This window comes from Corynebacterium sp. KPL4015 (genome assembly GCF_040225725.1).
Taxonomy (GTDB): Bacteria; Actinomycetota; Actinomycetes; order Mycobacteriales; family Mycobacteriaceae; genus Corynebacterium; species Corynebacterium rhinophilum.
On record NZ_JBEHGF010000019.1, the window covers coordinates 1 to 47,677 of the forward strand.

Below are 47,677 nucleotides of genomic sequence, written 5' to 3' on the forward strand. Positions count from 1 at the left end.
GATGCAATATCGGAATCAGACCCTTGAACCCCTCATCACCTAGAATTAAACCAGTCCAACTTTCGGGGGCCAGTTCACGCGTGGGGGTAAGGCGGGGAAAATTAGTGGCGCTCAGACAGCAAGCGCTGCAATTCCTTCAGGTCGCTCTTGCGGCGGCGCGAGCGGAACACGGAATAGGCAATCAGCCCAGCAACGGCCGCGCCGACGCCACCGAGCACCAACTGAACGTTGCGGTCCTGCAACTTTTCGGTGGCGGCGTTCTTGGCGTCATCGACGAGGTTTTGCGGCTTGCTGCGATCCGCAATTTCATCCAGGGTGCTAGCCAGCTGGCGCCGGGTGCGTTCGATATCGCGTTGAATATCTTCAATATTGCGTGCCACGGAATTCTCCTCTTAGCTTAAGTTTCGCTCTTAACGAGCTTATCTTACCGTGCAGGGCCTCCCCCGCGCAGGCCGGGGAGCACGTAAAGTAGGTCCCATGACTGAAACTCGTTTGAACGTAGGAGATACTGCCCCCGCTTTTGCGCTTGCCGATGCCACCGGCAACACCGTTTCCCTTTCCGATTACGCAGGCCAGCGCGTGCTTGTGTACTTCTACCCGCGCGCCAATACCCCAGGCTGCACCAAGGAAGCCTGCGATTTTCGCGATTCCTTAGAAGAGCTCAATGAGCTCAATATCGCGGTGGTGGGCATCTCCCCCGATAAGCCCGAGGCGCTGGCGAAGTTCCGCGATGACCACGATCTCAACTTCCCGCTGCTTTCTGATCCAGATAAGTCCGTCATGACCGCATACGGCGCTTTTGGGGAGAAGAAGAACTACGGCAAGGTAGTCCAGGGCGTTATCCGTTCCACCTTCCTCGTGGAGCCGGATGGCATCATCGGCCAGACCCACTACAACGTGAAGGCCACCGGGCACGTCGCGCGCGTGATGAAGGGCCTCGAGTAAGCCGGTGGAGGAAATCCTCGTTCCGCGGCGTCGGCCAGCGCAGGCGCGCAGCCGGGAGCGCTTTGCACGCATCGTACAGGCGGCGCGCGCCGTGCTTGTCGATGTCGGCTTCGAATCCTTCACCTTCGATGAAGTAGCCCACCGCGCCGAGGTTCCGATCGGCACGCTGTATCAATTCTTTGCCAATAAATACGTGCTCATCTGCGAGCTCGACCGGCAAGATACCGCCACCAGCCTGGCCGAAATCGAGCGCTTTTCGCGCCTCGTGCCAGCCCCACAGTGGCCGGATGTCTTGGATGAATTCATCGACCACCTCGCGCGGATGTGGCGCGAGGACCCCTCCCGGCGCGCCGTTTGGCACGCCATCCAGTCCACCCCAGCGACGCGGGCCACGGCGGCCGATACCGAGCTGCAGCTCTTGGAGCCGCTCGCCGAGATCCTTCGCCCGCTGGCCACCGAGCACAGCGATGCGCAACGCATTGAGCTGGCGCGCTTCCTTATCCACACCGTGGTCTCGCTGCTTAATTACGCCATTTCGGGCGATCCAGACAAGTTCGATTCCGTGGTCATGGAGCTAAAGCGCATGCTGATTTCGTATCTCTTTGCGGTGGCCGCGGGATAAGTTTGTAGACGTTTATACAAGTTATCCACAGGCGGGCGCTGGGCGCGATTGGCGCCGCGGCAGCGCGCGCCTAGATTTGCAGGCATGAACGCACTGCAGGCCTATGCCACCCAGATTTCCTCGGCGATGGATATCCTCGCCGAGGCCCACGGCATGCCTGAACGCGACCTCATCGAGCTCGGCCTGCCGGATGTCGAGGCCCGCGAACTGCTCACGCTGGCTGAAGTTTATTTCGGCACCACCTCCTTTAGCCGCAAGCAGCGCCTTGCCGCCGCGGGCGCGCGCCACCACGATCTGGTGACGCTGAAGCTCATCGAGAAGTACGCCACCCGCGCGGCCACCAAGCGCGCCGCGTGGAACCTGCGTGTAGAGCTGTGCCGGCAACACGGACCGGCTTCTGAGATCGCCCGGCTCGCTAAGAAGCGCCTGCGCGAATGGCGCCCGCGCCGCCGGCCGCCGCGCGAGGGCGTACAACTCCTGCGCCGCCCGGAAGGCCCGTGGACGATGCGCATTACCGCGCCCTCATCCTTCCTCGCGGATCTTGATTCCGCCCTCGACCCCGATGACCCACTCGCGTCTTTCCGCGAGCTCCTCCGCGGCGAGGGCGCTGCCACGGTACAGACCACGACGAACGTGATTATCCCGCTCAACGCGCTGGACCAAATACTGGAAGGCGATGGCGACGAGGTCACGCTTCGGCTCACCAACGGCTCGACCATTACCGGCGCGCAGCTCGTCGAGCGCACCTTCAGCGAACACGGGCTAGCCACGCTTATCCACCCGGTGAAGGGCCCGGTCAACCTGTATCGGACCTCGCGGTTCGCCTCAGAAAAACAGCGGCTGATGGCCGCCGCCGAAAACCCCACCTGCCCGTGGCCGCCGTGCAATCACCCGGCGGATAAGTCTCAGATCCACCACCTACAGGCGTGGAAGCACGGCGGGATGACCAACGCGGACAACCTCACCGTGTGCTGCCCGTACCACAACGGGGTGAACCAAGACGATCCGAACGCCCCTCCCCTGCGCGGCCGCCTTGCCCGGGTAAACGGCAAGGTCCGCTGGATCCGCTAGCGCTGCCTCACCGAGGTAGCGCTACTCGGCGTGCGCAAGCAACTCCGCGCACATATCAGCGGGAAAGTGCGCCCCAGCCATCAGGGTGAAGTCCTCCCGGCCCAGCGCTCCGGCGCCCTCTGGCACGCTGCCCCACAACCGGCAGTCCGTGACCGCTGGAAGCTCGTCCACGTTCAGCCTCGTCGCCAAGTCCGGCTTCTCGGGCAAACTGCCGCCGATAAGCCCCATCACGTTAATCCCGCGCCGCTGCGCCTCGCGGACGGTGAGCTCGGCGGCGTTGAGGCTGCCGAGGCCGAGGGAGGTGACGATGAGGAGGTTGGTGGCGACATCGGCAAGCGTGTAGTCGTCTGCCAAACGCACCAGCAGCCCGCCGGCGCCTTCCACCAGCACCACACGGCCTGGTGAGTCCAACCCTGCGATCCAGTCCCGGAGCTCCTCTTTGCTCGGCGGAGTCATGCCCGCCCGGCGCGCCGAGAGGTTCGGTGCTAGCGGTTCGGGAAAGCGCGCCACCTCCGTGATCTCGACCCCGGCCAGGTCCCGCACCGTCGCCGCATCGCCGCTCTTGTCCGACTCGCCGGTCTGCAGGGGCTTGGCATAGACGACCTCGCGCCCGCTCTGGGCAAAGGCGCTGGCGAGCGCCGCCGTGGCCACCGTCTTTCCCACGTCGGTATTGGTGCCGGTGACAAAGATAATCATCGCTTTCCTCCTACCACCGCCGCGCGCACCCCGCGGCAAATCTGCGCGACCTCGTCCTCGGTGCTGATAAACGGCGGCATGGTGTAGATGAGGCGGCCAAACGGGCGCAGCCACACGCCCTGCTCCATCGCCGCATCCGTGGCGCCTGCCATATCGACATCGCGCTCCATCTCCACCACGCCAATAGCGCCCAGCACGCGCACGTCTGCCACGCCCGGCTCATCCTCCAGCCCGGCAAGCCCCGTACACAACTGCTTCTCGATGCTCCCAACCTGCCCCCGCCACGTTCCTTCCAGGATCATGGCGGTAGCCTCGGCCGATACCGCGCAGGCCAGGGGGTTGGCCATAAAGGTAGGGCCGTGCATCAGCGCGCGCGGGTGCATGCCCTCGGCAACGCGGGCGGTAGCAAGCGTGGCCGCCATCGTCATGAATCCACCGGTCATTGCCTTGCCCACGCACATGATATCCGGAACCACACCGGCCGCCTGGGTGGTAAAAAGCTCCCCGGTGCGGCCAAATCCCGTGGCGATTTCATCCGCGATCAGGACGATTCCGTGGCGGTCACAGATTTCGCGCGCCCCGCGCACCAACTCGTGATCGTGGAAACGCATGCCGCCGGCGCCTTGGACGACGGGCTCGATGATCAAGGCCGCGACCTCGTTCGTAATGCAGCCTTCCAACTCCCGCAGGTAATCCGCGCGCATCTTCTCGCTCGCCCCGCGCGTGGGCGGTGCCGGGGCGAAAATCTGCTGCGCCAGGGTGCCGGTCCACATCGAGTGCATGCCGCCATCGGGATCGCACACGCTCATCGCGGCAAACGTATCGCCGTGATAGCCCGAGCGCCACGTCAACATCTTCGTGCGCTCTGGGTGGCCGATCCCCTGCTGGTATTGCAGGGCCATCTTGATGGCGACCTCCACCGAGACCGATCCCGAATCCGCATAAAAGACCTGCGCGAAGTCGTGGCGCGTGAGCTCCATGAGATTGGCCGTCAGCCGCGCAGCCGGTTCGTGCGTAAGCCCGCCGAACATCACGTGGCTCATGCGGTCGATCTGTTCCTTGGCAGCGGCGGTAAGCCGCGGGTGGCTGTGGCCATGGGCGGCGGCCCACCAGGAGGACATGGCGTCGATGAGCTGGGTGCCATCGGCAAGCGTGAGGTGGACGCCCGCGGCAGACTCGACCACGCGCGTGGGCGCGCCAGGTTCGGCGTAGGGGTGCCAGATGTGGTGGGCATCGATTGTCGCTATGTCTTTAGTAGAAATATCCACCAAATTAGATCTAGCACACACTCTCGGCCGCTATAGTCCTTTTTATGAAAGTTCTTGAACGGCGTTCAATTCGCCGCTTACCCGTGGTTTTGCCGGCAATTGCGGGCATCGAAATGTGGGAGCGCTTCAGCTTTTATGGCATGCAAGCCATCCTCGCGTACTACCTCTACTCCACCTCCGGTGGGCTCGGCGTGGCGCAAACGCAGGCCACCGCGCTCGTCGGCGCGTACGGCAGCCTGCTCTACCTCTTTACGTTTGTGGGCGGCTGGGTTAGCGACCGGCTCTTGGGCGCCAAGCGCACCCTACTTACCGGCGCCGGGCTGTTGGTGTGCGGGCACTTTGCCCTCTCGCTCGTCCCCGGCACGGCGGGGCTCATCATCGGGCTTTTGCCGCTCGCTCTCGGCTCGGGGCTGCTCAAGACCGCCGCGATTACGATTCTGGGCGCCGCTTTTCCCGCCGAGGCCGGCGCGCGCGACGGGGCCTTCCAGATTTTCTACCTCGGCATCAATGTCGGCGCGCTCTTTGGCCCCATGCTCACTGGGTGGCTGGCCGAGGAATACGGCTACCACGCCGGATTCTTCGCCGCAGCGGTGCTCATGTGCTGCGGCTGCGCCACCTACGGCGCACTGCGGAAAAAGATAGACGTTCCGTCGCGCCCACCACACCCCACCCAGGCCCCGGGTAAGGCGGGGCTGATCGCGCTGGCGGCGCTTGTAGCCGACGTGCTGCTCGTCATCACCGTCTCCCCAGGCACGCTGACCGTGCTGCTTCTTATCGCCACGGTAGCGGCTGCGGCCGGGCTTTTTGCCAGCATGCTGCGATCCCCGCAGGTCACCGCGGATGAGCGGCGCCGCATCCTGGATTTCATTCCGCTCTTCGCCTGCTCGACAGCCTACTGGACCCTGCAACCACAAATCTACGGCGTGCTTGCGGTCTATTCGGATCAGCGCCTCAACCGAACCATCGGCGGATTCGAGATCCCACCGGCTTGGACGCAATCGCTCAACCCGCTATTTATCCTGCTGCTCTCGCTGCCCTTGGCCGCGGGCATGACGCGCTGGGCCAACTCGCGGCGCGCGCTCATGGGCTGCGGCATCATCTTCGCCGGTGCAGGCATGTTCCTCCTGCTGCCCTTTGTGGGCGGCGGAGAAAATTCCACGCCGTTTTTGGTACTAGCGGGCACCATCTTTTTGATGTCACTCGGTGAGCTCTTCATCGGCCCAGTGGGCATGGCCGCATCCGCCGCCCACGCACCGCGGGCCTATGCCACTCGCTCTTCCGCGCTGTACTTCCTCACCATGGCCATCGGCACCTCGCTGGCCGGATCGATGTCGCAGCTGTACGATCCCACCTCGGCATCCGCCGAAACGACCTACCTCCTCATCATGGGCGGCGTCCCCATCATCTTGGGGCTAATGCTCCTCCTGCGGCGCAGGTAGGCCCTTAATGCCCGGCGGACTCATCCAGGGCGCGGTCCGCCATCAGCACGTCACGCATACCGCTGAATAGATCGCCCATTCCCTGCGGGTTGGACGGCATGTAGAGCACGGAGGCTTGGCCGTTATTCGAGACATCGACCATCGCGTCGAGGTACTGCGATACCAGCATGAGGACTTCGGGAGATTCCTGCACCCCGGCATCACGCAGGAGCTCGTATTGCTGGGCGATGCCCTCCACAATCTCCTTGCGCTGCTCGGCAACACCCCTACCCTGCAGCTTCTTCGCTTCTGCAGCGCCCTCGGCTTCTTTGACCACGCGGATCTTTTCCGCCTCCGCCTGGGCGATGGCCGCCTCGCGCTCGCGCTGCGCCGCGTTAATGGAGTTCATGGACTCGCGCACGCGGGAATCCGGGCGGATATCGGTCACCAGCGTATTGACGAAGTTCCAGCCGTATTCGGCCATATTATCCCGCAGTGAGGCCGCCACGTTCTGCGCGATGGTGTCCTTAGAGGAAAAGGACTCGTCCAAGCCCATATTCGCCACCGACGAGCGCACATTATCTTGCACATAGGCCACGATCTGCTGCTCGTGGTTGGAGAGCATATAAAAGGCCTCGCGTTCGCGGCCTTCTACCACCTCGTACTGCACCGCGACCGGAATTTGGACGAAGACATTGTCCTTCGTCTTGGTTTCCACCATTACGTCCAGTTGGCGCACCTGCAGCGAAATCTTATCGCGCACGCGGTCAATCCAAGGCATCTTGAAGTGCAACCCCGCGTGGGCGACCGTCTGGAATTTACCCAACCGTTCCAAGATGGCCGCCTCGCGGGTACGCACGATGTAGTAGCCATCAAATACGGTGGCGAGAACCAGCAAGATGATGATTCCGATGATGATTAAGCTAAACATTCCCTCTCCCTAACTACGAGTGTGAAATTAATTTTCGCACAGGCAGAAAGCATTCGCTAGTGGTCATCGATAAGCGCAAAGAGCTTGCCCATCACCTCCGCGCCGTTCTCGCCGATGCCATTGTGCTGGTACTCATTCGTCACCCACGGGCGCACATCGCCCAAATGTGCCGCGGTGGCCAAGGATTCCTCCAGCGGAACGAAGATATCGTCGAGGTAGATGGCGGCGGCGGAGGTGGGGGCATCGGCAAGCGCATAAGGCGCCGTAAATTCCCGCTCCGCCAGCCCCTGCGCTCCCTCCTTGAAGGCCTGCAGCGCCGGATCCTCATCAAACTGCCACGGGAAAATGTGCTCACCGGTCAGCCAGGTGCCGGACTCGGCAAATTCCGGGAACTCCTCCCGCACGCGGTGCGCCGACCACTGCGTCGCCGCCTGCCCGCCGCTGCCGGCATAAATGGACTCGTGGATAGCCGCATAAAGCGGCGCCTCCGCAAAGCTCACGCGCTCGCCGATGCCCCACAGGAAATCATCCCGCAGCACCTTCTCTCCCCGCACGGTGCGGAAGGGCTCTTCCAGGAGGTAGGCCAATCCGTCGAAGCCCGTGCCCCGCCCCAAATCGGTGCCGATGGTGCGAAAGCGCAGCGAGGACAGCCGCTCGCCGGTGTGCAGGCGCTCATCGGAATTATCAAGGTGGGCGATGATTTCCTCGACGCGCCGCTGCACCCAAGGGAACTCGCGGAAGAAACGCTCCTGGCGGGCTTTGAGCTTGCTAAAAGTCGCGCGGTAAAGGTGATCCGCGCCCTGCAGCGTGGGGATGCCGCCGGTGAAAACGCGTGCTTGACGGACTCGGGCGCCTGAGATAGGTACGCAGTGATGCAAAAGCCGCCAAAAGACTGGCCAAATAGGGACCAAGTCTCCAGCCCCAGGTGTTCGCGCAGGCGCTCGGCATCGCGCACGATATTGTCCTGGCGCAGCAAGGCCAGGTGTTCTGCGCTGCGCTCTTCTGCGGGGCTCAGCCTATCGATGCGGTGCGAACGCCCCGTGCCGCGCTGGTCGAGGAGGATGACGCGATAGCGCTCGAGCGCCTTGCCGATAAGCCCCGTCGGTTTGACTGGCCGCGGGGCCGGAAAGCCAGGGCCACCCTGCAGATACAACAGCGCCGGCAGGTCCTCGCCGCCGGGCGGGATTATTTCGCGGGCATAGAGAGCAAAAGTCCCGCGCGGATTGTCATAATCCCACGGGACTTCCAGGGTGTGTTCAATAATATCGTGGCCGAAGCGGCGGTAGTGAGTCATGCCCACCCAGGTTAGTAAACCTCTAGGCCCTTCGCGCGGAAAACGTCGCGGACTTTTTCCACGTCCTCCGGTTTCGGTGGCTTGGTATCTGCCAAGTGGTAGGTCATATCGAGCCCCTCCCACTTGTCCTTGCCCATATTGTGGAAGGGCAGGACCTCGACGCGCTCCACATTGGATTTCCACCGCGCCACGATGGAGGCGACGTTTTCGACGTTCTCGGCCGAATCCGTCAGGCCCGGTACGACGACGAAGCGAATCCACACCGGCTTGCCTATCGCGTTGAGGCGGTCACCAAAATCGAGCGTGGGCTGCAACTGCCGCCTCGTTACGCGCTGATAGGTTTCCTCATCGCCCGACTTCACGTCCAGTAGCACCAGGTCGATATTGTCTAGATCCTCATCGCGCAGGCGCGAGCCTAAGAAACCGGAGGTATCGATGGTGGTGTGGATGCCGGCGTCGTGGACTTCCTTGAGGACGCGGCGAGTAAAGGCAATCTGGAAGAGGGGCTCACCACCAGAGATGGTCAGGCCGCCACCGGAAGCTTGGAAGATGGGCTTATAGCGCTTAATACGTTTGACCACATCGTCGACCCGCTCCAAGGTGCCGGTCTTCATCTCCATGGTGTCCGGGTTATGGCAATACTGGCAGCGCAGGGGGCAGCCGGACATGAACATGGTCATGCGGGTGCCCGGGCCGTCGACGGCGGTTACCAGCTCCCAAGAGTGCACGAGGGCAATATCGCCGGTGCGGCGCGCCTCCATGAGCTCGGGGCGGGTAATCTCATCGAGTTCGTGGTCGGTTCCCAGGCCCGCGGCAACACCGCGAACGCGCTCGCCGGATTCCGGCGACAGGGTGACCACACCAGTAATGCCATCAGCCATGATTATGAACCCTGGTGGAAGGTGCGGGAGATGACGTCAAGCTGCTGCTCCTTGGTGAGCTTGACAAAGTTGACCGCGTAGCCAGAGACGCGAACGGTGAGGTTCGGGTACTTCTCTGGGTGCTCAACGGCGTCTTCCAGCGTGGACTTATCCAACACGTTGATATTGGCGTGGTACAGGCCAGAGTTCATCTTGTGCTCGTCGCGGCTGGCCTTCATGTCTGAAAGGCGTTCTGCAAAGGTTGGGGTTGCCATAATGGTTCTCCTTGTCGTGATTCTTATTGTTCCATGATGAAGCCGGCATCCAGCACGCCGACTAGGTTGGTGATGCGCTCTTCTGGGGTGCGGCCCAATCCGGACGGGGTGATGGTATTGGTCAGCGAGATGCCGTCCAGGGCATCCTTGTAATCCAGCTTGCCCACCGACAGCATGGAGGCGACCATGCCGTGGTTATCCGCACCGTTTTCGGGGTTAGCCCCCGGGGAGAAGGGAGTGCCGGCCTTGTGGCCTGACGGGAAGGAACCTGTTGCCTTGCCGTAGACCACGTTAGAGGTAATGGTCAGCACGGACTGGGTGGGGATGGCATTGCGATACATCGGGATGGCCTTAATCTTTTCCATCACGGTGTGCACGATGGTGGCAGCGATGTCATCGGCGCGGTCATCGTCGTTGCCGTAGAACGGGAACTCGCCCTCAGTGATGTAATCCGTAATCAGTCCGGTCCCATCGCGGACCGGGGTGACCTTGGCGTACTTGATGGCAGAAAGCGAATCGGCAACGATGGATAGTCCCGCGATGCCGCAGCCCATGGAGCGGATGATATTGGAATCATGCAGCGCCATCTCCACGGCCTCGTAGGCGTACTTATCGTGCGAGTAGTGGATGATGTTCAGGGCCTCGACGTAGGTGCCAACCACCCAGTCCAGCATCTCCTCGTACTTTTGCCAGACCTCGTCGAAGTCCAACGGGCCATCGCCTTGAATCGGCTCGTAGCCTTCGACGATTTGCTTGCCGGAGACCTCATCCCGGCCGCCGTTCATAGCATAGAGCAGGGCCTTGGCGGCATTGACGCGGGCGCCGAAGAACTGCATCTGCTTGCCCACTTCCATCGGGGACACGCAGCAGGCAATCGCCGCGTCATCGCCCCACTCATCGCGAATCTGGCGATCAGACTCGTACTGGATGGAGGAGGTTTCAATGGAGATGTGCGCGCAGAATTCCTTGTAGCCTGCGGGCAGCTCCGGATCCCAGAAAATGGTGATATTCGGCTCCGGTGATGGCCCCAGGTTGATCAGGGTCTGCAGGAGGCGGAAGGAAGTCTTGGTGACCATGTGGCGGCCATCGCTGCCGAAGCCGGCATCGGACCAGGTGGCCCAGTACGGGTCGCCGGAGAAAATCTGGTCATAGTCGATGGTGCGCAGGAAGCGGACGATGCGCAGCTTCAGCACGAGCGCGTCGATGATTTCCTGTGCCTGCTCCTCGGTGATGATGCCAGCGGCCAAGTCGCGCTCGAAGTAGCAGTCGAAGAACGCAGACAGGCGGCCGATGGACATGGCGGCACCATCCTGCGACTTGATGGAGGCGAGGTAGCCAAAGTAGGTCCACTGCACGGCCTCGTGGGCGGTGCGCGCCGGCTCGGAGATGTCAAAACCGTAGGACTCGGCCATCGCCTTGAGCTTCTTCAGGGCCTTGATCTGCTCGGAGTGCTCCTCGCGGTAGCGGGCCCAGTGCTCGGAAAAGCCGGCATCGGCAATGGCATCGCGGGCCTTAATCTTTTCCTGGATGAGGTAGTCCACGCCGTACAGCGCCACGCGGCGGTAATCGCCGATGATGCGGCCGCGGCCATAGGCATCGGGCAAGCCGGTGATGATGTGTGATGAACGGGCGGCGCGAATGCGCGGGGTGTAGATATCGAAGACCGCATCATTGTGGGTCTTGCGGTAGCGGGTGAAGATCTTCTCCACCTCGGGGTCTACCTCTTTGCCCGCCTCGCCGATGGCCTGCTTGACCATGCGCCAGCCGCCGAACGGCATCATAGCGCGCTTGAGCGGCGTATCGGTTTGCAGGCCGACGATGACGTCATCGTCTTCTGAGATATAGCCAGCCGGGAAGGCATCGATATCGGTCGGGGTGTGCGTATCGACGTCATAAATGCGCTTTTCGCGCTCGACCGACAGGTAGTTCTTTTCCAGGGTGCCCCACACGCGCAGCGTCTTATCGGTGGGTCCAGCGAGGAAGCTGGAATCGCCGTTAAAAGGCGTGTAGTTGCGCTGAATGAAATCGCGGACATTGATGCCCTCGGTCCAAGGGCCGGGCGCAAAACCTTCCCACCCTTGATACTGCTGGGGCTTAGTTGCGGTAGTCATAATTCCCTTCTTCTGGGTCAAATTTCCCGGGGCACATGCCGCCTTTTCATCCCGCAGCATCAAGCCCCGTCACCTCTTCATTGTCGGCTCGATTCGCGAAATTAACAACCATAAACATTGCCGTGAGCACCAGTTATAAACCGGTCATCATGCTTTGCTGGTAGCTCGATTCATATAAACCACCCGTACGTTTTTGTTCGGGGGCAATCCAGCCCCGATCGTGGCTTTGCTCACGTACACTTTGGCGCCGACTTGTGTCTACCTCTACTGTTAAGGCGGTCAGCTTCGCTTCCGTAACAAGGAGGACTTCGTGGCGTCCCAGCCCAAGCACCCCGTAGACATCGTTCCCCCCGCGCCGAAACTCGCCGCCCTTGGGCTGCAGCACGTCCTCGCGTTTTATGCCGGGGCGGTCATCGTCCCGCTGCTCATCGCCAGCTCGTTGAACCTGGATGCGGAAACGACCATCCACCTCATCAATGCCGACCTTTTAACCTGCGGTATTGCGACGATTATTCAGTCGGTGGGCATCGGCAAGCATATTGGCGTGCGCCTGCCCATCGTGCAGGGCGTGACCACGACGGCGGTATCGCCCATCATCGCGATTGGCCTCGGCGCCACCGATGGCGAGGGCGGGGTGGCTTCGCTGCCCACGATTTACGGCGCCATCATCGTCGCAGGCCTTTTTACCTTCTTCGCCGCGCCGGTCTTTGGCAAGGTGCTGCGTTTCTTCCCACCGGTGGTTACCGGTTCAGTGCTGCTGGTGATGGGTACTTCGCTGCTGGCGGTATCGGCCAATGACTTTGTCAATTATGCCGAGGGCGTGCCGGCCACGCGCGATTTGCTCTATGGCTTTGGCACGCTCGCGGTCATCATTTTGGTGCAGCGTTTTTCCTCCGGCTTCGTGGGTACGTTGGCGGTGCTCATCGGCTTGGTGCTGGGCACGGGCGTGGCGCTCGCGCTTGGCGATGCCTCCTTTAGCGAAGTCTCCTCCTCCCCTGCCCTCGGCATTACCACGCCGTTTTATTTCGGCATGCCGCAATTCGACCTCGTGGCGATTTTCTCACTGATTATCGTCATGATCATCACCATGGTGGAAACGACCGGCGATGTGTTTGCCACCGGTGAAATCGTCAAAAAGCGCATCTGCCGCGATGACGTGGTGCGCGCCATCCGCGCCGATGGTGTTTCCACCCTGGTAGGCGGCGTGATGAATTCGTTCCCCTATACCTGCTTTGCGCAAAACGTTGGCCTGGTGCGCTTGACCAACGTGAAATCGCGCTGGGTGGCCGTGGCGGCTGCGGGGTTCATGATTGTGCTGGGCCTTTTGCCGAAGGCCGGCGCGGTCGTTGCCGCGATTCCGTCGCCGGTGCTCGGCGGCGCATCGCTAGCACTTTTTGCCAACGTGGCGTGGGTGGGCCTGCAGACTATCGCAAAATCGGATCTCAGCGATGGCCGCAACTCCGTCATCGTCACCTCCGCGCTGGGCCTGGCCATGCTGGTGACCTTCAAGCCGGAGGTAGCCAGTGCCTTCCCGGAGTGGGCGCAGACCTTCGTTTCTTCTGGCATGTCCATCGGCGCGATTACCGCAATCGTGCTCAACTTGTTGTTCTTCCACACCGGCAGCGCGAGCGCGCAGGTCTCGCGCGCCGATGGCAAGGGCGTGAGCCTTAACGAGCTTAATGAGGCCTCGCGTGAGGAGTTTACCGCCGCGCTGCGCCCGCTATTCAATAATGAAACCTGGCCGCTCGAGCTGGCCTGGCAGTCCCGGCCGTTTAGCGATGTCAACGAGCTGCGCGCCGCCGTCCAGGTCGCCGTGCTGACCGCGGATGCGGACCGGCGCGATGCGCTCATCCACGACTACCCGGCCATGGACGAGCTGCTACTGGCCTCGTCTGATGAGGCAGCGAATATTTCCGCTGACCGCGGATCGCTCGGGCTGAGCGAGCTCGACGACGTGCAAACCGAACGCATTACCGAGCTGTCCGCCGCCTACCGCGAGCGCTTTGGCATGCCGTTCGTCGCGTACCTCGATACCAATGACACGGTGGAGCGTGTGATCGACGCCGGCGTGCGGCGCCTCGCTAATTCCGATGCGCAGGAATACCGCATTGCGTTAAGTGAAATCGTCGAGATCGCCAATGACCGCTTCGATATCCTGCTTGCCGATGCCAACCCCGTCCGCTCCTCCTGGGACCGCAAGTTCACCGAGGTAGATTAGGATCCACAAAAGCACCGCAGTCCTTAGAACAAGTACTGCGGTGCTTTTCTTGTGCGCCCGGTGAGACTTGAACTCACACGTCATAAGACACTAGAACCTAAATCTAGCGCGTCTGCCAATTCCGCCACGGGCGCAAGCAACGTTGAATAGTGTACACGGCGCGTCGATAAACGAGAAACCAGGGTCATTCCGTATTGCGGCGGTGGATAGGTAGGGTGGGTGAAGTGAGTATGCAAGAGGAACAGAAGAAACGGCGCGTGAAGGTGCGGTGGTGGCACATCGCCCTCGTCATATTTTTCGTGGTGCTTTTCCTCTTCCTCGCCTATTGGCAGTGGACGCGCTTCCGCTCCGGCTCGGGCACCTTTCAAAACTTGGGCTACGCCTTTCAGTGGCCTCTATTTGCGGTATTCGTGGTCTATGCTTATCGCACCACCCTGCGCTATGAAAATGAGCGCCTTGCCGCAGAAAACGAAGCCCGGGAGATGGATTCGCTGCAGGCCTCAGAAAACGCCTCAGAAAACGCCCCTGAAAATATCGGCGAAACCGCCAGCGCAGGATCTGATTCGCCCGATGGTTCTGAGGTGAGGGGCTCGGCAGCTAGCTCGGCGGAGAAAACCGCCATCGATGAGGATTTCTTGCCGCAGCGCCCGCAGCTGAATGTGGAAGAGTTTAATGCGTTGAATCAGCCTCGGCGCCGCCGCGGTTCCCCCGCAGAGGGTCGCGACGAGGGCCCAACAGATAAAAGGAGAAACTAAATCATGACAAACCAGGTACACCCAGACCGCAAGGCGCGCATCCGCGGCCCGCTGAAGTTCTTTTCCATCGCGGCCACGGTGACCGGTATCTTCCTGATCATCCTGGTCATCCGCATGTTCTTCCAGTACGTCTTGGGCGCGGAGATTCCGGAGTGGGCGACCTACATCGCCATCGTGCACGGCATCGCGTACATGGCCTACCTACTGTCCATCCTGATTTTGGGCCCGCGCGCGCTGTGGCCAGCCGGAAAGCTGATTACCACCGCGCTGGCCGGCGTGGTGCCTTTCCTCTCGTTCTGGATGGAGCACAAGCGCCGCAAGGAAATCGAGGAGCAATTCCAGCTCAACGCTTAATTAGCCGGCCAGCTCCGCGATGAACGGGGCCAGCTGGGAAAGGGCGCGGCCGCGGTGCGAGACCGCGTTCTTTTCTGCGGGCGACATTTCCGCCGCAGAACGCGACTCGCCCTCTGGCTGGAAGAGCGGGTCGTATCCAAAACCATTGGCACCGCGCGGCTCGCGCAGTAGCTGGCCTTCCCAGCGGCCCTCGGCCACGCGCTCGGTGCCCTCGGGGGTGACGAGGGCACACACGGAGACGAAGGCGGCGGCACGCCGTTCGTCCGGCACATCGATCATCTGCGCCAAGACCAGGTCATTATTGGCCTGGTCATTGCCATGTTCGCCTGACCAGCGGGCCGAGAGTACGCCTGGCATGCCGTTGAGCTCCTCGATGGCCAGCCCGGAATCATCCGCGATAGTCACCAGACCCGTGGCGGCGGCGCCGGCGCGGGCCTTGATGAGCGCGTTATCGGCAAAGGTGCGGCCATCTTCGACGGGCTCGGGGTAGGGTTCGACCTCGGAAAGCAGGCGCAGATCCACGCCCTCGATGCCCGCCTCGGACAAGATGCGATCGAGCTCGGCCAACTTCTTCGGATTACCGGAGGCGACGAGGATTACCATCCCAGCGCCGCTTTCTGCGCCGCGATGAGCTCGCTGCAGCCCTTCTGGGCCACATCTAGCATGCCGTTGAGCTGCTCGCGGCCGAAGAGGCCGTGCTCGCCGGTGCCCTGGATTTCTACGAAGTCGCCGGATTCCTGCATCACCACGTTGAGATCCACCTCGGCGCGGGAGTCTTCCTCATAGGGCAAATCCAGGCAGATTTCGCCGTCGATGATGCCCACGGAGACCGCAGCGATGGGATCGAGCAGCGGCTCGCCGGGGACAACACCTTCGGACTTGAGGTGGGCGATAGCATCGGCAAGCGCAACGTAGGCGCCCGTGATGGAGGCGGTGCGGGTGCCACCATCGGCCTGCAGCACATCACAGTCGAGCTGGATGGTGTTTTCTCCTAGCTGCTCCAAGTCCACAGCGGCGCGCAGGGAGCGGCCAACCAGGCGGGAAATCTCATGGGTGCGGCCCTTCACCTTGCCACGCATGGATTCGCGCGGCATGCGGTCGTGGGTGGCGGATGGCAGCATGGCGTACTCGGCGGTCAGCCAACCCTCGCCGGAATCGCGCTTGAAACGCGGCACTCCGAGTTCGACGGAGGCAGTGCACATCACGCGGGTATTGCCAAATTCCACCAAGACGGATCCAGCCGGGTTGGTGGTGAAATTGCGGGTAATGCGGACGCTGCGCATTTGGTCAAGCGCACGCCCATCGGCACGAGTAAATTCAGTCATGCCCTCCAGCGTAACTTAGAACTGCATGCCCGCAGTACCCAGCACGATCTCGCCGTCGAATTCCTCCCGCGCCGCCGCCACGGTGGCCTCCGCATCGCCCCAGGGCTGGATGTGGATTAACACCAGCGTACGAACGCCGGCTTCCCGCGCCGCGCGCCCCGCTTCCGCGCCCGACATATGCATGCCGGGTGCCATGCCCTCGGAGGAAGCACCCCAGGTGGCCTCGCAGAGGAAGAGATCGGCGTCCCGGGCGGCATCGACAAGTGCGGGCGTATAGGACGTATCGCCGGAATAGGTAATGATCTTGCCGGTCTTCGCGTGCTCGATGCGCAGCGCATAGGCCTCTACCGGGTGATTAACGGGGAAGGGGGTGATAAAGATGTCATCGACAAGCTGGCGCTCCCCTGCCACCCATGGGCTAAACGCCAAGGTATCGGACATATCGTCGATCCCATCCACTTCGTCCGAAGACAGGCGGCCCAAGTGCGTCGGCGTGGCAGACGGGCCGAAGCAGAAGTTGCGCGAGGCGGCCGGGGCGATGGGATGGAAGCGGCGCCACACCATGAGGGAGGGAAAATCCGCGCAGTGATCCGCGTGCAGGTGGCTAAAGGCCACGTGGGCATCGCACGGATCCTGCAGTTTAGCTAGCTGGCCCAGCGTGCCCGATCCCATATCCAGGATGATGGACGGTGCATTATCGAAGGACACGACATAGCCGGAGGCAGGATTGTCTGCGGTGGGTACGCTACCGGAGCAGCCTAGGATGGTCAGCTTCATGGAACCAATAGTTCCATGAATCCGGCCCAAATGCTGGTACCGCGCGCAAAAGGGGGAGGAATTTCGGCCGTCTTAGCCGATCTGCGGACCCAAAAAGCGCGTAGCCAGCTGGGCAAAAACCTCAGGATCGCCGGTGGATTCGAAGGAATGGACCGGTTGGTTACCCTCTGGGGCGAGCATGTCCGTTTCCGTGAGCAGGCGCATGACGTCCTTCGTGGTCTCCTCCGAGGAGGTCACCAGGGAAACGTTTTCGCCCATGGCGAGCTGGATAATTCCGGTAAGTAGCGGGTAGTGCGTACAACCCAGCACCAAGGTGTCCACACCCTGGGCCTGCAGGGGCGCGAGGTAGCCCTCGGCGACGCCGAGGATCTGGCGGCCCGCGGTAATCCCGCACTCGACAAAGGGCACGAAGTCCGGGCAGGCGGTGGCTACCGCCTCAACATTGGGGTTGAGCGCGAAAAGGTCCTGGTATGCACCGGATTTAATGGTGCCCTCAGTGCCGATGACACCGATTTTGCCATTGCGCGTGGTGGACATGGCGCGGCGCACGGCCGGGTGGATGACCTCTACGATGGGGATATCGTAGCGCTCGCGGGCATCGTGCAAGAATGCCGCGGTGGCGGTATTACAGGCGATGACTAGCATCTTGCAACCGCGTTCTACCAGCTTATCGGCGATGTCCTGGGAAAAAGCGCGCACCTGCGAGATGGGCCGCGGCCCGTAGGGGCCGTGGGCGGTATCGCCCATATATATAACGGATTCTTGCGGTAGCTGCTCCATCACCGCGCGGGCCACGGTCAGCCCGCCGACGCCCGAGTCAAAGATGCCGATGGGAGATGATGCGTTAGGCATTATTTCCTCCCTGCCTTTGCCGGATCATCGGAGGTGATGAACATGCCGGCCAGTACGCCGCCCAGGGCGCCGAAGAGGTGGCCTTGCCAGCTAATGCCCTCCGCGACGGGCAGCACGCCCCAAATCAATCCGGAATAGGAAAAACCCAGGATAATACCCAAGAGGATCTGCAGCAGGGAGCGATTGAATACGCCGCGCACCACGAGGTAGGCCAGCCAGCCATAAACCAGCCCGGACGCGCCGATATGCGAGGTTCCGGCCCCGCCCAGGAACCACGTGCCAAAGCCCGCTACCACGGTGGTGATCAAGGTGACCTCCCACCACACCCGGCGCCCAGACAAACCGATCAGGAAGCAAAACAGGGCGCCCGGCAGCGAGTTGGACATCAAGTGCTCCAGGTTGCCGTGCAGCAACGGCGCCGTGATAATGCCCCACAGGCCATCCACGTCGAGCGGGCGGATGCCGTAGTTAGAAAGCCCGCCGCCGAAGACGACGGCGTTAATCAGGTGGACCGACCACTCCACCGCCAGGAACCCCAGGGCCAGGGATAGGCCGGTGCTGACGCGGCCGCGGCCGCGGTTGGTCGTACTTGTCGGCGCCGGCTGATTACGCGAAGTTCCACCCATAGTCATAATGGGCAATATCTTAGCCGAGCAATTCGCGATACGCGCGAAGCCCCAGGCCAGGGCGTGCGGCGGTGACCGCGGTGACGATGGCTTCCTCCACCACATCGGCCGCCGCACCGCACAGCTGGACCATATCCACCTCACCCGGTTCCTGCGCCGTCGACAGGGCGAAAATGGTATCGCCATCCAGCGGTGAATGCGCGGGGCGAACGGCGCGCGCAATGCCATCGTGGGCCGTCATGGCGAGGCGTTGGACCTGGGCGGTGGTTACTGGGGCATCGGTAAGCACGGCGCCAATCGTCGTATTCAGCTTCGCCGCAGGGTGCGGCAGGTCGCGGTAGGTGTCCGCGTTAACCGGCGTGCGGCCCGGCGCGCCGTAGAGGCGGCCTGTGTGCGGGTCGATGACCTCGCCCACGGGATTGGCCACCATTGCGGCGCTGACCTCGTAGTTTCCCACTTTGCGGGTGGCCAGGCCGAAGCCGCCGCGCAGCTTGCCCGCCGTGGCGCCGACGCCCGCGCCGACCGTGCCAACCGTCTCGTCGTGGCCGGCCATGGCCGCCCGCAGCGCCGCCGCGCCGTCTTCCGGTCCGGGCCGAGAGGGGCCCGCCAGCAGATCGAAAATCACCGCCGCAGGCACGATGGGCACGCGCGGGCCGGGCTTATCCTCGCCAAAGACGGGGAAACCCACCCCGTGCGCTTCCAATTCGCGCATGACGCCATCCGCAGCGGCCAGGCCAAAGGCGGACCCTCCCGCAAGCACGATGGCGTGGACGCGTTCCACGGTATTGTGCGGCTGCAACAGATCGGTCTCGCGCGTGCCTGGCCCGCCGCCACGCACATCCACGCTGGCTAGCGCACCCTTCGGCCCGCAGTACAGCACAGTGGCGCCGGTATCTTCGCCGGAAAAATGGCCGATGCTAATTCCGTCGATCATTAATCCATCAACACTTCCAGCAAGGAATCCTGGCAATAGGCCAGCCATTCCACCAAGGTATCGCGGTCCGTCATGAGGTTTTCGTCGGTCGCGTCCCCGGCCGCGACGTATAAGCGTAGGTCATTGAGCCCCGCCACGAAGGCCTGGGCTTCCTGCTCCGAAATGGAGACCTCTACCCCGCCAGTGGGGCCGAGCGCATTGCCGATGACCTGCAGGTTCTGCAGCTTGGCCCGCGCGATGTCATTTTCGTGCAGCGAGCGCAAAAGGGAGGCATCGCCGTCGTATTCCTCATCGCCAGGCTTTTGGAAGTCTGGGAATAACCGCGCCAGGGAGGGATCCTCTGGGGCTTCGGTATGGCCGGTGGGCATGTCCAGCATTTCCGCCAGCTCGTCCTTGGGCGCAGACTGGGCGCGGCCGATGATCGCTTCAGAGACAGTGGCGGTGAGGTTGCCAATGACCTCGCGCTCCATGGGCTCGAATACCGCCGTGATTTTGGGCCCGCGCATGAGCGATTTCTTCTTTTTCCACGGTTTCATCTATCTACCCTGCCTGTTGCATCGTCGCCCACAGACCCGCGATCTGGAGCTTTTTTACATCCGCCTCGACCTTGTCCTTCTCGCCGCTGGACACGGCGGCTTTGCCTTCCGTATGGACCTGCATCATCAGCTCGTTGGCCCGCTTTTTGTCGTAGCCCAAAACGGTTTGGAATACGTAGGACACGTAGCTCATCAGGTTGACGGGATCGTCCCAAACGATGCACATCCACGGCAGGTTCTCGCTCGCGGCCACATCAACTTCGATTCCTTCATCCAAGTCGGGCGTGGCCATGGGAGAGCTCATACGGACTTCGGGGTGTTGCGGCTTCATGCCTTATAGCCTAATCATTTTTCGCTGGCATTTTGGGCATAGGTCGCCCCGCAGCTCACCAAGGTGGTGGCTAGGTATGCTGAAAGCTTCTTAAGCTGTGAGTAGTATCAGGCTCATGAATGACATAGCACGCCCTATCGATCGCTCCACCGCCTTGCTCACGGATAAATACGAGCTCACCATGCTGCAAGCCGCGCTTCGCGATGGCACCGCCCACCGCAACGTGACCTGCGAGGTCTTTTCCCGCCGCCTGCCCAATGAGCGTCGCTACGGCGTCGTCGCCGGCACAGACCGCGTGCTGCGCGCCGTGGAAGATTTCCGCTTCTCCCCTGAGCAGCTAGAACAGATGGATTTCCTGGATGAAGATACCCGTCAGTACCTGCGCGACTGGCGCTTTTCCGGGCAGATCGATGGCTACCGCGAGGGCGAGCTGTACTTTCCCAACTCACCCATTTTGACGGTGCGCGGCACCTTTGGTGAGTGCGTGGTGCTAGAAACCATCGTGCTGTCCATCTTGAATGCCGATTCCGCCGTCGCCTCTGCCGCATCCCGCATGGTCACTGCCGCCGACGGCCGTCCCATTTTGGAGATGGGCAGCCGCCGCACCCACGAGTACGCCGCTGTGACCGCCGCTCGCGCCGCCTACCTCGCCGGTTTTACCGCCACCTCCAATTTGGAGGCAGGCTTCCGCTACGGCATCCCGGTATCTGGCACCGCCGCCCACGCCTGGACCTTGGCGCACACGAACCCGGATGGCACGAGCAATGAGGAGGCGGCCTTCCGCGCGCAAATCGATACCCTGGGCATCGATACCACCCTGCTGGTGGATACGTATGACATCACCAAGGGCGTCGAAACCGCGGTCAAGGTCGGCGGACCAGAGCTTGGCGGGGTGCGCATCGATTCCGGTGACCTAGGCGCGGTGACCCGCCGCGTGCGCAAGCAGCTCGATGAGCTGGGCAATCACAATACCAATATCGTGGTTTCCTCCGATTTGGATGAGTTCGCCATCGCGGGCCTGCGCGGTGATCCCGTTGATGTCTACGGCGTAGGTACCTCCGTGGTCACCGGCTCAGGTGCCCCAACCGCGGGCATGGTCTACAAGGTCGTTGAGGTTGACGGCGTGCCGGTGGCCAAGCGCTCGTCGTCCAAGCAATCGGTGGGCGGGGCAAAGCGCGCGCTGCGCACCTACCGGTCTTCCGGCGTGGCGGTCGAGGAAGTCGTCTACCCCTTTGCCGCAGACGCGCCGGATACAGGCCAGCTCACCACCCGCGAATTGACCATTCCCTTGATGCGCGATGGGCACATCGTGGAGGACCTGCCGGATTTGGAGGCCTCTCGCACCTACTTGGACGAGGCCCGCAAGACCCTGCCGTGGGAGGGACTGGCGCTTTCGCGCGATGACGCCGCCGTGCCCACGCGAATGGTGGGCTTTAAGGACTAGGTCGCTAGACTGTGTGGGGTGAGTGACCCCGCAGATGAGCCCCTAAACCACGACACGGAAACGCTGCTAAGCGCGGCGGTGGACGCGCTCGGCGGCTCCCGCCGCGAGGGCCAGGTTCGCATGGCCAACGCAGTTTCTAAGGCCTTAGAAAAGGAGCGCCACCTCGCCGTCCAGGCGGGCACGGGTACGGGTAAATCCCTGGCCTACCTGGTTCCGGCCATCCGGCATGCGATGAACTCGGGTTCCACCGTCGTCGTCTCCACGGCCACGCTGGCGCTGCAGCGCCAGTTGGTGGAGCGCGACCTCCCGCGGCTAACGGAGGCGCTAGCCGATGTCATGGAGCGCACCCCCACCTTCGCCATCATGAAGGGCCGCAATAATTACGTATGCCTGAATAAGATCGCGGCCACCCCGGATGACCCGGAGGCTCTTATCGATGAATCCGATATCTCCTACCGCGGCAAGGCCGTGCGCCGCATCCACGACTGGGCGCAGGAGACAGAGACCGGCGACAGGGACGATTTAGAGCCCGGCGTGCCGGATCTGGTGTGGCGGGCGGTATCGGTGACCTCAAATGAATGCTTAGGCGCTGGGCGCTGTCCGCACGGTGCGGATTGCTTCGCCGAAGAGGCCCGCCGGGCGGCTGCCGATGTCGATATCATCGTCACCAACCACGCCATGCTCGCCATCGATGCCATCTCTGAGGCCAATATCCTGCCCGAACACGACGTGGCGATCATCGATGAGGCACACGAGCTCGATGGGCGCATTACCTCCGTTTCCACCGCGGAGATTACCTCCCGCGCCATTAAAATGGCGGCGAACCGCGCAAAGTCACTGGGCAATGCCGGAAACCTAGCGGAGTTGGCCGATGAATTCGATGATCTGCTGCGCGTCCAGGAGTCCGGCCGGTGGACGGATTTGGATGAGACCTCCCAGGCGCACTTGCGCGCGCTTGCCGATGAGTTCTTGCGCGTTAAATCCCTCATCTCCCGCGCCCCAGAAGGCGAGGCCAACGATGACCCCGAAAAGAACGCCGAGCGCCAAAATTTAAGTAATCACCTCACGGACTTGGCCGAGGCGATCCGGCGGATCCTGGAAGTCTTCGCCACCGACGACCCCGCCGCGCAAGACGATGTGGTGTGGCTGGAAGGCACCGATACCCTCGCCGTCGCGCCGCTGTCTATCGCGCACATGCTGCGCGAGAACCTATTTGGGGAGCAAACGGTGGTGCTTACCTCGGCCACGCTGGCGCTGGGCGGGCGTTTCGACGCCATGGCGGCACAATGGGGCCTGCCGTCCGGTACGTATGACACGCTCGATGCAGGAACGCCCTTTGACCCGGCGAAATCCGGCATCCTGTATACCGCGAAACACCTCCCCGCACCGGGGCGGGATGGCCTGTCCTCCGAAACCTTGGAAGAAATATACGAGCTCATCATGGCCGCCGGCGGGCGCACGCTGGGGTTATTCTCCTCGCGCCGAGCGGCGGAAGAGGCCGCGGAGGCCCTGGCGCCGCGTTTGCCGTTTGACCTGTATGTGCAAGGCGAAGATGCCATCGGCACGCTGGTAGATAAGTTCTCCACGAAGGAGAACTCCTGTCTCTTTGGCACCTTGACGCTTTGGCAAGGCGTGGATGTGCCGGGGCCATCGTGCTCGCTAGTCCTCATTGACCGCATCCCCTTTCCGCGGCCCGATAACCCACTGCTGCAGGCCCGCTCCCAGGCAGCCGACGCCGCCGGGCGCTCCGGGTTCATGGAGGTCTCCGCCAATCACGCGGCGCTCCTCATGGCGCAGGGATCCGGGCGGCTATTGCGCCACGTAACGGACCGCGGGGTCGTCGCCGTGCTGGATAACCGACTGGAATACAAGCGCTACGGCGCATTCCTCAAGGCCTCGATGCCGCGGTTCTGGCAAACCACGAACCCGGAAACGGTACGCGGTGCCCTTAAGCGATTGGTCGCCGCAGCGCACACACGGTAGCCGAATCCGGGGCGATCTCAGTAAACCCGGCATCGATGATGACTACCGCGTCCTCCTGCGCGCAGGCGGTGCGAAATGTCTCTGCGTCCACCTCGCGGACAGAGAGCGGAAAACCTTCTGCCGCCCAAGCCGCAGCCTCCTCTTGGCTCATGGCGGCGGCGAGCATCATCGAGCCGTGGCCCACTTGGGCGGCTGCCTTGCCCGCGGTCATGGCGAGGCTGCGGTCGACGTAGATAATGGGGGCATCGGCAAGCGGAGGCCCTGACTCGTCCATCGCGAGGTCGGTGTGGCCGATCTGCAGCTTGCTAATGAGCGGGTCCACCTCCCCCACCGCTGAAGGTGCAAAGGCACGCGCGCGGTCATCCACGGTGACACCAGGCAGCAGCTGCACATCGCGCCACGCCTTATTGCGCGCCCGGCGGGCAATCTTGCGGATGCGGTGGCCGTACCACTGCGCGAGCGCCGCGGCGAAGGCACCGTCCTCGCCGGCGCGGTCATCTAGACAGGCGGCCACCACGGCGCGGGCGGCCGCGGTAAGCACCTCGCTGCGCGCCGGGGGATCCTGCTTGGGGAGGTGGAGGGCTATCTGCATCGCCTGCACGGTCGACGGATCCGCGGGGTCCTCGTGGGAATCCCGAGCGGTACAGGCGGCAACGAGGCGTTGGTGCGCTATCTCGAACTTAGACATTGGCAATTCCCAACATCGGTAGGACGGCGTCGAGGCGGCGCGGTGTGATGCAGGCATCGGCGGCCTCGCGCAGCGCCGGCTTCGCATCAAAAGCGACGCCCAGCCCGGCGGCGGTGACCATGGCGATGTCATTGGCGCCATCGCCCACCGCAACGGTGGACTCCATCCCGATTCCGGAATCCGCGGCGAATTCGCGCAGAAAGTCTTCCTTGGCCTGGCGGTCGACCACCTTCCCAATGACCTTACCGGTCAGCTTGCCATCGCGGATTTCCAGAGTATTGGCCCGCACGTAGTCGAGCTGGAGGTCTGTGGCCAAGCCCTCGAGCACCTGAATAAAGCCACCCGAGACCACGGCGGTGCGGTGGCCCAGACGGTGGAGGGTTCCGATCGCTTCCTTAGCGCCGGGTGTCAGCTCGATATCGCGGGCGACCTCATCGATAATCGAGGCATCCAGGCCCTCCAGCACCGCGACGCGCTCGCGCAGGGACTCCTCAAAGTCCAATTCGCCGCGCATGGCGCGCTCGGTTACGGCGGCCACTTCTGCTTCCTTGCCTGCGTGGGCGGCGAGCATCTCGATGACCTCACCTTCAATCAGGGTCGAATCGCAGTCGAAGCACACCAAACGCTTGCCGCGATGGCCTAGGCCCTCGAGGGAGATATCGATACCGCGTTCAGCGGCAATCTCCCGCAGAGCCCGCCGCGCCGCGGCGGCATCTTCTAGTGCCACGGTAAGTTCCACGGCGAAAAGGGAATCCAGCGCTATCCGGCGCATGCGGACCGTCTCCCCATTCACGGCGCTCTGCACCGCGCTAATATCCCCCGCGTTTATCTCCTCACCAATAATGGCAACAGCATAGCTTTGTGCAATAGACACCTCATGCTCGAACGGCGCCATGGCCTCGCGCACGCGATCCCCTAGTGCTGCGGTATCGGTGCTGGACAGATCGCACTGCGCGGTGAGGGCGAGGTGGTTGGAGGCGGTGGCGAGGTGGACATCGGCAAGCGGGACGGGAAAATCAGCCAACGCAGTAAAGAAAGCGGCGGCCGCTCCGGGAGCGTCTGGTCCGAGACTAGTAATGGTCGTGGTGTCAGCTTGAGTATTCACAACGACCATTATCCCACACGCGCCAAAGCCGCCCTCCCTACCTCTAAGAGGCTGGGGAAGGCGGCTGTAGTCAGGAGTTAAAGTGCGGCCTTAGTGCTTGCCCACGTGAGCTTCCTCGCGCATGCGCTCAACCATGTGCGGGTAGTGCAGCTCGAATGCCGGACGCTCGGAACGGATGCGTGGCAAGGAGGTGAAGTTGTGGCCCGGAGGCGGGCAGGAGGTTGCCCACTCCAGAGAGTTGCCGTAGCCCCATGGGTCATCCACGGTAACGACCTCACCGTAGCGCCAGGACTTGAAGACGTTCCAGACCAGCGGGATAACGGAAGCGCCGAGGACGAAGGAGAAGATGGTGGAAATCTGGTTGAAGACCGTGAAGCCATCGGACTCCAGGTAGTCGGCGTAGCGACGCGGCATACCCATGTTGCCGACCCAGTGCTGAATCAGGAAGGTGCCGTGGAAGCCGATGAAGGTCAGCCAGAAGTGAATCTTGCCCAAGCGCTCGTCCAGCATGCGGCCGGTCATCTTCGGGAACCAGAAGTACAGGCCACCGAAGGCGGAGAACACAACCGTACCGAACAGGGTGTAGTGGAAGTGCGCAATCAGGAAGTAGGACTCAGCCAAGTGGAAGTCCAGCGCCGGAGAAGCGAGCATAACACCGGTCATACCACCGAAAAGGAAGGTAGCCATGAAGCCCATGACCCAAATCATCGGGGTATCCCAGGTGATGTGGCCCTTCCACATGGTGCCGACCCAGTTGAAGAACTTCACACCGGTAGGCACCGCAATAAGGAACGTCATGAACGAGAAGAACGGCAGCAGGATGGCGCCGGTGACGAACAGGTGGTGTGCCCACACGGCCATGGACAGCGAGCCGATGGCCAGAATGGCGAAGACCAAGCCGATGTAGCCGAAGACCGGCTTGCGGGAGAAGACCGGAACGATTTCGGAGACAACGCCGAAGAACGGCAGTGCGAGGACGTAGACCTCAGGGTGGCCGAAGAACCAAAACAGGTGCTGCCACAGGATGGCACCGCCGTTAGCTGAATCGTAGATGTGGCCGCCCAGCTTGCGGTCATACAGCACGCCCAAGGCGGCTGCGGTCAGCAGCGGGAAGATCATCAGCACGATGGCGGAGGCGGTGAAGATGCCCCAGCAGAAGACCGGCATGCGGAACATGGTCATGCCCGGTGCGCGCAGGGTCAAGATGGTGGTGATCATGTTGATGGCGGAGGCAATGGTACCGACACCGGTAGCGCCCACACCGACGATCCACATATCGGCGCCGATGCCGGGGGTGTGTACGCCATCGGCAAGCGGCATGTACATGGTCCAGCCGAAGTCAGCCGCACCACCAGGAGTGATAAAGCCCAGCAGCATGACGACACCGCCGAGCAGGGTTACCCAGAAACCAAAGGAGTTCAGACGTGGGAAGGCCACGTCCGGCGCGCCGATCTGCAGAGGCAGGATGTAGTTACCAAAGCCCCAAACAACTGGCGTAGCGAACAGCAGCAGCATCACGGTGCCGTGCATAGTGAACAGCTGGTTGAACTGCTCATTGGACAGGAACTGCAGACCCGGGGTGAAAAGCTCCGCACGGATCAGCAATGCCATAAAGCCACCAAGGAAGAAGAAGCTGAAGGCCATGATCAAGTACATGATGCCGAGCTGCTTGTGGTCGGTGGTGGTTAAAAATACCCAAGCCTTTGAACCGGTCTTTTCCCTACCGGTTGGCTCTGGACGTGTGGGAGCGACGTAATCGTCGACCCGTGGCGCCACAGCGGTCATAGAATCCTCCTGAATAACAAAGTGTCAGCGGACTGGGTCCACCTACACCTAGGTTTACTTCGATTATATTAGGACATTTTCCCCCGTTCTTGCCAGCTTCTCTTAATGGTCCTCCAGCTTGGGGGTATTCCCTCAATAACCACAACCGTCACATACCCCCTGCACGTGGGGCGGGCACGATTTAAGGTTTAAATTCTTTAGGGCAGGCAGGGGTGTCATATGTCACAACGCCTGCGAGATGTGCAGGTCAAAAACCGAAAAACGCACCCCCGCTCGTTATCAACCTTTCGGTTGAGTCCGAAGCGAAGGTGCGCGGGGACTAAGAACGGCTAGAAGTCCCAGTCATCGTCCGTGGTGTCCTCGGCCTTGCCAATGACATAGGACGAACCCGAGCCCGAGAAGAAGTCGTGGTTCTCGTCGGCGTTGGGAGAAAGAGAGGACAGGATAGCCGGCGAGACGCGGGTCTCATCGGCTGGGAAGAGGCCCTCAAAGCCCAAGTTATTCAGGGCCTTATTGGCGTTATAGCGCAAGAAGCGCTTGACGTCTTCGGTCCAGCCCAGCTCGTCGTAGAGGTCCTCGGTGTAGTCGATCTCGTTGTCATAGAGCTCAAAGGCCAGATCAAAGGTGTAGTCCTTCAATTCTTCCTGGCGCTTTTCATCCAGCTTCTTGTATTCCTGCTGGAACTTATAGCCAATGTAATACCCGTGCACGGCCTCATCGCGGATGATCAGGCGGATGATATCGGCAGTATTGGTCAGCTTCGCCCGGGAAGAGAAGTACATCGGCAGATAGAAGCCGGAGTAGAACAAGAAGGACTCCAGCAGCGTAGAGGCCACCTTCTTCTTCAACGGATCATCACCGTTGTAGTAGGCCAAGATGATCTTCGCCTTCTTCTGCAGGTTCTCGTTTTCCTCGGACCAGCGGAAGGCATCATTGATCATCGGGGTGGAAGCCAAGGTCATAAAGATATTGGAATAGGACTTGGCGTGCACCGACTCCATGAAGGCGATATTGGTATACACCGCCTCCTCGTGCAGGGTCTGCGAATCCGGAAGCAGGGAGATCGCACCGACCGTGCCCTGGATGGTATCCAGCAACGTCAGGCCAGTAAAGACCCGCATGGTGGTTTCTTTTTCCTTTTCCGTCAGCGTCTTCCAGCTGGGGAGATCATTAGAGACTGGGACCTTTTCCGGGAGCCAGAAGTTACCGGTCAACCGCTCCCATACCTCGAGGTCTTTGTCATCGGGGATGGTATTCCAGTTGATAGCTTTTACCGGGCTGTCATGACTAGCAACGTAGTCATCGTATTCGTGCGACACGCGATGTCACTCCAATGCTTCACTGTGTAGAATTTCGAGTCCCAGCATACCCAATGCCAACCCGCATCATCCCGCCGCACCGCACCTATAATAAAAGCGCAGTACACAGCCAGGAAAGGACGCCCGCGCCATGGCAGAAACCACTCCCCTTTTAGGCCCTGTAGTAGACCAGCTGGGCACGGATATCGTCAGCGGGGAAATGGCGGAGGGCACGCGGTTTCGCCTTGGGGACATCGAAAAGCGCTTTGGCATCTCCCGCACCGTAGCGCGCGAGGCCATGCGTACCCTCGAGCATCTGGGGATGGTTTCCTCCGGGCGCCGAGTGGGGCTCAAGGTGCTGCCGCGCAGCAGTTGGGCGGTCTATGATCCCGCCGTTATTTCGTGGCGGCTGGCGCACGATAAGACGCGCGCGGAACAGGTGGCGCGACTCAACGAGCTGCGCCTTGGTATCGAGCCGGTGGCGGCGCAGCTTGCCGCGCGCAATGCCAGCCCACAGCAGCGCCGCGAATTGCTGCGACTGGCGGGCCGGCTCAGCGAGCTCGAGACCACCCCTTCCCCCCGGGTAGGCGAAGAACTCGAAACCGACCTGCAATTTCATACCCTTATCTTGGAGGCCTCCGGCAATGAGATGATCGCGGCGCTGGCACCGGCGTTGCTGACTATCTTGAAGGGCAAATCCGTTTTTGGCTCCCGCAAACGGGATCCAATTCGCGGCACCACTCAGCTACATATGGATTTAGCGCGGGAGATTGACGCCGGCGAGGCCGAAGCCGCCGAGCGCACCTCCCGCGCTATCCTGGACCGCGCCCGCGCTTAGAGCATGCAGGAAACGCAGCCCTCGATCTCGGTGCCTTCCAGCGCCATCTGGCGCACGCGGATGTAGTACAAGGTCTTAATGCCCTTGCGCCAAGCGTAAATCTGCGCCTTATTCACATCGCGGGTGGTAGCGGTGTCCTTGAAGAACAGCGTCAGCGATAGCCCCTGGTCCACGTACTTGGTGGCCTCAGCATAGGTATCAACGATCTTCTCGTAACCAATTTCGTACGAGTCCTTGAAGTACTCCAAGTTGTCGTTATCCATATGCGCAGCCGGGTAGTATACGCGGCCGATCTTGCCTTCCTTGCGGATTTCAATCTTGGAGGCAATCGGGTGAATGGACGAGGTGGAATTGTTGATATAGGAAATCGAGCCCGTCGGCGGCACCGCCTGCAGGTTGCGGTTGTAGAGGCCGTGCTTGGCAACGTCCTCCTTCAACTCCGCCCAGTCCTCTGCGGTGGGAGTGTAGATGGAGGAGGCATCGAAAAGAGCCTTGACCTTCTCCGTGCGCGGCTGGAACTCCGCCGGATCGTAGGAGTCAAAGAACTCGCCACTGGCGTAATCGGATTCGGGGAACTCGGTAAAGGTCGTGCCGCGCTCGCGGGCAATCTTATTGGAGGCGCGCAGGGCTGCGTACATGATGGCGGCGAAGTAGGCGTTGGTGAAGTCCAACCCCTCCTCGGATCCGTACTCGATGTTCTCGCGACCCAAGTAACCGTGCAGGTTCATCTGGCCCAAGCCGATGGCGTGTGAGTCATCGTTGCCCTTGCGCACGGATGGAACGGAATCGATAGAGGTCTTATCCGCCACCGAGGTCAGCCCCCGAATCGCGGTCTCCACCGTTTGGGAGAAGTCCGGCGAGTCCATGGTCATGGCGATATTCAGCGAACCCAGGTTGCAGGAAATATCGTTGCCCACCTGGTCATAAGAAAGATCCGCGTTGAGCTCGGAAGCGGAGTTGACCTGCAATATCTCCGAGCACAGGTTGGACATATTGATGCGGGAGGTCTTGACCGGGTTGGCGCGGTTTACCGTATCTTCATACATGATGTACGGGTAGCCGGACTCGAACTGCAGCTCCGCCACGGTTTGGAAGAAGTGGCGCGCGTTGATCTTCTTCTTCCGGATGCGCGGATCCTCCACCATTTCTTCGTAATGCTCGGTAACGGAGATATCGCCGAAGGCCTTGCCGTAGACGCGCTCGACGTCGTACGGCGAGAACAGGTACATGTCGTCGTTGTTCTTGGCCAGCTCGAAGGTGATATCCGGGATCACCACGCCCAAGGACAGGGTCTTAATGCGGATCTTTTCATCCGCGTTCTCGCGCTTGGTGTCGAGGAAGTTCATGATGTCCGGGTGGTGGGCGTTGAGGTACACCGCGCCCGCACCCTGGCGCGCACCGAGCTGGTTAGCGTAGGAGAATGCATCCTCCAGCATCTTCATCACAGGGATGACGCCAGAAGACTGGTTCTCAATGTGCTTAATCGGCGCGCCGGATTCGCGGATATTGGACAGCAGCAGGGCCACGCCGCCGCCGCGCTTGGACAGTTGCAGCGCGGAGTTGATGGAACGACCGATGGATTCCATATTGTCTTCGATGCGGAGCAGGAAGCAGGAAACCAATTCGCCGCGCTGCTGCTTGCCGGCATTCAGGAAGGTTGGCGTAGCCGGCTGGAAGCGGCCGGTCATGATCTCATCGACGAGGCGCTCTGCCAGCTCACCATCGCCATCACCAAGGAAAAGCGCCGTCATGGAGACGCGGTCCTCAAAGCGCTCCAGGTACCGGCGGCCGTCGAAGGTCTTCAGCGTATAGCTGGTGTAGTACTTATAGGCGCCAAGGAAGGACTTGAAGCGGAACTTATAAGAGTAGGCGCGCTTGAATAGGGACTTGATGAACTCGAAGTCATAAGCCTCAATGACCGCTGGGTCATAGTACTTATTGCGCACCAGGTAATCGATCTTCTCTTCCAAGTCGTGGAAGTAGACCGTGTTCTGATTAACGTGCTGCAAGAAGAACTGATTGGCGGCCTCGCGGTCCTTATCAAATTGAATCTTGCCGTCTCCGTCGTAGAGATTCAGCATTGCGTTGAGCGCGTGGTAATCCAGCTGCTCTTCCTGCGATACTGGCTCTGCTACGGTCTTTCCCAATTGCGTACTCACAGCTGACGCGACCTTTCTTAAAATCAGGATTCTATTAGGTGTGTCGCACCGCGGCTAGGCTGCCCCATCCAGTCCCAACTGGGAAGCATTAGCCAGCAGGCCTTCGCGACAAATTTTTATATCTTCATCGTTTCCGAGCAATTCGAAACGATATACATAGGGCACCTTACATTTGGCGCTGATGACGTCACCAGCCTTGCCAAAATCGGCGCCGAAGTTGCTATTTCCTCCGGCGATAACCGCCCGAATAAAACTGCGGTTGTGCTCATTATTAAGGAATCTAATTACCTGCACCGGTACGGGCCGGGAGTTTTGGTGGCTAATGGAAGCTCCTCCGCCGTAGGTGGGACACACCAAGACGAAAGGCTCGTTGACCACTAGCGGCTCATCGGTGCGGCGCAGGGGGATTCGCGCGCTAGGGAAACCTAGCTTCTGCACGAACCGGTGCGTATTTTCCGTAGTAGAGGAAAAATACACGACCAACATGACGGCACCTCCCTCCTCGGCTACTTACGCAGAGGCGGCTAGCTCGGCAAGGTTCTTGATGCGGTCGGGGCGGAAGCCGGACCAGTGCCCGCCGTTGGCTTCTACGACGGGTGCTTGGACGTAGCCCAGAGCCATAATGTAGTCACGGGCCTCATCGTCCACGGTGACATCTACCACGTTGTAATCCAGACCCGCGCGGTCAAGGGCCTTCTTGGTGGCATTGCACTGAACGCAAGCAGGCTTGGTGTAGACGGTGATAGACATAATAACTCCCTAAAATCCTTTTGCGAGATAGCTTTTGCTCGTAGAAAGCGGAGGTTCTGACCCCTTTTCAGGCCACTTCCTGCACCGCTCTGAGCGACACCAACGACACTATACTTTGAGGGAATTGACCGCAACTAACACAACATATAGTAGTTACACCCATGATATTCCCAGGAGGGCCAGGGGCGAGACCCCACATGTTGACCGCCCCGGCACCCAACCGTGAAACTACACGCCTGACATTCCTGCGGGTTTACCTTCTATTCACCTAAACATGTGGCAAAGTTCACATTCTGGCGTCGAAGCGTAGAAATAAAAAATCCGCCCCGCTCCAAATTCTCGGAGGAGGCGGACTTTCTTAAGTTTCAATTAGCCCTGACGGGCCTTGAAACGGGGATCCTTCTTGTTGATCACGAAGACCTTACCGTGGCGGCGAATAACCTGGGCGCCCGGCTTCTTCTTCAGCGACCGAAGGGACTTACGGACCTTCATCGGGCGCTCCTTTCGTTATGCGCAATCTACATGCGGTTGAGTAAATAAAGCACGGACTGGGAATCCCCAGCCATGACACGAGGAATAATTTTACCTCACGCGGCCATTAAGACCAAAACACTAGGACTTAATGGGGTGCGGATTCCCGCGAGTAGCGGGATTTCATCTCCTCGCCTACCTCATCCAGGCTACGTCCCATGGTCTCTGGTACCAAAATGCGGGTGTAGCCGATGGCGATGAGCCCCAGCACGCCAAAGACTCCAAAGGCCACCGGGCCGGTGAGCCACTCCACCAGCGGCAGGAAGTACTGGGCCACGGCCCAGTTGGTGGCCCACAGCGAGAGCCCGGCGATGCCCATGCCCAAGCCGCGTACCTGCAGGGGCACGAGCTCCGAGATGAGCAGCCAGGTCGTCGGCGAGACCGCTGCTTGCTGGAAGGCAATGAACGAGGCCATGAATACCAGTGAGACCATCGCCATCGTGGTGGAATCGGCTGCGTGCGAGTACGCCACGGACAAGATGAATAGCGAAATCACGTTGCCGGTCAGGCCGATAAGCAGCAGGCGCTTGCGGCCAATACGGTCGACCACCTTGAGGCCCACCCAGCAGGCGATGACGGAGACCACACCAATGACAATCGAGGTATAGACCGAGTTGGTGGTGGAAATTCCTACCTGGCTCATCATGGTGGGCGCGAAGTAGACGATGGCATTAACGCCAGTAATCTGCTGGGTCAGGCCCATCAGCATGGCGAGCAATACCGTCACTTGCATCCAGCGATTGGCCTTCAGCGCCTTCCACTCGGAGCCGCTGGAACGACGCGCCGTCTCCTGGGAGGTAAGCTCCGCCAGATCCATCCCGGCGCGGCTTGCGACCTCGCGGGCCCGCGACATCTTATTGTGCGTGGCCAACCAGACTGGGGTTTCTGGCAAGAAGATCATCCCCACAGCCAGGGCCGCACCCGGTACGGCCGCAAGTCCCAGCATCCATTCCCAGCTTTCAGTGGGCGCGAGGGCCGAGTTCACCAGGTAGGCCAGCAACTGGCCTACCACGATCAACAGGGTATTCAGGGAGACCATGCGTCCGCGGATCTTGGCTGGCACCATCTCCGAGATATACATGGGCGAAACAATGGATACCGCACCGACGGCAAAGCCCAGGAAGGTACGGGCCGTGGCTAGCATGGTCACCGAGCCCGCCAGTGCACACCAGATGGAGCCCAAAACAAAGATGATGCCGCCGGCAATCAGCGTAAAGCGGCGGCCAAACCGGTCCGCAATGCGGCCTGCGGTCAAAGCACCTACCGCGGCACCTACCAGCAGCATGGAGGTCACCCACCCCTCTTGGTGGGCTGTCATATTAAATTCCGGGGTGATATACAGCAAAGCACCGGACATCACGCCGGTGTCGTATCCAAATAATAAACCGCCAAGGGCGGCAATTGCTGCAACTACCTTGACATAACTTTCTTTATTCACAGCACGCAATTGTGTCAGGAGACTACGATGAACGTCATGTCACCCGATGCCGAAAACTTGCAACAATCCATCATAAAACAGCTGGATGTACGCCCCTTTATCGATCCAGAAGAGGAAGTTGCCCGCCGCGTAGATTTCCTCGTGGAATACTTGGAACTGACCCGTGCCAAAGGCTACGTGCTAGGCATTTCCGGCGGCCAGGATTCCACCTTGGCGGGAAAGCTCGCCCAGATGGCAGTAGAGCGGGTAGAAGGCGCCGATTTTTGGGCCGTACGCCTGCCCCACGGCACGCAGGCCGATGAGGACGATGCCCAGATCGCCCTTGATTTCATCCACCCCGATCACCGGGTCACCGTTGATATTCAGCCGGCCACCGCGGCGCTGAGCCAAGAAGTGGCGCGCGCGGTGAACCAAGATTCCTTGAATGATTTCAATCGCGGCAATGCCAAGGCGCGCCTGCGCATGACCGCGCAATATGCCATCGCCGGCGAGGTGGGCGCGCTGGTTGTAGGTACGGATCACGCAGCCGAAAACGTCACCGCGTTCTATACCAAGTGGGGCGATGGCGCAGCGGATCTCCTCCCTTTGGCCGGGCTAAATAAGCGCCAAGGCGCGGCATTGCTCAAGCACTTAGGTGCGCCAGAGTCCACGTGGTCCAAGGTCCCTACCGCGGATTTGGAAGACGATAAACCGCAGCTTCCCGATGAAGAGGCGCTCGGCGTCACCTACGCCCACATCGATGACTACTTAGAGGGCAAGGCGGTTCCCGATGCCTCCCGCGAACGCATCGAAACCTTGTGGCACCGAGGTGGCCATAAGCGCCAGATGCCACAGGGTCCAACCAGCTAAGCCAGCGCCTCTAGCGTGGCGAGCGCCGCGCGCTCTAGCGGCCGGTTATACGCCGAGCCGTGGGTGAGCGCGTGTACTGCCAGTGGGTGCAGTTGGTGCATGGGAATCCAGGTCTCAATATCCTGCGGCGCCCCATAGCCGCGGAAGATTTCCTCTATATAGGGCGCGCCGAATAGCGCCAACATGCCCAAATCCGTGTGGGGATGTCCGCCGTGAGCGGCGGGGTCGATCATGATGCCACCCTGGGCATCGAAAAGCAGGTTGCCCGCCCACAGGTCACCGTGGATGCGTGCGGGGGCCACATCCCAGCTGCGGGCGGCGATCGCATCGCAAGCGCGCTTAACCAAGTCCCTTTGCGCGGTACTTATTCCGGCCGGCTCCGCAAAGGGCAGCACGCGCTGCTGGGCATAGAATTCACCCCAGTTATCGGTGGGCGTGCACTCCTGCTCGATGGTGCCGATGAAGTTTTTGCCTTCCCACCCCTCCGGCGCACTGCCAAAGGCCGGCGCCCCAGCGCGGTGCACGCGCGCGAGCTCTGCACCAAATTTTCGCGCGGCCTCTGAAGTGGGCACTACCTCGTTGATGCGTTCTGTAACGATTTCCTTGTCGTCGGCGCTAATTACTGTGGCTACCGCATCCGTGGCTTCACCCAACCACCGGAGGCCGGCAGCCTCAGCACCAGCTTGGTCTTTATCGCTTACTTGCTTCGCAAAGGTCTGCATATTGACCAGCATAACCGCTTCAGTAGCACACCAGGTTAGGACGGAAAAGTGATTACATATCCCACACCCTAATTGACAGCTTTTACCATTTAGTTTATTGGCCTACGGCGCACTAAGATGCTGCATATAAAGCATTTACCGAATGGTAAATTGTCTCTCTCGAATTGAAAAGGATAACTATGATCGGAATTAACAGTATTAAAAAGAAGATCGCCGGTGGTCTCCTCGCACTTGGTGCCGCCTTGACGATGGCCCAGTCTGCCAACGCAGCAGAGCCCCACGGAAAGGAAATGGTCACTTTCGGCGACTCTTTTTCCGCTAACGGCGGCGCCCCTGGGGACCGCGCAGCAGTCAGCCCCTTCTCTATCCCTGGTATTCCAGTCCACACGTGTGGCAATGACACCCACAACTGGCCACACCAAACCGCCCGGAATCTCGGCCACAGCCTTGCGGACTACACATGCAACGGAACCAGTTATTGGGTAGCTGCCCACGTCGAACACGCGATCCGTACCGGAAATATCGGCCCCGATACGAAAGAAGTCGCCTTCATGTATGGCGGCTTACAGCCTGGCTCCTATGTCGATGCACTGGCTAACGCCGCCGCCCCAAATATCCCTAAGGGCTCAACCTACCGCGGATTACTGACCGCACAATTCGATAAAATTCGGTCCGTCGCCCCGAATGCCCGCATCACAATGGTCAACTACATCCCGATGACGGTTAATGACACCCTCTGTGTGATCAATGACGACCGGATGCAGCTGCCACTGTCCATCCCTGGTGTTACTGGCGCCGAAGAAGAGTTCAACCGCGAAATCGGACGTGCCGCAGACTCCCTTGGCGTGAACTTCATCGATCTACACAACCAAGCGAAAACGCACGATCCTTGCCAGCCGGATACCAACCACCGGTGGGCTGTCATTGCTAAGACCCCCACGGCTCCTTCCGTGATGCCTATGCACCCAACTGATGTAGGGCACACAGGAATGGCAGGTATTATTACCAATGGTCTAAGGAACTAGGCCCTACCCCTCCCCTATTCCCAGAAAATAAACGCGGAGTAAAAGTGAAGCGTATTAATAAGCTCGCCGCAGCTGCTACTTTCATCACAGCGCTTGTGGGCACGAGTACCGTTGGCACAGCTGCAGTCCCAGGAAACACTGTTCTCGTTGGTGACAGTATTGTAGCCAACCCAACCTTCACCGACCATGCACTGAACAAGGCACATAAGAAGGCCAATACCGGAGTAGGTTGCGTTACCGATAACGCCATTGCCACTGAGATGAACAATGCTTCCGGTGCACACGTTGACCAGTACCAATGCGCAGGTGCCTCTTTAGCCACTGGCGGTATTCACGTCGATAATTCTCTCCGAAAGGCAGCAGAAGACGGCAACCTCAACCACGAGACCAAAAATGTCGTCATCGTTGCCGGCGCAAATGACACTTACCCCTACAAATCGGATATCGAGGCTTCCGACCGTGCGATTCGCGGTGGTCTCCGCAGTGCACTCGATATAGCCCACCAACATGCGCCAAATGCCAAGGTGACTGTCGTAGGTTACCCGCACATTACCCGGGAGAACACCACTTGCCTGACCTCTTCGATCATTCCCCTGCCTATCGCAGCCGTCTCTGATACAGAGCAGCGCCTGCAAAACACCCTGCGCGAAGTGTCCGAGCAAAACGGCGCAACATTCTTAGATGCACAGCCCATATCTGAAGGACATGACATGTGCTCCCCAGACCGCTGGTGGGTTAACCTCGTTGACCCAGTACCACCAGCTCCCGGCAACCTACCACTGCACCTTAATGCCCACGGCACCGCAGCTTATGGCCAGTTCATCGGCCACGCTCTGCAGTAAGTAGGAAGAAAAGATCCCGCATAGTTTTGAACTATGCGGGATATTTTTATGAGTTTTCTGGTTAGTGGTTATTGATCCAATCGATGCCTGCCTGAAATTCAGCACCACCGTACTGCAGGTGCGCAAGTTGTCCGCGCAACAGGTTTATATTATCCATTGGGCCATGCTGCGCAGCCTCACCTACGATCTGCTGCAGAGGAAGCTTGCCGTGTACCGCGTCCACTTCCATGGACGGGGATACCAATCCCAGATATTCCTGTGGGTAGTTACAAATAATATCCTGCGGGTTGCAAACCTCAAGCACGTCAGCCCCCAGTTCGCCGTACCCACCGTCGAGGTGGCCTAGCGCGCCGGTCGCATTGGACATGTCATCGTGATACTGCGCAGCACCATTACCGCCTTGATACGGGTTGGCATAGAGGGCTGCAGATGCAAACCTATCTTTATCAAGTGGTCCGCGCCCGTGCGCTGCATCGTTGATGATGCGTGCGGAAATATCTGCTCCCTCGGAGTAGCCGACCAAGGAAATCTTACTATTCGGGCAATCATTCTGGATTTGCTGGATCTTAGCTGCCGTGCGGTTATATCCTTCGTTAGAAGAGTCAGAATATTTCGACACAGCAAATGGGAAGGCCTGGTAGCCCACAAAGGTGGCGTTCGTATCCGGCTGGAGTCCGAGCTTTACGCCCATCTGTCCGGTAATCAGACCGTGCGGAACATCCGAAGGTGCTGACGGAATAGTATTCGCTCCGCCAGGAACAAAAACGACCTGCTGATTAGCGCACGTCGGAGCAGACATTGGGTTCCCAGGAATCGCCGCAGTGGCGGCGGGAGCAGAAAGTGCAAGTGCGGCTGCAGAGATTGCGCCAGCAGCCGCAGCTTTCACAGTAAGATCCATATGATTTCCCATTTTCAAAAAGGTTCCAACGGTTTACACGGGTTACATTACATGATTCTTTGTTAACAGGCGACACCACCAACACACGGTGAACCAGACGTGTTTTCGCATAAAAAATCCCGAGTCACCGTTCTTCAACGATGCCTCGGGACACTATATTGTGGAGCTAACGGGATTCGAACCCGTGACCCCCACACTGCCAGTGTGGTGCGCTACCAGCTGCGCCATAGCCCCATATACGAGGTGCAACCCTGTGGGCCGCAACTCGTATGAATATACATGGCGAGTATTTAACTCACCAAATCGCCTGCTACTTGGTGGCGACGTCTACCCAGTCATTCAAAGACTGACCAGAATCCTTATCCGGAATATCCTTGCCGTTTTGGACAACGCGCGGCGAGGAAACGGAGTCGGTTTCCTTTTTCAGCTTGTCTGAGTTTGCCTTGCCAACCTTATTACCTTGCTCGATATCCACGTTCTTGATGGAATCAACCACGGCATCCTCGGCGCCGAGCTCCTTCGCTTGGTCAGCGATGTCCTCGATGTCCCACTTGGTGGCAACGCTCTGCTGGTTCTGCATCATGTAGTCGCGCAAATTCCAGTAGGTCTTCACATCGCCGGACTTAGCTAGTTCCGACAAGGCTGCCGCAGCCTTAGTGGAGTAGCCATCATTGTTTTCATCACGCACCTTGTCCAAGAAATTCAGTGTGCGCACGTGGACGACCAGCTTGCCATCCTCAATCGCCTGCTTCATCTCCTCATCGGTGCTTTCCGCCAACTCCGCGCAGTGGGGGCAGGAGAAGTCTTCGTAGAGATCTACTTCTGGAGTATCGTCATTGGCCGCATCGGACTTCAGGGTAATCGCGTTGTCCTTATAGTCCATGGACATATTGACCTCGATTTCATTGGCTTGCTTGCCATTCCACACGATGTAGCCAATGACCACGGCGATAATAACGAGGAGGACGCCGACGCCCCAGATGAAACCATTGCCAGACTTGGCATTTGGGTCACTTACTTTGCTCATTTAAACCTTGCCTGTTGATACTTTCGGACTCTTTCAACCTACTGTGCCCACCACTACGGGTGGAGCGCAAATTTCGTGAACGGGCGTTTGATGGTCCATGCGGTAAGGGCGAGGAAGGCGGCATCGCGAAGCAGCGTCAGCCCGTAGTTCATGCCGGGCTCCGCAGCAGCAGCATCACCAGCACCAAAGCACCCGCAATCGATGTCCAGCCCACGCAGCCATGCCTGGAGAATGCCGACCATGAAAAGCACCATGACCACGGCCGCAACTTTGGAGGACTCGCGGAGGAAAATCCCCAGCAGAAGGAGCATTCCGCCCACCAGCTCTAGCGGGCCAATGAGCTGGACCAAATACCCAGACCATTCGGGCGTGAAAATCTCATAGGCCTCGATAGATTGCATGGTGTCCAGCGGGTGGGCCATCTTCTCTACGCCGGCGATGATCCACACCGCGGCCATGCCAAAGCGAGCAATAAAGCTCACCACATCAAACGTCTTGTTCACGCCGATTAGTTTAGCGTTTAACCTCCCTTTTTCAGATACAATGCCCTGTGCTTTTCCTGAGACTTCGCCCACTATGATGGGCCCCATGCCGCACTTCCTCATCGCCGGGTCCGGTGCCGCGCTCGGCGCCGGTGCCCGCTATCTCTTAACTATCGCGCTCGGCGGCGGGCTGATCCCGCTGCTTATCCTCAACATCGTCGGCAGCGCGCTGATGGGATATACCCGCCCCGGGCCTTTCTGGGGCACCGGATTCTTGGGCGGTTTTACCAGCTTTGCTGGCTTTGCTTTCTTCACCGCAGATTCCCACTGGAGCATCGCCCTGGCCTATGTCGCGGCCACGCTCGTGGGCTGCACCGCCGCCTACCTCGCTGGGGATAAGCTGCGATGAACCTGCTCTTCGTCCTTATCGGCGGTTTTCTCGGCGGCGCGGCGCGCTACGGTTTTACCCGCCTGCTGCCCTCGCCGTATTGCACCTTCGTATCCAATATCCTGGGCTCCTTGGTTTTTGGCTTGGCGGTGGGCTTTTCGCAGCTTGCCGATGCCCCCTTCACCCATCCCCTCTTCGCCCTCGGCCTCGCCGGTGGACTTTCCACCTGGTCCACCATGGCGAAAGAGCTAGGGGAAATGGTCAAACAGCGGCAATGGTGGCCCCTATGCAAATACCTCTTTTGGACCATCGGGATCGGAGTGGTTTTAGCCTGGCGCGGGGTGATGTGGGCTGGACTTATCTATCACGGGATCTAGGTACGCAATTCCCAGCTCGCTCCTAGATAGATTGGACCAGCGCAGGCCTACGATTTCTCTGTGTGAACTTCTTTATGAACCTGCCATTGGCCGAGCCCGTCAACGGCGTCATATTCCTCCTCATCCTCGCGGTAGCGGCGATCGTTGTTATCACCCAAAAGAAAATCTGGCCGATACTTTTCGCCCTCGTCCTCTGCGCCATTGGGTGGTTCTTCCTCCGGCACTGGGAAGTACCCTGGCACATCTATCTAGCCGCGGTAGTTCCCTTGGCCGCACTCCTGCGCAGGCCCAAGGTGATCACGGTCGTGGTGGGAATCTTTTCCCTCTTGGCCACCGTCGGGCTAGTCAATATGGAATATCAAACCTATCCAGACGTCGGCTCCCTCGACCCGCGCCCTGTGGCGAAGGAAATGGACTATGACGAGTTCACCACCACCCATTCCGGCGCCGCCCTCGTCCACGTCGATCTGCCCAGCGCAACGTCCCACTTCTCCGCGCGCACCGCCACCGCGTATATCCCGCCCGCATACTGGACGGATCACAACCTCCCGGTTCTGGTCCTTCTCCACGGCAACCCCGGCGGCCCGGATCAATGGTTTGGTTCGGGCGAAGCGGACGAAACCGCCGATCAATTCCAAGCGGCCAATGGCGGGCGCAGCCCCATCGTCATCGCCGTCGATGCCACCGGTTCCGAGACCGCGAACCCCATCTGCGCCGATAGCGATGTCGCCCAAGTCATGACCTACCTCACCCGCGATGTTCCCAAAGATATAAAGTCAAAGTTCCAAGTCAACAACGATCAGCACACCTGGACCGTTGGCGGGCTAAGTTACGGCGGCACCTGCGCGCTGCAAATAGCTACCACCCATCCGAATGCCTACGGCTCCGTTATCGATACCTCCGGCGAGGCCGAGCCGACCATTGGCAACCATTCCGCCACCGTTAATAAGTTTTTCCACGGCGATGAATCCGCCTATAACAACCAAGACCCCGCCTACCTCTTGGAGCGCAACCGCTACGACAACCTTCAGGCCATCTTCATCGCCGGTGATGACGATGCCGCATCCGTCAACGCCCTGCGCTCGCTATCAGATAAAGCTCGGGCAGCCGGAATGAAAACCTATTACGGCACGCGGCCGGGTGGGCACTCCTTCCAGGTCTGGCGCCCCGCGCTACGCGAATCCTTTGCTTGGGCCGCTGCCCGCGGCGGCATCAAGGTAGAAACAGATCCGTTCGATGGGATTAACAATGTCCATTCTTAAAAAGCTTCCCGTTTCCATCGCTCTGCTGGCCATCATGTGGTCGCTACACCTCGTCGATTTTCCCCTCAAACCGTGGCTTGCGCTCACCACCGCTCACCCGGGTGCTTCCATCATCATTACCGTGCTCATCGCCACCTGGCTCGCCCCGGCCGAGTGGCTCCTCGGTTCCACCTATACCCTCACCACCGGGCTGGCGGCGACGGCGATTGGAGTGCCGATAACGCTGGGCATCGCCAAGCACTGGCCCAATAGCACCGACTTCCTCAGTCCGATTGGATTCATCGTAGGCGCGGCCGGGTTCGCCTCCGCGTTCATGCCCCGCCTGTGGCGCCGCCGCCTCCGAATTTCCATTCTTTCCCTGACCGCCACGTACGTGCTGTACGCGGGCGCGCTTTCCGATGTCCTCGGTATCACCACCGCCGCCCTATCCATCGCCGCCGGCCAGCTACTCGCCAAACCCGCACCCGGTACGCCGACCGTCCGCGAACAACGCGTGCTCATCGCCGTCTGCGTCGCCTGCGTTGCGATAGGCCCCGCCTTCATCGCCCTGGATCCGTTGGCGCAAGGCCCATTTTCCGATGTCACGCGCCTGCTCTGGCAAGATAGCCGCGGAATCGGGCCCGTGGTAGCCAACCTGTTGCCACTCATCCTGCAACTCGTCTTTTGCTTCGGCCTCGTGCGCGGGCGCATCACCGCCTGGAGGCTCGCGGTCTTATCGCAGGTAGCGGCCCTTGCCCTGCTTGCCTATAGGCTTTCTTTCCTCCCCGAGCTCATCCCTGTCACGCTGCCTTGGCTTAGCGTGCTCGCAATCCTGCTCATTAACCGGCGGCTGTTTCCCACCCACGAAAACCGCGCCTATCTCCTGCGCACCGCTCTGTTAAGCGCTGGCATCGCCGCATGCGGTTCGGTGCTCTGGATTCTCATCGCGCAGCTGCACGCCCCGCTGCCGAACGTGCTCGCTGAAACCCCGTTGCGCTTCCTGCCCACCGTGGTGGCCCTGATACTTCCCCACCACGTAATCCCCACGTCGTCCCTCGCCTGGTTCCTCTACGAGTGGATAGGAAACGCCTTTTGGATCTTCGTGGCCTTCCGCCTCTATCGCGGCTTCTCCCGGCCCACCGATCCAGCAAACGCGGCAGATATCCGCACCGCGCGCCGCCTGCTCGAATCCGGCACGGGCGACCACCTCTCCTTTATGACCCTGTGGAAATCCAACCGCTACTTCTTCCACGGCGATTCCTACGTGGCCTACCGCGTCTCCAACGGCGTCGCCCTCACCCTAGGCACACCCGTGGGCCGCGATATCAGCACCGAATTCGCCACCTTCGCCTCCAACCAGGGTTGGTCCGTGGCTTGGTATTCCGTCAACGCGGACTTCGCCGCCGCCCACCCAGAACTCAAGCGCGTCCACGTTGCCGAAGAGGCCGTCTTGCCCTGCCGCACCGAGTTCAAGGGAAAGAAATTCCAGAATGTGCGCACCGCCCGCAATAAAGCAGCTAAAGAGGGACTACGCACCCGCTGGATCAGTTGGTCTGAGCTCGACCTGACCACCATCGCCAAGATCACTGCCCTTAGCGAGGAATGGGTCGCAGAAAAGGCGCTGCCCGAAATGAGATTTACCTTAGGCGGGCTAGAAGAGATGAAGGTCCCCGGCACTCGCCTGCTGCTTGCCGAAGCCCAGGACGGCACCCTCCACGGTGTCACCAGCTGGATGCCTGTCTTCGAAAACGGATCCATCGCGGGCTATACCCTCGACGTCATGCGCCGCAACGAGCACGGCTTCAAGGGAGTTACGGAACTGCTCATCTCAGAAGCCCTGCTCATCGCAAACGCCGAAGGCTGTACCTGGATCTCCTTATCCGGCGCCCCTCTGGCCGGGCAAGCATCGTCGCCCTCCTGGCTCGATCATCTCTTGCAGCGCCTAGGCAAAGAGGTCGAGCCCTTCTACGGATTCCACAGCCTGGCGGCAAGCAAAAAGAAGTTCCAGCCCGAAGAGCACCCATGGTTCCTGTGCTACGACGACGAGCTGAAACTTCCAAATATTGGTCTAGCGACGATGCATGCCTACCTTCCAGACCTCAAGACCACGGATGCGGTCAAGGTCTGGATGTCTAAGCATTAATCCGCAATCGCCTCCAGTGGCGGCGTCTTTGCCGCGCGTTGCGATGGCCATACCGCTGCAATGATGCCCACCACTGCGGATCCCAGCAGCATGATTACCAACATGCCCCACGGAACCTCAGCACCGCCAAGGCCCTGATCATTCAAGATCTCAATGAAGGACCAGCCCAAACCGAGGCCAATGAGAATGCCCATGATTGCGCCGAAAAGCGAAATCTGGACCGACTCCAGAGTGATCATCCTGCGAATTTGGCGGCGCTGCGTACCCACCGCACGCAACATGCCGATCTCCTGGCGGCGCTCGATAACGCCCAAGGTCAAGGTATTGACAATGCCCAGTACCGCGATGATCACGGCTAGTGCAAGAAGACCGTAGAGAATGGCCAGCATCTGGTCAATGAAGCCAGCAGCCTGACCCGCATATTCCTTACCGGTATTGACCTGTACCACCACGAGATCCTTGACAGCATCCTCGAGGTTCTGGCGCAACTCTTCCTTGTCATAGCCTTCTTGGCCTAATACGCCCACCATCTGCACGGAGAATTCACCGTCAGCGGCGACCTGTTCTGCCACGTCCTGCGAAACCACCATATTTTGAATGGTCTCGATGGGCTCAAAGGTACCGACCAGTTTCGCTTCCGCGGTCTTGCTTGGTTCGCTTCCGGTGACCTCGTAGGTTTCTCCTACCTTCCAGCCATTTTCTTTGGCGAAGTCTTCTGTGGCGGCAAAGCCACCTTCAATATTGGCATCGCCTTCCACCATGTTCATCGCCAGCATCGCGGTCGGGTCAGCATCTACCGTCACGGTGAACAAACCGCCGGCGCCAAAGTCCAAGGAGGCCTGACCGTCCACGGCAACCGGGGCCGAGCCAACGGTAATGACCTTATCCACACCGTCTGCCTCTGCGGCACGCGCACCGGTTTCCTTCGGCGTCGGGAAGCTTCCGGAGCTTGGACCGGACAAAATATAGTCCGATGTAATAGTTTGGTCCACCGTATCCGAGATGGAAGCCTTCATCGTCTGCCCCAGCATGCCGATGCTCGTGACCAATGCCACACCCAGGGTTAGGGCAAAGGCCGTAGCGGCGGTGCGGCGCGGGTTACGCCGCGAGTTAGTAGCAGCCAGCTTGCCGATGGACCCGAAAGGCGCACCAATAGCCTTGCCCAGTGTTGGCACCAGTGGCAAAGAGAGCGCGGGCCCAGCCAGGAAGAAACCAATAATTACTCCGACGGCGCCGAGGCCGACGAGAATGGCGCGGACGTTCGTTTCGGCATCGCTAAGCACGCCCGCAAACGCCGCAATAATACCGCCGATCATGAGGATCGCACCGAAAATCGTGCGGACCTTTAAAGAAGAGCCGGAGGCAGACTCCGTCGTGCGCATCGCCTCGACCGGTTCCACAGCACCCGCGCGCCGCGCAGGAGCCCACGCGGAGACCACGGTGACAATCGTGCCCAAAATAATGGGGACCACCACGGCCGCAACACTCAAGCCCAAGCCGCCGCCGATGTCCATACCGTTGGCGCCCATAATTGCCTTGATAACAGCGACTAATCCCACGCCGGCAAGAACACCGACGATGGAACCCAGTACGCCAACGATGACAGATTCCACCACAACAGAATTGGTGATCTGGCGACGCGAAGCACCCAAAGCGCGCAGCAGAGCAAACTCCTTAATGCGCTGGGCCACGATCATGGAAAACGTATTGGCAATAATAAAGGTACCCACCAACAAGGCGATAAGACCAAAGGCAACGAGGAAGTAGTTCACAAACTTCAAGGCCTCAGTCATTGCTTCACTGGTTTGCTCTGCCAGACGCTCGCCGGACTCGGCTTTGATGTCGAACTTGTCATTGAGGTCATCGACAAGCGCATTCGCATCTACGCCATCAGCGGCAGAGACCTTCAGCTGGGAGGGATCACCAAATCGTCCTAGGTAATCAACCTCGCCCATCCGCAGCTCGATGCTATCGCCCTGCTCCACCGGCGGCTCCACGATGCCTGTGACCCTAACCTCATCCTGGCTATCCGGATGAACCACCAAAAGCTTCTGGCCAACGGAAATATCGTATTTCTCCGCAGCAGAGGAATTGATCGTTACCTCATCTATGGCTTTTGGCTCATCGCCTTCAACCAGCTCACTAGATCCACCGACGGTTTTATCCGCGGGGTAATACGGCACAAGGCTCGCAGTACCACTTTGGGTTTGGAAAGCCTCCGAATTTTCATCGGCAACAACCACGGTCTGCGAGTCAGCGACGTTGATGTTTTTAACCGCGGGATCATCAAGCAGCTGTTGGCGCAGCACTTCATCCAGCTTCTGGTCACTATCATCGTTCTCACTAACTACTGCGTCTACACCGCGGAATTGGTTATCCACCGCGGAATCAAAAGTAGCCTTCAAAGAGTTAGTGAACATGAAAGAGCCAGCAATAAAGGCGGTGCCTAAAACCACCGCCAAAATTGTCAGCCCAAGGCGCAACTTATGCGCCAAAATATTGCGCACGGACACCCTGCGCATTGCGTTTCCGCGTGCCATTTAACCCTCAATCTCTGCCATTACATTGTGAATGGCCTCCATCGTCGGATCCTGCAGTTCGTTAACGAGCTTGCCGTCAGCAAGGAAAACTACGCGATCAGCATAAGACGCCGCCTTGGCATCATGCGTCACAATGACCACAGTCTGGTCATCCTGATCCACCGCAGTGCGCAGAATATCCAGCACCTCAGCCGAAGAATTGGAGTCCAAGTTACCCGTAGGCTCATCTCCAAAAATAATCTCCGGCCGCGACACTAAAGCGCGAGCACATGCCACACGCTGCTGCTGACCACCAGACAATTCCGCCGGACGGTGCTCCAAACGCTCCGCCAGCCCCAAGCGGCGGGTGACTTCTTCAAACCATTGCTTGTCGACGTCCTTACCTGCAATGTCCGTCGGCAGCGTAATGTTTTCCGCAGCCGTCAAGGTAGGAACCAAGTTGAAAGACTGGAAAATGAATCCCAGGCGATCACGGCGCAGCGCCGTAATGTCTTTGTCATTGAGATGGGACATATCGGTATCCCCGATGAACGCCGAACCAGAAGTAGCAGAGTCTAAGCCTGCCATCGTGTGCATCAACGTCGACTTGCCCGAACCCGAGGGGCCCATAATGGCCGTGAATTGGTTCTTTCCAAACTCGATGGACACGTGATCAAGGGCGATAACGGCTGTGTCATCGCTTCCGTATTGTTTAAACAAGTCAACGGCGCGTGCCGCGGCATCAGTCATAAAGCGTGTTCTCCTTGTAAATGGGAAATTACCTTTCTACATAGTAACCCGCTCATTCGCTGCGTCCCATCATCCCATGGGCTGAATTGGGCGCACTGGTGTGGTGGTGCTGGGTTGGTGGTTCTTATTTTTTGTTGTTGTGTTTGTTTCTTTTGTGTGTGAGGAATTGTTTCCAGGTGTAGTGCCAGTGTGTGTT

General features: G+C 60.0%; 47 protein-coding genes, 2 tRNA genes and 1 pseudogene. 17 read left to right on the forward strand and 33 right to left on the reverse strand.

What is annotated here, in order from left to right:
* Nucleotides 1-101: 101 nt before the first annotated feature.
* Nucleotides 102-380 (reverse strand): DUF3618 domain-containing protein, encoded by a 279-nt coding sequence (locus ABRP64_RS07940; RefSeq protein WP_005277817.1) that lies wholly within the window; start codon nt 378-380, stop codon nt 102-104.
* A 97-nt stretch (nt 381-477) separates the two neighbouring features.
* On the opposite strand from ABRP64_RS07940, the gene bcp reads away from it, so the two are divergent.
* From bcp to ABRP64_RS07955, 3 genes are all read left to right on the forward strand, one after another.
* A complete protein-coding gene (gene bcp / locus ABRP64_RS07945; RefSeq protein ID WP_284771062.1) occupies nt 478-945 on the forward strand; it encodes a thioredoxin-dependent thiol peroxidase in 468 nt (155 codons plus the stop codon).
* A 4-nt stretch (nt 946-949) separates the two neighbouring features.
* The gene (locus ABRP64_RS07950) at nt 950-1,567 is read left to right on the forward strand and encodes a TetR/AcrR family transcriptional regulator (RefSeq protein WP_284771061.1); all 618 of its coding nucleotides are present in this window, start codon (nt 950-952) and stop codon (nt 1,565-1,567) included.
* Nucleotides 1,568-1,651: 84 nt separating this feature from the next.
* Nucleotides 1,652-2,638, forward strand: a complete 987-nt coding sequence (locus tag ABRP64_RS07955; protein ID WP_284771060.1) for an HNH endonuclease signature motif containing protein — start codon at nt 1,652-1,654, stop codon at nt 2,636-2,638.
* 21 nt (nt 2,639-2,659) lie between these two features.
* Here the strand turns inward: ABRP64_RS07955 and bioD are convergent, their stop codons facing one another.
* Together bioD and ABRP64_RS07965 are read right to left on the reverse strand one after the other, a co-directional pair.
* A complete protein-coding gene (gene bioD / locus ABRP64_RS07960; RefSeq protein WP_349866062.1) occupies nt 2,660-3,334 on the reverse strand; it encodes a dethiobiotin synthase in 675 nt (224 codons plus the stop codon).
* Nucleotides 3,331-4,605, reverse strand: a complete 1,275-nt coding sequence (locus ABRP64_RS07965) for an adenosylmethionine--8-amino-7-oxononanoate transaminase (protein WP_284785583.1) — start codon at nt 4,603-4,605, stop codon at nt 3,331-3,333. Before ABRP64_RS07965 ends, bioD begins: the two co-directional genes overlap by 4 nt.
* Before the next feature lie 41 nt (nt 4,606-4,646).
* Here ABRP64_RS07965 and ABRP64_RS07970 point away from each other — a divergent pair, with 41 nt between their 5' ends.
* Entirely contained in the window at nt 4,647-6,041 is a 1,395-nt protein-coding gene (locus ABRP64_RS07970; protein ID WP_349866064.1) for a peptide MFS transporter, read from the forward strand.
* Nucleotides 6,042-6,045: 4 nt separating this feature from the next.
* On the opposite strand, the gene ABRP64_RS07975 is transcribed toward ABRP64_RS07970, so the two are convergent.
* The 5 genes and pseudogenes from ABRP64_RS07975 to ABRP64_RS07995 all read right to left on the reverse strand — a co-directional run bounded on the left by ABRP64_RS07975 (nt 6,046) and on the right by ABRP64_RS07995 (nt 11,491).
* Nucleotides 6,046-6,951 (reverse strand): SPFH domain-containing protein, encoded by a 906-nt coding sequence (locus ABRP64_RS07975; RefSeq protein WP_284771057.1) that lies wholly within the window; start codon nt 6,949-6,951, stop codon nt 6,046-6,048.
* 56 nt (nt 6,952-7,007) lie between these two features.
* Nucleotides 7,008-8,245 (reverse strand): annotated as a pseudogene (locus ABRP64_RS07980) (alpha/beta fold hydrolase).
* Between the two features lie 11 nt (nt 8,246-8,256).
* Entirely contained in the window at nt 8,257-9,126 is an 870-nt protein-coding gene (gene pflA / locus ABRP64_RS07985; RefSeq protein ID WP_005277788.1) for a pyruvate formate-lyase-activating protein, read from the reverse strand.
* 2 nt (nt 9,127-9,128) lie between these two features.
* The gene (gene grcA2 / locus ABRP64_RS07990) at nt 9,129-9,380 is read right to left on the reverse strand and encodes an autonomous glycyl radical cofactor GrcA2 (RefSeq protein WP_255716700.1); all 252 of its coding nucleotides are present in this window, start codon (nt 9,378-9,380) and stop codon (nt 9,129-9,131) included.
* 23 nt (nt 9,381-9,403) lie between these two features.
* The gene (locus tag ABRP64_RS07995; RefSeq protein ID WP_349866066.1) at nt 9,404-11,491 is read right to left on the reverse strand and encodes a pyruvate formate lyase family protein; all 2,088 of its coding nucleotides are present in this window, start codon (nt 11,489-11,491) and stop codon (nt 9,404-9,406) included.
* Nucleotides 11,492-11,801: 310 nt separating this feature from the next.
* Here ABRP64_RS07995 and ABRP64_RS08000 point away from each other — a divergent pair, with 310 nt between their 5' ends.
* The gene (locus tag ABRP64_RS08000) at nt 11,802-13,709 is read left to right on the forward strand and encodes a solute carrier family 23 protein (RefSeq protein WP_349866067.1); all 1,908 of its coding nucleotides are present in this window, start codon (nt 11,802-11,804) and stop codon (nt 13,707-13,709) included.
* 52 nt (nt 13,710-13,761) lie between these two features.
* Here ABRP64_RS08000 and ABRP64_RS08005 read toward each other — a convergent pair.
* Nucleotides 13,762-13,843, reverse strand: a tRNA-Leu gene (locus tag ABRP64_RS08005).
* A 96-nt stretch (nt 13,844-13,939) separates the two neighbouring features.
* Between ABRP64_RS08005 and ABRP64_RS08010 the strand changes: the two genes are divergently transcribed.
* Both ABRP64_RS08010 and ABRP64_RS08015 read left to right on the forward strand, forming a co-directional pair.
* Nucleotides 13,940-14,464: an MreC domain-containing protein gene (locus tag ABRP64_RS08010; protein ID WP_284852513.1), complete on the forward strand. Its 525-nt coding sequence runs from the start codon at nt 13,940-13,942 to the stop codon at nt 14,462-14,464.
* 3 nt (nt 14,465-14,467) lie between these two features.
* Entirely contained in the window at nt 14,468-14,818 is a 351-nt protein-coding gene (locus tag ABRP64_RS08015; protein ID WP_284783350.1) for a DUF3817 domain-containing protein, read from the forward strand.
* Here the strand turns inward: ABRP64_RS08015 and rdgB are convergent, their stop codons facing one another.
* From rdgB to clpS, 8 genes are all read right to left on the reverse strand, one after another.
* The gene (gene rdgB, locus ABRP64_RS08020) at nt 14,819-15,421 is read right to left on the reverse strand and encodes an RdgB/HAM1 family non-canonical purine NTP pyrophosphatase (protein WP_284864796.1); all 603 of its coding nucleotides are present in this window, start codon (nt 15,419-15,421) and stop codon (nt 14,819-14,821) included.
* Complete coding sequence (gene rph, locus ABRP64_RS08025) at nt 15,415-16,143, reverse strand: ribonuclease PH (protein WP_237801525.1); 729 nt, start codon at nt 16,141-16,143, stop codon at nt 15,415-15,417. The genes rdgB and rph overlap by 7 nt, the downstream gene beginning before the upstream one ends.
* 15 nt (nt 16,144-16,158) lie before the next feature.
* A complete protein-coding gene (locus tag ABRP64_RS08030; protein WP_349866069.1) occupies nt 16,159-16,920 on the reverse strand; it encodes an MBL fold metallo-hydrolase in 762 nt (253 codons plus the stop codon).
* Between the two features lie 72 nt (nt 16,921-16,992).
* Nucleotides 16,993-17,772, reverse strand: coding sequence for a glutamate racemase (gene murI, locus ABRP64_RS08035; RefSeq protein ID WP_284785553.1), 780 nt, complete (start codon nt 17,770-17,772; stop codon nt 16,993-16,995).
* Nucleotides 17,772-18,404 (reverse strand): rhomboid family intramembrane serine protease, encoded by a 633-nt coding sequence (locus ABRP64_RS08040; RefSeq protein WP_284852507.1) that lies wholly within the window; start codon nt 18,402-18,404, stop codon nt 17,772-17,774. Before ABRP64_RS08040 ends, murI begins: the two co-directional genes overlap by 1 nt.
* Nucleotides 18,405-18,417: 13 nt before the next feature.
* The gene (locus ABRP64_RS08045; protein ID WP_284852506.1) at nt 18,418-19,332 is read right to left on the reverse strand and encodes a P1 family peptidase; all 915 of its coding nucleotides are present in this window, start codon (nt 19,330-19,332) and stop codon (nt 18,418-18,420) included.
* The gene (locus tag ABRP64_RS08050; protein ID WP_284796681.1) at nt 19,332-19,868 is read right to left on the reverse strand and encodes a DUF2017 domain-containing protein; all 537 of its coding nucleotides are present in this window, start codon (nt 19,866-19,868) and stop codon (nt 19,332-19,334) included. The genes ABRP64_RS08045 and ABRP64_RS08050 overlap by 1 nt, the downstream gene beginning before the upstream one ends.
* A gap of 4 nt (nt 19,869-19,872) precedes the next feature.
* Nucleotides 19,873-20,172, reverse strand: coding sequence for an ATP-dependent Clp protease adapter ClpS (gene clpS / locus ABRP64_RS08055; protein ID WP_034654354.1), 300 nt, complete (start codon nt 20,170-20,172; stop codon nt 19,873-19,875).
* Nucleotides 20,173-20,314: 142 nt separating this feature from the next.
* On the opposite strand from clpS, the gene ABRP64_RS08060 reads away from it, so the two are divergent.
* Together ABRP64_RS08060 and ABRP64_RS08065 are read left to right on the forward strand one after the other, a co-directional pair.
* A complete protein-coding gene (locus ABRP64_RS08060; RefSeq protein WP_284783339.1) occupies nt 20,315-21,643 on the forward strand; it encodes a nicotinate phosphoribosyltransferase in 1,329 nt (442 codons plus the stop codon).
* An 18-nt stretch (nt 21,644-21,661) separates the two neighbouring features.
* Nucleotides 21,662-23,626: an ATP-dependent DNA helicase gene (locus tag ABRP64_RS08065; protein ID WP_349866071.1), complete on the forward strand. Its 1,965-nt coding sequence runs from the start codon at nt 21,662-21,664 to the stop codon at nt 23,624-23,626.
* Here ABRP64_RS08065 and ABRP64_RS08070 read toward each other — a convergent pair.
* The 4 genes from ABRP64_RS08070 to nrdF all read right to left on the reverse strand — a co-directional run bounded on the left by ABRP64_RS08070 (nt 23,592) and on the right by nrdF (nt 28,523).
* A complete protein-coding gene (locus ABRP64_RS08070; RefSeq protein ID WP_284771049.1) occupies nt 23,592-24,314 on the reverse strand; it encodes a peptidyl-tRNA hydrolase in 723 nt (240 codons plus the stop codon). The genes ABRP64_RS08065 and ABRP64_RS08070 overlap by 35 nt on opposite strands.
* A complete protein-coding gene (serB, locus tag ABRP64_RS08075; RefSeq protein ID WP_284771048.1) occupies nt 24,307-25,428 on the reverse strand; it encodes a phosphoserine phosphatase SerB in 1,122 nt (373 codons plus the stop codon). The genes ABRP64_RS08070 and serB overlap by 8 nt, the downstream gene beginning before the upstream one ends.
* 81 nt (nt 25,429-25,509) lie before the next feature.
* Entirely contained in the window at nt 25,510-27,204 is a 1,695-nt protein-coding gene (ctaD, locus tag ABRP64_RS08080) for an aa3-type cytochrome oxidase subunit I (protein WP_284771047.1), read from the reverse strand.
* Between the two features lie 329 nt (nt 27,205-27,533).
* A complete protein-coding gene (gene nrdF / locus ABRP64_RS08085; RefSeq protein ID WP_239269910.1) occupies nt 27,534-28,523 on the reverse strand; it encodes a class 1b ribonucleoside-diphosphate reductase subunit beta in 990 nt (329 codons plus the stop codon).
* Between the two features lie 130 nt (nt 28,524-28,653).
* On the opposite strand from nrdF, the gene ABRP64_RS08090 reads away from it, so the two are divergent.
* Nucleotides 28,654-29,340, forward strand: a complete 687-nt coding sequence (locus ABRP64_RS08090; protein WP_284771046.1) for a FadR/GntR family transcriptional regulator — start codon at nt 28,654-28,656, stop codon at nt 29,338-29,340.
* On the opposite strand, the gene nrdE is transcribed toward ABRP64_RS08090, so the two are convergent.
* The 5 genes from nrdE to ABRP64_RS08115 all read right to left on the reverse strand — a co-directional run bounded on the left by nrdE (nt 29,337) and on the right by ABRP64_RS08115 (nt 34,218).
* Nucleotides 29,337-31,499, reverse strand: a complete 2,163-nt coding sequence (nrdE, locus tag ABRP64_RS08095) for a class 1b ribonucleoside-diphosphate reductase subunit alpha (RefSeq protein ID WP_284771045.1) — start codon at nt 31,497-31,499, stop codon at nt 29,337-29,339. The genes ABRP64_RS08090 and nrdE overlap by 4 nt on opposite strands.
* A gap of 54 nt (nt 31,500-31,553) precedes the next feature.
* Entirely contained in the window at nt 31,554-31,985 is a 432-nt protein-coding gene (gene nrdI / locus ABRP64_RS08100; RefSeq protein ID WP_284771044.1) for a class Ib ribonucleoside-diphosphate reductase assembly flavoprotein NrdI, read from the reverse strand.
* Between the two features lie 24 nt (nt 31,986-32,009).
* The gene (nrdH, locus tag ABRP64_RS08105) at nt 32,010-32,249 is read right to left on the reverse strand and encodes a glutaredoxin-like protein NrdH (RefSeq protein WP_284771043.1); all 240 of its coding nucleotides are present in this window, start codon (nt 32,247-32,249) and stop codon (nt 32,010-32,012) included.
* Between the two features lie 369 nt (nt 32,250-32,618).
* On the reverse strand, nt 32,619-32,741 hold the full coding sequence (gene ykgO / locus ABRP64_RS08110; protein ID WP_003847162.1) for a type B 50S ribosomal protein L36: 123 nt from the start codon (nt 32,739-32,741) through the stop codon (nt 32,619-32,621).
* A 127-nt stretch (nt 32,742-32,868) separates the two neighbouring features.
* Nucleotides 32,869-34,218: a sugar porter family MFS transporter gene (locus ABRP64_RS08115; protein ID WP_284771042.1), complete on the reverse strand. Its 1,350-nt coding sequence runs from the start codon at nt 34,216-34,218 to the stop codon at nt 32,869-32,871.
* A 27-nt stretch (nt 34,219-34,245) separates the two neighbouring features.
* On the opposite strand from ABRP64_RS08115, the gene nadE reads away from it, so the two are divergent.
* Nucleotides 34,246-35,067 (forward strand): NAD(+) synthase, encoded by an 822-nt coding sequence (nadE, locus tag ABRP64_RS08120; protein ID WP_284771041.1) that lies wholly within the window; start codon nt 34,246-34,248, stop codon nt 35,065-35,067.
* Here the strand turns inward: nadE and ABRP64_RS08125 are convergent.
* Nucleotides 35,064-35,801: a fructosamine kinase family protein gene (locus ABRP64_RS08125; protein WP_284771040.1), complete on the reverse strand. Its 738-nt coding sequence runs from the start codon at nt 35,799-35,801 to the stop codon at nt 35,064-35,066. The two genes, nadE and ABRP64_RS08125, sit on opposite strands and share 4 nt — an antisense overlap.
* Before the next feature lie 167 nt (nt 35,802-35,968).
* Here ABRP64_RS08125 and ABRP64_RS08130 point away from each other — a divergent pair, with 167 nt between their 5' ends.
* Both ABRP64_RS08130 and ABRP64_RS08135 read left to right on the forward strand, forming a co-directional pair.
* Complete coding sequence (locus tag ABRP64_RS08130; protein ID WP_284771039.1) at nt 35,969-36,814, forward strand: GDSL-type esterase/lipase family protein; 846 nt, start codon at nt 35,969-35,971, stop codon at nt 36,812-36,814.
* Nucleotides 36,815-36,858: 44 nt separating this feature from the next.
* Nucleotides 36,859-37,656 (forward strand): GDSL-type esterase/lipase family protein, encoded by a 798-nt coding sequence (locus ABRP64_RS08135; RefSeq protein ID WP_349866074.1) that lies wholly within the window; start codon nt 36,859-36,861, stop codon nt 37,654-37,656.
* Nucleotides 37,657-37,717: 61 nt separating this feature from the next.
* Here the strand turns inward: ABRP64_RS08135 and ABRP64_RS08140 are convergent, their stop codons facing one another.
* From ABRP64_RS08140 to ABRP64_RS08155, 4 genes are all read right to left on the reverse strand, one after another.
* Nucleotides 37,718-38,566 (reverse strand): cutinase family protein, encoded by an 849-nt coding sequence (locus ABRP64_RS08140; RefSeq protein ID WP_284796662.1) that lies wholly within the window; start codon nt 38,564-38,566, stop codon nt 37,718-37,720.
* A gap of 149 nt (nt 38,567-38,715) precedes the next feature.
* Nucleotides 38,716-38,788, reverse strand: a tRNA-Ala gene (locus ABRP64_RS08145).
* 76 nt (nt 38,789-38,864) lie between these two features.
* A complete protein-coding gene (locus tag ABRP64_RS08150; RefSeq protein ID WP_284771036.1) occupies nt 38,865-39,581 on the reverse strand; it encodes a DsbA family protein in 717 nt (238 codons plus the stop codon).
* Nucleotides 39,582-39,634: 53 nt separating this feature from the next.
* Complete coding sequence (locus ABRP64_RS08155; protein ID WP_349866076.1) at nt 39,635-40,084, reverse strand: MauE/DoxX family redox-associated membrane protein; 450 nt, start codon at nt 40,082-40,084, stop codon at nt 39,635-39,637.
* A gap of 85 nt (nt 40,085-40,169) precedes the next feature.
* Between ABRP64_RS08155 and ABRP64_RS08160 the strand changes: the two genes are divergently transcribed.
* From ABRP64_RS08160 to ABRP64_RS08175, 4 genes are all read left to right on the forward strand, one after another.
* The gene (locus ABRP64_RS08160) at nt 40,170-40,472 is read left to right on the forward strand and encodes a fluoride efflux transporter family protein (RefSeq protein WP_239270137.1); all 303 of its coding nucleotides are present in this window, start codon (nt 40,170-40,172) and stop codon (nt 40,470-40,472) included.
* Nucleotides 40,469-40,828: a fluoride efflux transporter FluC gene (locus ABRP64_RS08165; RefSeq protein WP_239270136.1), complete on the forward strand. Its 360-nt coding sequence runs from the start codon at nt 40,469-40,471 to the stop codon at nt 40,826-40,828. Before ABRP64_RS08160 ends, ABRP64_RS08165 begins: the two co-directional genes overlap by 4 nt.
* 62 nt (nt 40,829-40,890) lie before the next feature.
* On the forward strand, nt 40,891-42,090 hold the full coding sequence (locus ABRP64_RS08170; protein ID WP_349866078.1) for an alpha/beta hydrolase: 1,200 nt from the start codon (nt 40,891-40,893) through the stop codon (nt 42,088-42,090).
* Nucleotides 42,077-44,212: a bifunctional lysylphosphatidylglycerol flippase/synthetase MprF gene (locus ABRP64_RS08175; RefSeq protein ID WP_284854034.1), complete on the forward strand. Its 2,136-nt coding sequence runs from the start codon at nt 42,077-42,079 to the stop codon at nt 44,210-44,212. Before ABRP64_RS08170 ends, ABRP64_RS08175 begins: the two co-directional genes overlap by 14 nt.
* On the opposite strand, the gene ABRP64_RS08180 is transcribed toward ABRP64_RS08175, so the two are convergent.
* Nucleotides 44,209-46,752 (reverse strand): ABC transporter permease, encoded by a 2,544-nt coding sequence (locus ABRP64_RS08180; protein ID WP_349866079.1) that lies wholly within the window; start codon nt 46,750-46,752, stop codon nt 44,209-44,211. The two genes, ABRP64_RS08175 and ABRP64_RS08180, sit on opposite strands and share 4 nt — an antisense overlap.
* Nucleotides 46,753-47,481, reverse strand: a complete 729-nt coding sequence (locus ABRP64_RS08185; protein WP_284785874.1) for an ABC transporter ATP-binding protein — start codon at nt 47,479-47,481, stop codon at nt 46,753-46,755. It abuts the gene before it with no gap.
* Between the last annotated feature and the right edge of the window lie 196 nt (nt 47,482-47,677).

Excerpts from the sequence above, each read along its gene's own strand:
- bcp (WP_284771062.1), top strand. The coding sequence starts at position 478 with ATGACTGAAACTCGTTTGAACGTAGGAGATACTGCCCCCGCTTTTGCG.
- ABRP64_RS07955 (WP_284771060.1), top strand. The coding sequence starts at position 1,652 with ATGAACGCACTGCAGGCCTATGCCACCCAGATTTCCTCGGCGATGGAT.
- bioD (WP_349866062.1), bottom strand. The coding sequence starts at position 3,334 with ATGATTATCTTTGTCACCGGCACCAATACCGACGTGGGAAAGACGGTG.
- ABRP64_RS07970 (WP_349866064.1), top strand. The coding sequence starts at position 4,647 with ATGAAAGTTCTTGAACGGCGTTCAATTCGCCGCTTACCCGTGGTTTTG.
- ABRP64_RS07975 (WP_284771057.1), bottom strand. The coding sequence starts at position 6,951 with ATGTTTAGCTTAATCATCATCGGAATCATCATCTTGCTGGTTCTCGCC.
- pflA (WP_005277788.1), bottom strand. The coding sequence starts at position 9,126 with ATGGCTGATGGCATTACTGGTGTGGTCACCCTGTCGCCGGAATCCGGC.
- grcA2 (WP_255716700.1), bottom strand. The coding sequence starts at position 9,380 with ATGGCAACCCCAACCTTTGCAGAACGCCTTTCAGACATGAAGGCCAGC.
- ABRP64_RS07995 (WP_349866066.1), bottom strand. The coding sequence starts at position 11,491 with ATGACTACCGCAACTAAGCCCCAGCAGTATCAAGGGTGGGAAGGTTTT.
- ABRP64_RS08010 (WP_284852513.1), top strand. The coding sequence starts at position 13,940 with ATGCAAGAGGAACAGAAGAAACGGCGCGTGAAGGTGCGGTGGTGGCAC.
- ABRP64_RS08015 (WP_284783350.1), top strand. The coding sequence starts at position 14,468 with ATGACAAACCAGGTACACCCAGACCGCAAGGCGCGCATCCGCGGCCCG.
- rdgB (WP_284864796.1), bottom strand. The coding sequence starts at position 15,421 with ATGGTAATCCTCGTCGCCTCCGGTAATCCGAAGAAGTTGGCCGAGCTC.
- rph (WP_237801525.1), bottom strand. The coding sequence starts at position 16,143 with ATGACTGAATTTACTCGTGCCGATGGGCGTGCGCTTGACCAAATGCGC.
- ABRP64_RS08030 (WP_349866069.1), bottom strand. The coding sequence starts at position 16,920 with ATGAAGCTGACCATCCTAGGCTGCTCCGGTAGCGTACCCACCGCAGAC.
- murI (WP_284785553.1), bottom strand. The coding sequence starts at position 17,772 with ATGCCTAACGCATCATCTCCCATCGGCATCTTTGACTCGGGCGTCGGC.
- ABRP64_RS08040 (WP_284852507.1), bottom strand. The coding sequence starts at position 18,404 with ATGACTATGGGTGGAACTTCGCGTAATCAGCCGGCGCCGACAAGTACG.
- ABRP64_RS08045 (WP_284852506.1), bottom strand. The coding sequence starts at position 19,332 with ATGATCGACGGAATTAGCATCGGCCATTTTTCCGGCGAAGATACCGGC.
- ABRP64_RS08050 (WP_284796681.1), bottom strand. The coding sequence starts at position 19,868 with ATGAAACCGTGGAAAAAGAAGAAATCGCTCATGCGCGGGCCCAAAATC.
- clpS (WP_034654354.1), bottom strand. The coding sequence starts at position 20,172 with ATGAGCTCTCCCATGGCCACGCCCGACTTGGATGAAGGAATCGAAGTT.
- ABRP64_RS08060 (WP_284783339.1), top strand. The coding sequence starts at position 20,315 with ATGAATGACATAGCACGCCCTATCGATCGCTCCACCGCCTTGCTCACG.
- ABRP64_RS08070 (WP_284771049.1), bottom strand. The coding sequence starts at position 24,314 with ATGTCTAAGTTCGAGATAGCGCACCAACGCCTCGTTGCCGCCTGTACC.
- serB (WP_284771048.1), bottom strand. The coding sequence starts at position 25,428 with ATGGTCGTTGTGAATACTCAAGCTGACACCACGACCATTACTAGTCTC.
- ctaD (WP_284771047.1), bottom strand. The coding sequence starts at position 27,204 with ATGACCGCTGTGGCGCCACGGGTCGACGATTACGTCGCTCCCACACGT.
- ABRP64_RS08090 (WP_284771046.1), top strand. The coding sequence starts at position 28,654 with ATGGCAGAAACCACTCCCCTTTTAGGCCCTGTAGTAGACCAGCTGGGC.
- nrdI (WP_284771044.1), bottom strand. The coding sequence starts at position 31,985 with ATGTTGGTCGTGTATTTTTCCTCTACTACGGAAAATACGCACCGGTTC.
- nrdH (WP_284771043.1), bottom strand. The coding sequence starts at position 32,249 with ATGTCTATCACCGTCTACACCAAGCCTGCTTGCGTTCAGTGCAATGCC.
- ykgO (WP_003847162.1), bottom strand. The coding sequence starts at position 32,741 with ATGAAGGTCCGTAAGTCCCTTCGGTCGCTGAAGAAGAAGCCGGGCGCC.
- nadE (WP_284771041.1), top strand. The coding sequence starts at position 34,246 with ATGAACGTCATGTCACCCGATGCCGAAAACTTGCAACAATCCATCATA.
- ABRP64_RS08125 (WP_284771040.1), bottom strand. The coding sequence starts at position 35,801 with ATGCTGGTCAATATGCAGACCTTTGCGAAGCAAGTAAGCGATAAAGAC.
- ABRP64_RS08130 (WP_284771039.1), top strand. The coding sequence starts at position 35,969 with ATGATCGGAATTAACAGTATTAAAAAGAAGATCGCCGGTGGTCTCCTC.
- ABRP64_RS08140 (WP_284796662.1), bottom strand. The coding sequence starts at position 38,566 with ATGGGAAATCATATGGATCTTACTGTGAAAGCTGCGGCTGCTGGCGCA.
- ABRP64_RS08150 (WP_284771036.1), bottom strand. The coding sequence starts at position 39,581 with ATGAGCAAAGTAAGTGACCCAAATGCCAAGTCTGGCAATGGTTTCATC.
- ABRP64_RS08160 (WP_239270137.1), top strand. The coding sequence starts at position 40,170 with ATGCCGCACTTCCTCATCGCCGGGTCCGGTGCCGCGCTCGGCGCCGGT.
- ABRP64_RS08165 (WP_239270136.1), top strand. The coding sequence starts at position 40,469 with ATGAACCTGCTCTTCGTCCTTATCGGCGGTTTTCTCGGCGGCGCGGCG.
- ABRP64_RS08175 (WP_284854034.1), top strand. The coding sequence starts at position 42,077 with ATGTCCATTCTTAAAAAGCTTCCCGTTTCCATCGCTCTGCTGGCCATC.
- ABRP64_RS08180 (WP_349866079.1), bottom strand. The coding sequence starts at position 46,752 with ATGGCACGCGGAAACGCAATGCGCAGGGTGTCCGTGCGCAATATTTTG.
- ABRP64_RS08185 (WP_284785874.1), bottom strand. The coding sequence starts at position 47,481 with ATGACTGATGCCGCGGCACGCGCCGTTGACTTGTTTAAACAATACGGA.